The organism is Microbulbifer taiwanensis, from assembly GCF_014904815.1.
Lineage (GTDB): Bacteria > Pseudomonadota > Gammaproteobacteria > Pseudomonadales > Cellvibrionaceae > Microbulbifer > Microbulbifer taiwanensis.
Window position 1 is genome coordinate 1 of sequence record NZ_JACZFR010000031.1, and the last position, 45,493, is coordinate 45,493.

The 45,493-nt window shown below is 57.0% G+C and carries 32 protein-coding genes and 1 pseudogene; 7 read left to right on the forward strand and 26 right to left on the reverse strand.

Going from position 1 to position 45,493, the window contains the following annotated elements; translation table 11 throughout:
• Positions 1-96: 96 nt before the first annotated feature.
• The 7 genes from murB to IG627_RS12145 form a co-directional block, all read right to left on the reverse strand.
• The gene (gene murB / locus IG627_RS12115; RefSeq protein ID WP_193192633.1) at positions 97-1,113 is read right to left on the reverse strand and encodes a UDP-N-acetylmuramate dehydrogenase; all 1,017 of its coding nucleotides are present in this window, start codon (positions 1,111-1,113) and stop codon (positions 97-99) included.
• A gap of 12 nt (positions 1,114-1,125) precedes the next feature.
• Positions 1,126-1,893 carry a 3-deoxy-manno-octulosonate cytidylyltransferase gene (kdsB, locus tag IG627_RS12120; RefSeq protein WP_193192634.1) on the reverse strand — a complete coding sequence of 256 codons (768 nt, stop codon included), beginning with the start codon at positions 1,891-1,893 and terminating at the stop codon, positions 1,126-1,128.
• Positions 1,883-2,920 carry a tetraacyldisaccharide 4'-kinase gene (lpxK, locus tag IG627_RS12125; protein WP_193192635.1) on the reverse strand — a complete coding sequence of 346 codons (1,038 nt, stop codon included), beginning with the start codon at positions 2,918-2,920 and terminating at the stop codon, positions 1,883-1,885. The genes kdsB and lpxK overlap by 11 nt, the downstream gene beginning before the upstream one ends.
• Before the next feature lie 12 nt (positions 2,921-2,932).
• Complete coding sequence (msbA, locus tag IG627_RS12130) at positions 2,933-4,762, reverse strand: lipid A export permease/ATP-binding protein MsbA (RefSeq protein ID WP_193192636.1); 1,830 nt, start codon at positions 4,760-4,762, stop codon at positions 2,933-2,935.
• A 149-nt stretch (positions 4,763-4,911) separates the two neighbouring features.
• Positions 4,912-5,331 carry an ExbD/TolR family protein gene (locus tag IG627_RS12135; RefSeq protein ID WP_193192637.1) on the reverse strand — a complete coding sequence of 140 codons (420 nt, stop codon included), beginning with the start codon at positions 5,329-5,331 and terminating at the stop codon, positions 4,912-4,914.
• A gap of 16 nt (positions 5,332-5,347) precedes the next feature.
• Complete coding sequence (locus IG627_RS12140) at positions 5,348-5,968, reverse strand: MotA/TolQ/ExbB proton channel family protein (protein ID WP_193192638.1); 621 nt, start codon at positions 5,966-5,968, stop codon at positions 5,348-5,350.
• A 65-nt stretch (positions 5,969-6,033) separates the two neighbouring features.
• Complete coding sequence (locus IG627_RS12145; RefSeq protein ID WP_193192639.1) at positions 6,034-8,529, reverse strand: DNA internalization-related competence protein ComEC/Rec2; 2,496 nt, start codon at positions 8,527-8,529, stop codon at positions 6,034-6,036.
• 267 nt (positions 8,530-8,796) lie between these two features.
• Here IG627_RS12145 and IG627_RS12150 point away from each other — a divergent pair, with 267 nt between their 5' ends.
• Entirely contained in the window at positions 8,797-9,756 is a 960-nt protein-coding gene (locus IG627_RS12150) for a porin (protein WP_193192640.1), read from the forward strand.
• Between the two features lie 595 nt (positions 9,757-10,351).
• Here IG627_RS12150 and prpD read toward each other — a convergent pair.
• The 4 genes from prpD to IG627_RS12170 all read right to left on the reverse strand — a co-directional run bounded on the left by prpD (position 10,352) and on the right by IG627_RS12170 (position 16,372).
• A complete protein-coding gene (prpD, locus tag IG627_RS12155; RefSeq protein WP_193192641.1) occupies positions 10,352-11,836 on the reverse strand; it encodes a 2-methylcitrate dehydratase in 1,485 nt (494 codons plus the stop codon).
• 207 nt (positions 11,837-12,043) lie between these two features.
• Positions 12,044-12,982 (reverse strand): lipocalin-like domain-containing protein, encoded by a 939-nt coding sequence (locus tag IG627_RS12160; protein ID WP_226865020.1) that lies wholly within the window; start codon positions 12,980-12,982, stop codon positions 12,044-12,046.
• Positions 12,983-13,238: 256 nt separating this feature from the next.
• Positions 13,239-15,710 carry an FtsX-like permease family protein gene (locus IG627_RS12165; RefSeq protein WP_193192643.1) on the reverse strand — a complete coding sequence of 824 codons (2,472 nt, stop codon included), beginning with the start codon at positions 15,708-15,710 and terminating at the stop codon, positions 13,239-13,241.
• Positions 15,686-16,372 (reverse strand): ABC transporter ATP-binding protein, encoded by a 687-nt coding sequence (locus IG627_RS12170; protein ID WP_193192644.1) that lies wholly within the window; start codon positions 16,370-16,372, stop codon positions 15,686-15,688. Before IG627_RS12170 ends, IG627_RS12165 begins: the two co-directional genes overlap by 25 nt.
• A 437-nt stretch (positions 16,373-16,809) precedes the next feature.
• Between IG627_RS12170 and IG627_RS12175 the strand changes: the two genes are divergently transcribed.
• Entirely contained in the window at positions 16,810-17,964 is a 1,155-nt protein-coding gene (locus IG627_RS12175; RefSeq protein WP_193192645.1) for a hypothetical protein, read from the forward strand.
• Between the two features lie 8 nt (positions 17,965-17,972).
• Complete coding sequence (locus IG627_RS12180) at positions 17,973-18,881, forward strand: hypothetical protein (RefSeq protein WP_193192646.1); 909 nt, start codon at positions 17,973-17,975, stop codon at positions 18,879-18,881.
• Between the two features lie 45 nt (positions 18,882-18,926).
• On the opposite strand, the gene purT is transcribed toward IG627_RS12180, so the two are convergent.
• The 5 genes from purT to IG627_RS12205 all read right to left on the reverse strand — a co-directional run bounded on the left by purT (position 18,927) and on the right by IG627_RS12205 (position 25,990).
• Positions 18,927-20,135 carry a formate-dependent phosphoribosylglycinamide formyltransferase gene (purT, locus tag IG627_RS12185; protein WP_193192647.1) on the reverse strand — a complete coding sequence of 403 codons (1,209 nt, stop codon included), beginning with the start codon at positions 20,133-20,135 and terminating at the stop codon, positions 18,927-18,929.
• Between the two features lie 51 nt (positions 20,136-20,186).
• A complete protein-coding gene (locus tag IG627_RS12190) occupies positions 20,187-21,032 on the reverse strand; it encodes a PA4780 family RIO1-like protein kinase (RefSeq protein ID WP_193192648.1) in 846 nt (281 codons plus the stop codon).
• A gap of 56 nt (positions 21,033-21,088) precedes the next feature.
• Positions 21,089-22,012 (reverse strand): M14 family metallopeptidase, encoded by a 924-nt coding sequence (locus IG627_RS12195; RefSeq protein WP_193192649.1) that lies wholly within the window; start codon positions 22,010-22,012, stop codon positions 21,089-21,091.
• Between the two features lie 301 nt (positions 22,013-22,313).
• Positions 22,314-24,026, reverse strand: a complete 1,713-nt coding sequence (locus IG627_RS12200) for a S8 family serine peptidase (protein WP_193192650.1) — start codon at positions 24,024-24,026, stop codon at positions 22,314-22,316.
• 1,136 nt (positions 24,027-25,162) lie between these two features.
• On the reverse strand, positions 25,163-25,990 hold the full coding sequence (locus IG627_RS12205; RefSeq protein ID WP_193192651.1) for a DUF2306 domain-containing protein: 828 nt from the start codon (positions 25,988-25,990) through the stop codon (positions 25,163-25,165).
• 257 nt (positions 25,991-26,247) lie between these two features.
• Here IG627_RS12205 and IG627_RS12210 point away from each other — a divergent pair, with 257 nt between their 5' ends.
• The 3 genes from IG627_RS12210 to IG627_RS12220 are packed head-to-tail and all read left to right on the forward strand — an operon-like array spanning position 26,248 to position 28,632.
• Positions 26,248-27,504: a sensor histidine kinase gene (locus IG627_RS12210; RefSeq protein ID WP_193192652.1), complete on the forward strand. Its 1,257-nt coding sequence runs from the start codon at positions 26,248-26,250 to the stop codon at positions 27,502-27,504.
• Positions 27,504-28,178, forward strand: coding sequence for a response regulator (locus tag IG627_RS12215; RefSeq protein WP_193192653.1), 675 nt, complete (start codon positions 27,504-27,506; stop codon positions 28,176-28,178). The genes IG627_RS12210 and IG627_RS12215 overlap by 1 nt, the downstream gene beginning before the upstream one ends.
• Entirely contained in the window at positions 28,165-28,632 is a 468-nt protein-coding gene (locus tag IG627_RS12220; protein ID WP_193192654.1) for a hypothetical protein, read from the forward strand. The genes IG627_RS12215 and IG627_RS12220 overlap by 14 nt, the downstream gene beginning before the upstream one ends.
• 127 nt (positions 28,633-28,759) lie before the next feature.
• Here IG627_RS12220 and IG627_RS12225 read toward each other — a convergent pair whose 3' ends face one another.
• Genes IG627_RS12225 through IG627_RS12235 form a run of 3 tightly spaced genes read right to left on the reverse strand, consistent with a single transcriptional unit; the run spans position 28,760 to position 33,140 of the window.
• Positions 28,760-30,013 carry a sensor histidine kinase gene (locus tag IG627_RS12225; RefSeq protein WP_193192655.1) on the reverse strand — a complete coding sequence of 418 codons (1,254 nt, stop codon included), beginning with the start codon at positions 30,011-30,013 and terminating at the stop codon, positions 28,760-28,762.
• Positions 30,013-30,717, reverse strand: a complete 705-nt coding sequence (locus IG627_RS12230) for a response regulator transcription factor (protein ID WP_193192656.1) — start codon at positions 30,715-30,717, stop codon at positions 30,013-30,015. Before IG627_RS12230 ends, IG627_RS12225 begins: the two co-directional genes overlap by 1 nt.
• A gap of 41 nt (positions 30,718-30,758) precedes the next feature.
• Positions 30,759-33,140 carry a TonB-dependent receptor gene (locus IG627_RS12235; RefSeq protein WP_193192657.1) on the reverse strand — a complete coding sequence of 794 codons (2,382 nt, stop codon included), beginning with the start codon at positions 33,138-33,140 and terminating at the stop codon, positions 30,759-30,761.
• An 858-nt stretch (positions 33,141-33,998) separates the two neighbouring features.
• On the opposite strand from IG627_RS12235, the gene IG627_RS12240 reads away from it, so the two are divergent.
• Positions 33,999-34,895, forward strand: coding sequence for a hypothetical protein (locus IG627_RS12240; RefSeq protein WP_193192658.1), 897 nt, complete (start codon positions 33,999-34,001; stop codon positions 34,893-34,895).
• 206 nt (positions 34,896-35,101) lie between these two features.
• On the opposite strand, the pseudogene IG627_RS12245 reads toward IG627_RS12240, so the two are convergent.
• From IG627_RS12245 to acnD, 7 genes and pseudogenes are all read right to left on the reverse strand, one after another.
• Positions 35,102-35,509, reverse strand: a pseudogene (locus IG627_RS12245) (transposase); the annotation flags it as partial.
• 94 nt (positions 35,510-35,603) lie between these two features.
• On the reverse strand, positions 35,604-37,457 hold the full coding sequence (locus IG627_RS12250) for a DUF3732 domain-containing protein (protein ID WP_193192659.1): 1,854 nt from the start codon (positions 37,455-37,457) through the stop codon (positions 35,604-35,606).
• Entirely contained in the window at positions 37,454-37,897 is a 444-nt protein-coding gene (locus tag IG627_RS12255; RefSeq protein ID WP_193192660.1) for a three component ABC system middle component, read from the reverse strand. Before IG627_RS12255 ends, IG627_RS12250 begins: the two co-directional genes overlap by 4 nt.
• Positions 37,894-39,108 carry an ABC-three component system protein gene (locus IG627_RS12260; protein WP_193192661.1) on the reverse strand — a complete coding sequence of 405 codons (1,215 nt, stop codon included), beginning with the start codon at positions 39,106-39,108 and terminating at the stop codon, positions 37,894-37,896. Before IG627_RS12260 ends, IG627_RS12255 begins: the two co-directional genes overlap by 4 nt.
• A 211-nt stretch (positions 39,109-39,319) precedes the next feature.
• Positions 39,320-40,840 (reverse strand): YaaC family protein, encoded by a 1,521-nt coding sequence (locus IG627_RS12265; RefSeq protein WP_193192662.1) that lies wholly within the window; start codon positions 40,838-40,840, stop codon positions 39,320-39,322.
• Between the two features lie 425 nt (positions 40,841-41,265).
• The gene (gene prpF, locus IG627_RS12270; protein WP_193192663.1) at positions 41,266-42,444 is read right to left on the reverse strand and encodes a 2-methylaconitate cis-trans isomerase PrpF; all 1,179 of its coding nucleotides are present in this window, start codon (positions 42,442-42,444) and stop codon (positions 41,266-41,268) included.
• A 331-nt stretch (positions 42,445-42,775) separates the two neighbouring features.
• On the reverse strand, positions 42,776-45,376 hold the full coding sequence (gene acnD / locus IG627_RS12275; RefSeq protein ID WP_264300007.1) for a Fe/S-dependent 2-methylisocitrate dehydratase AcnD: 2,601 nt from the start codon (positions 45,374-45,376) through the stop codon (positions 42,776-42,778).
• Positions 45,377-45,493: the final 117 nt, after the last annotated feature.

The window sequence follows — 45,493 nt, forward strand, 5'->3', positions numbered from 1 at the left end:
CCTCCCGGGCGCGGGCCGAAACCCAGGCCCCCGGACCGGGTTCCGGCCCGCCCCCGGAATGACGAATCTATGAATAGTTGATCCGAAACTGGGCGGCTACGGGTAATAGCGGGGTTCCGGCTCCAGTTCCACACCGTATTTAGCGCGGATATCAGCCGCAATTTCCTCGGCGAGGCCGGTTACCTCGGCGCCGCTGCCTCGGCCCGGGTTGACCAGCACCAGGGCCTGGCGGTCGTGGACGCCCACTGAGTTGCGCCGTGCGCCACGCCAGCCGGCGCGGTCTATCAACCAGCCGGCGGCCAGCTTCCACTGTTCACCAGCGGCGAAGGCCACCAGGTCCGGATGGGCCTTCTTCAGGCCTTCATAGCAGTCGGCATCCACCAGCGGGTTCTTGAAAAAGCTGCCGGCGTTGGGAATATCGTCCGGCGACGGCAGCTTGCTGTTGCGAATATCGATGACCGCCCCGGCCACTTCCGCCGGTGTGAGGTCAGCGGCACTGTGGCCGTGCTCGGCCAGGTGCTGGTGCAGCGCCGGGTAGTCCAGCCGCGGGCTCCATTTCCGGGGCAGCTGCAGGCGCACACGGGTGATGATGTACTGGTCCCGCGCCGCACCCTTGAAGACGCTGTCGCGGTAACCAAACTGGCAGTCTGTCGCAGAAAACTCGCGCAGTTCACCGGTGGGAATATGCACCGCCTGCAGGTCGGTAAAGGTATCGCGCAACTCCACGCCGTAGGCGCCGATATTCTGTATGGGCGCCGCACCTATCTTGCCCGGGATCAGCGCCAGGTTTTCCAGGCCACCGAGCCCCTGCTCCACCGTGTACATCACCAGCCGATGCCAGTTCTCACCGGCCGCCGCACACAGGGATGTGCCGTCAGCATTGTCATCAAGGGACAGGCCGTGAAACTCTACGAGGATTACCAGGCCGGGAAAGTCGCCGGTCAGCACTATATTGCTGCCACCGCCGAGGGGAAGGATCGGCAGATTTTTTGCGCGCGCATATTCCAGCGCCTCACGCAGCTGCTCCAGGTTTCCCACCCGCGCAAAATGTGCCGCGCGAGCGGCAATGGCCAGGGTGTTCAGGGGCTGCAGATCAATATCGGTTTCTATCATTCGCTGCCGGTTCTAACCCAATAACTCTCGCATGCGCTGCAGGTCCTGTTCGGTATCCACACCGCCGGGGACTTCCTCGCAGGCATCCGCCACATGGATATTCTCGTCGTGGTACAGGAAGCGCAGCTGCTCCAGCGATTCGAACTGCTCCAGTGGCGCTACCGGCCAGGAGACAAAATGATTCAGCAGCGCCACACGATAAGCATAGATACCGATATGCCGGCGCGGTTCCAGGCCCTCTGGCAACTGGTCAAAACCCGCTGCAAAGGCATCCCGCGGCCAGGGAACCGGCGCACGGGAGAAGTAGCGCGCGAGACCTGACTCTGCCGCAACCACCTTGACGATATTCGGATTGCGGAAATCCTCCAGGCTGCGAATCGGCTCAGCCAGGGTGGCGACGCCAGCACTGGTATTGGCCGCCAGGTTGGCCGCCACCTGATCGATCACCTTCGGCGGTATCAGCGGCTCGTCGCCCTGTACATTCACCAGTATGCGATCGGCAGCCAGGCCCAGGTTGATCGCTACCTCCTGCAGGCGATCGGTTCCCGAGGCGTGATCCGCGGAGGTCATGCAGACTTCGCCGCCGAAAGCGCGCACTGCCTCCGCCACACGCATATCGTCGGTGGCGACGATCACGCGCTCGGCGCGGCTCTCCTGCGCGCGCTGGTAAACATGCTGCACCATCAGCTTGCCGCCGATATCCGCCAGCGGTTTGCCCGGCAGTCGGCTGGATGCGAAACGCGCCGGGATAATGACGTCGAAGGAAAGTCTATTGGTCATTTTCTGAAAACTGTTGCAAATGCTGGTGAATTTTCTGGTAGAAGACATCCGGCAGATTGGCTTTTACTTCCAGCGCCCACCAGTGACTCTGCCAGAAGTCGCGGCACTTGACCGCGTCCTTCATGGTCATGATCACCGGCGTCTCGCCGTCGAAGTGGAGCTCCTGCGGCGTGAACTGGTGGTGATCGGCGAAGGCCTGCTCGGTAACGCGGAAACCCAGTTGGTGCAGCTCGCGGAAAAAGCGCTGCGGATTGCCGATGGCCGCCACGCCGTGACAGGGGCCCGGCTCAGGGCCCGAGGCCAGCTTCACCGTCGAGGTCTGGTCCAGGTTGAACTGGTGCCAACTGGCCGGTTCCAGTTTCATCTGGAATTCCAGCAGCTCGCCGCACTGCAGCTTCACCTGCTCCTCCGGCTCGCCATTGGCCACCACCAGATCCACCTGGCGCAGCCGCTCCGCCGGTTCCCGCAGCGGTCCGCGCGGCAGCAACTTGCCGTTGCCGAGGCCGCGGTGGCCATCCACCACACAGATTTCCAGGCTGCGCCAGAGTTGGTAGTGTTGCAGGCCATCGTCGGACAGAATCACATCGCACTGGTGGTAGTCGACCAGCGCCTGCGCCGCCTCGGCGCGGTTCGGCGACACCATCACCGGCAGACCGGTAACCAGGTGCAGCATCAGCGGCTCGTCGCCGCATTCGAGCGGATGCGACTGCGCCGTGACCTGATAGGGATACTGCCTGGCCTTGCCGCCGTAACCGCGGCTGATGATACCGGGATTTCTGCCCCGCTCCCGCAACCAGCGCGCCAGTTCCGCCACCAGCGGTGTCTTGCCGGCACCACCGGCGGTGATATTGCCCACAACGATGACCGGAACCGGCAGTGGCTCGGGCGGATTCTCCAGGCTCTGCCGCCGGCGCCGGCCACTCACCATGCCATAGAGGGACTCCAATGGCGCCAGCAGTGGCAGTGAGGAGCCCCGCTTCCCCTCTTCCGGGTACCAGCGTTTGTTGAACCAGTCTTCCACTGACATAGCGTTGTGGCCTTATCCGGCAGTTTGCTGTTGTAACAGGGTTGCGTAGCGGCCGCCCTGCCCCAGCAGTTCGGCGTGGTTGCCACTCTCGACGATCCGCCCCTGCTCCATCACCAGGATACGATCCGCATTTTCAATGGTGCTCAGGCGGTGGGCGATAACGAAAGTCGTGCGGTTCTTCATGACCTCGGTCAGGGCCAATTGAATGGCGCGCTCGGATTCGTTGTCCAGGGCGGAAGTGGCTTCATCGAGAATCAGGATAGGCGCATCCTTGAGCAGAGCGCGGGCGATGGCGAGACGCTGGCGTTGGCCGCCAGACAACATCTGCGCATTGTCGCCCAATACCGTCTGCAACCCCTGTGGCAACTCATCGATGAATTCGCTGGCGTGAGCCAACTCCACCGCGCGCTGCACCTGCTCAGGCGTCGCATTTTCCAGCTCGCCGTAAGCGATATTGCGATAGACGCTGTCGTTAAACAGTACGATATTCTGCGACACCATGCTGATATGGTGGCGCAGGTCGGCGAGTGAAACATCCGCAATATTTACACCGTCCAGCAGGATACGCCCGCAGGTGGGCTCGTAGAAGCGCGCCAGCAGGCTGACCAGGGTACTCTTGCCGGAACCGGAGGCGCCTACCAAAGCAACGGTCTGCCCAGGCTCCACCGCGAAGCTGATATCCGTTAGTACCGTCGGTGCCGACGCATCGTAACTGAAGCCGAGGTTGTCAAAGGTCACAGCGCCGCGCACCGGCTGCGGTAGTTGCGCCTCACCACCCTGCGGCTCTTTCGGTGAATCGATCACCTCAAAAATACTCTCCGCCGCAGCGATGCCTTTCTGGATATCCGCAAACACCTCCGACAGGCTGCGCACCGGCTTGGCCAGGGACGCAGCGGCGCCGATATAGGCGGCGAAGACACCGGCGGTCATCGATTCCACCATACCCGGCGCCAGCGCCAGCCACACAATGGTGGCCGTGGACAGGCCGACGAGAATCTGGATCACCGACACGCTGGCATTGTCCGCCACCACCAGCTTCATAAACTGCTGGCGGTTATTGTCGCTGGCGGACTCGAAACGCGCATTTTCATAGGCCTGGCCACCGTACATACGCACGACCTGGTAGCCGTTAATCGCCTCCTGGGTCACATGGGTCACGTCGCCCATGGTGTTCTGGATACGGTGGCTCAGTTTGCGGAAACGCTTGCCAACGCTGCGCACGATAAAGGCAATAAAGGGGGCAAACAGGAAAAAAGTCAGGGTGAGCTTCCAGTTCACCAGTAGCAGGTAAATAAGCAGGCCTATGGTGGTGAAGGATTCGCGGATCAGCACCTTCACCGCCTTGGTGATGGAATTGGTCACCTGCTCCACGTTGTAAGAGACTTTGGAGATCAGGTAGGCGCCGGTGTAGCGATCGAAATAGGCACTGGGCAGCTGGCCGATTTTCTCGAACAGCTGGGTGCGCAGCCGGTGAATGACCGAGCGCGCCACATAGGCGAGACCGTAACTGCCGATAAAGTTGCCACAGGCGCGCAGCACAATAATGAGCAGCATCGCCAGCGGTATCAGCCAGCGCGCCGTCTCCTGCGGCATGATGCCGCCCGGGAACCAGGCCGCAACATATTTGGCGAGGAATCCGCGGCTCTCCTGAATACCGGCACCCACGGCATCGAGCAGCAGTTCGGTCACCGCGATCAGGCTGACACCCATGGTCGAAAACAGCAGGAAGCCGAAAACCGCAATGGCGAAAATCGGCCAGTGCGGCAGCGCGTAGGAAAGCAGGCGGCGGTAGGTTTCCGCCCCGCGTCGCGGTTTGCTCGGGGGCGTGTTGACTCTATCCATACGAATTCTTAACTGGAGCCCGCTTCGAAACACGCCCTCCAGGATGGGCAAAGCGAAGAGTGCCCATCAACTGTGGCGCGATGGGCACGTCCGCTACGCGGGCTTTGCCCATCCTGCGATCGGTAGGGGCACTGCGCGGGGATTGCGAGCTAGTTTTCTTCCGGTTGCCGCGTGGTAATGCTGAGATTGACAAAACCCAGCTGCCCGGCGGCATCCATGGCCCGCACCACGGCCTGGTGCTGGGCGGTGGCGTCGGCGGTTATCACGAGGGGGCGATTGTACTCGCCCGCGGAAACTTCCGACAGCGCCGATTTCAGCGTAGTCAGTTTTTTGTTGATCAGGGCGCGGCCGTCCACCGAATAGGAGCCGTCCGCGTTGATCAGCACCTCCACGGCGCGCGGCTGCTCCTCGGCCTGGGGACCCGCCGCTTCCGGCAGGTTCAGCTTCAGATGGCTCTCCTTGGTAAAGGTGGTGGACACCATAAAGAAGATCAGCAGCAGGAAGACCACATCGATCAGCGGCGTCAGGTTGACTCCGTCCTGCTCTTTGGCTTGGCGGCGAAATTGCATCGAATCCCTACCCCGCTCAGGCCGCTTCGATACGGCGGTCACTGTGCAGGGCGTCGACCAGTTTCACCGCCTCCTGCTCCATGGTGACGACGATGCTGTCCACCCGGCGCTGGAAGTAGCGGTGCGCCATCAGTGCCGGAATGGCGACAGTCAGGCCCGCAGCGGTGGTGATCAGCGCCTGGCTGATTCCGCCGGCCAGTACGCCGGCATTGCCGGTGCCCTCGAGCATAATGGCGGTAAACACCTGAATCATGCCCAGTACCGTGCCCAGCAGGCCGATCAGCGGCGCCACTGCGGAGATGGTACCCAGGGCGCCGAGGAAGCGCTCGAGATCGTGCACCACCTGCCCGGCGGCCTCCTCAATACTGTCTTTCATCACATCGCGGCCGTGGCGGGAATTGGAAAGGCCGGCGGCAAAGATGCGCCCCAGGGGACTGGAATCGCGCAGCTCCTTCAGCTTGTCGCCACTAATCTGATTATTTTTCAGCCAACCCCAGACTTCACCCAGCAGTGTGCGCGGCGCTATGCGACGCGGGTTCAAGGTCCACAGGCGCTCGATACAGATGGCGATAACGGCGACGGAACAGAGCAGGATTGGCAGCATCAGCCAGCCGCCGGACTTTATTATTTCAAGCACTTTTTATTTCCCAGACTGCGGAAGGAACAAACCTGTGCATCCCGCGATGCACGGCCAGCACTTTATCACAGCTGACCGCGGCGGCTAAGCCTCCCCGCGTCGCCAGTTTCATCCGTGTGATCGACATACCAAAACCGCCCGGCCGAGCGGGCGGCGTCTATCGTCGGCAACCTATCGCCATTGCGCCAGGTAAACTCAAGTGCCCCACTGTCCGCGGTATTGAACAGTTGCGCGCCGCTGGCACTATACCGGCGCACGACATCCGGGTGCGGGTGGCCGAAGTGGTGGCGGAATCCCGCGCTGAAAATCACCTGGCGCGGTTTCGCCCAATCGACCAGTGCCGGCGAGGAGGAGCTGCGTGAGCCGTGGTGCGGCGCTATCAACAGGTCTACCGGCGCCAGGTCCGGATAGCGGCTGCTCAGCTGCCGCTCCACCTGGCTGGAAATATCCCCGGTCAGCAGGATACGCACGCCGCGCCAGTCGATCAGCACCACGCAGCTGTGGTCGTTTTCCTCCCCGGAGAGCCCGCGGATGTCCGGCCACAGCCATTGCAGGCGCAAATCGCCCAGTGTCACGTCGTTACCCGCCAGGCACTGACTCACTCTTCCACCCGATATGCCGCGCAGCCTGCCCGCCAGCTGCCCGGGGGCGACTGTTCGACCGAGCGGCAGCGTCTCCGAAAGTCCCGCAAATCCCCCGGCGTGATCCATGTCGCCGTGACTGACAATCACCGTATCCAGCGCCGGAACGCCCTCCCCCAGCAGATAGGGGGCAATGATCTGGCTGCCGGCACTCCAGCCGGAGCCGGACAAGGGCCCCGTGTCGTACAACAGCCGTTGCTGCGGCGTCCGCAGCACCACCGCCAGCCCCTGGCCCACATCGAGCACCGTCAGCCTCAGGGAGTCAGCCGTGCCGTTAGCATGGGGAAGAAACGGGAGCAGCGGCGGCAATAGAAACAGCCATCCGAGCCGGCGCCCGGGCAGGCCCGCGGGCAGCAACAACAGCAATACGCCCAGGGCCGCCAGGCACAGCACGACCAGATCCGCGGGCGGCCCCAGTACCTGCCAGGCCGGCAGGGCGCCGCGACCGGCCTCGAGAAAATCCATCAGCAGATCCAGCTGCCAGCCGGCAAAGCGGCTGCACCAATCCCCCACCCAGGTACCGGTTAGCAGGGTGCCGAGCATCAGTGGCGGCAGAATCGCGAACCCCAGCCAGGGAATCGCGACTAGATTGAGCAGCAGACCGCCGGGACTGAAGCCGGAGAAAAACACCAGTGACGGCAATACCAGGCCGATGGCCACCAACCACTGGCTGCGCAGCAGGCCCGCGCCTCCAGCGAGCAGCTGCCTCCCCCGCTGACCTTCCCCCCCTGCCCAACCCCCAATTCGCAGGCGGCCACTGAAACCGAGCAACAGGGCCCCGACCGCAACAAAGGACAGCCAGAAGCCGGCGCCGAAAAATGCCAGCGGCTGCAGTGTCAGCACCAGTGCCAGCGCAAGGCTGTAGGCCAGGCCGGCTCCGATGCGCCGCCGCCACTGCCAGGCGAGCAGCAGGACCCAGGTCATGGCCAGGGCCCGCCGCGCGGACAGTGGGGCACCGGCCAGCAGCGTGTATGCCAGGGAGCCGGCCAAAGCGAGAAACACCGCCAACCCCCTAGGCGTAGCGCCTGTGGCCAGTCCGACCAAGCGGCCCAGGAGTTTGCCAAGCAGCAGGAAGAATCCCGTCACCATACCCACGTGCAGGCCGGAGATGGCCAGCAGGTGGGCGGTGCCCGTCTCCCGCAACAGCTGCCGGTCACCACTGCTCAGGCCGCTCCTGTCGCCCAGCAACAGTGCGCAGAGCAGCTCGCTGCGGCGCACCGGCAGCGCCGTCAGTCGGTCGCGCAGCCACTGGCGCAGCGCCGGCAGGCCAGGGGTGTCGCCCAGGTAGCGGGGCCTGTGGTCCTGGGGCCGCACATAGCCGGTGGCGTAGACGCCGCGCTGCAACAGCCAGCCTTCATAGTCGAAACCGTGGGGATTGATACTGCCGCGCGGGCGCTTCAGGCGCAGTGGCAATAGCCAGCGACTGCCGGCGCGCAGCTGCTGGCGTACCTGGGGGTCGACGCGGTACCAGGTGAGATCCAGCAGCTGCCCTTCCATGCCGGGGGACGGACTTGCACCCACCGGCGCCAGCACCCGGGCGCTGAAACGCAGGCTGGTCGCGCGACTTCTGTCGCCAAGGCCGAAGCTGGCAATGCGGATTTCCGGCAGGGAAACTACCTGTAACTCGAGCAGGAAATCGCCGCCGTAGGCGTCGAGTGGCAACCGCTCTGCCAGGGCCTGATGGTTGTGATGGAGCGCCCAGCCGGCACCGACCAAGGCGGCGATCAGCGGCGGCAGCAGTCGTGTCCGTCTGCGCAGTAGCCAGGCGACACCGAGAAGTAGCGGGGACAGCCACAGCAGATAGTGCAATGGGGGAAGGCGCGACAGGCAGCCGCTGGCGACGATGGCGAGGGAATAGATCCACAGCAGGGGCGTCAGCCCCGCTGCACCGGCGCGCCCTGTGTCGGCCGCTACGCCCATATCCCCGCTCCACTCTCCCTGTGAATACCACGTTTTTGCCAGATTTCCGCGCCCTGCGCAAAGCGCGTGCAATGGCAATTGATGGTTTCAGGCTGTCATTCCTGTATAAAGTGGCACCACTCGGTCACAAAAATTTAAGAAAAATGCCATCTTTAACACGTTTGTAATATTCAGCTCGCAGAATCCGCACCAACTCGAGGCAGGGTCGGCATTCGGACAATAAACGGCCCCGCCTCAGCCAAAACCATAAACTGTGCGAGACTACCGATGAAAAAGACCGTTATTTCCCTGGCTGTTGCCGCCATGGTTCCCGCATTTGCCAGTGCCCAGGAATCCGAAATCATCGATTTCTACGGCAAGGCCAATGTGGATTTCCAGTCCGCCGATGAGGGCGACGGCGCCACCACCGATATCAAGAGCAACGCCTCCCGCCTGGGTGTCAAGGGCGAGCTGCCGCTCGACGGTATTGGTGGCACAGGAGGCCTCAAGGGTATCTACAAGATGGAATACCAGGTAGATATCGATGGCGAAGCCGAGGACACCTTCGAGCAACGCAACATCTACGCCGGTCTGGAAGGCGGATTCGGCCAGGTGATCGGCGGCAAGTTCGATACCCCGCTGAAAGTCGCCCAGAAAAAAGTCGACCTGTTCAACGACCTCGAAGGCGATATCAAGAGCATCATCACCAAGAGCGACAACCGCGAGTCCAACAACCTGCAGTACACCACCCCGTCCTTCGGCGGCTTCAAGGTGTCCGCGGCCTATATCAGCCACCGCGACGAAGTGATCGGTATCGACGAATTCGACCGGGAGATCACCCGCGAAAACGGCACCTCCGTGTCCCTGGCCTACGACAACAACGGCGTCTACCTGGCCTACGCCTACGACCAGGACGTGGAAGCCAATGACTGGGACGTGCAGCGCATGGTGGCCCAGTACAGCATCGGCCCGGTACAGGTCGGCGCCCTGTTCGAAGAGCAGGAAAAAGCTGACGGCAGCACCCAGGACGGCTGGATGACCTCCATTGCCTACAAGATCAACCAGTGGACCGCCAAGGCCCAGTACGGCCAGTCCGACATCGTCGTAACCGACGGCGAAACCTACAGCCTGGGCCTGGACTACAAACTGTCCAGCGCGGCCAAGGTCTTTGCCTTCTACACTGACGAAACCGCTGCGGACGACTACGAGCGCAACTACGTCGGAATCGGCACCGAATTCAAGTTCTGATCGGATTTGATCTCGTGCAAATAAAAAGCCCCGGTGTCACAGCCGGGGCTTTTTCGTTGCGAGAGATCAATCGCGGCCATGGGCGTATGGCCGCCCCGCCGCTCCTACAATGGCTCGTCATACCGGCGAATGCCGGTATCCAGTTCGGGGGCACCTGGATTCCGGCCTGCGCCGGAATGACGACTGAACGCTCCTGTAGGGGCGGATGGCCACCCCGCCATTCCTACATTGGCTCGCCATACCGGCGAATGCCGGTATCCAGTTCGGGGCACCTGGATTCCGGCCTGCGCCGGAATGACGACTGAATGCTCCTATAGGGGCGGATGGCCGCCCCGCCGTTCCTACATTAGCTTGTCATACCGGCGAATGCCGGTATCCAGTTTGGGGGCACCTGGATTCCGGCCTGCGCCGGAATGACGACTGAATGCTCCTATAGGGGCGGATGGCCGCCCCGCCGTTCCTACATTGGCTCGTCATACCGGCGAATGCCGGTATCCAGTTCGGGAGCACCTGGATTCCGGCCTGCGCCGGAATGACGACTGAATGCTCCTATAGGGGCGGCGTGGCGGCCATCCACCCACGGCCGCGATAAATGTCAGATCACAAACAAATCCATAAACTCGTGCACCGGCGTCTGCTCCAGCTTCTGCCGATCCCTGCACAATGCAAAGATCTCCTCACAGCGCACAGGCGGAAAACGCGTAGCCAGATTTCCCCGAAACTTCTCCTTCAACAACGGAATCCCCTCCTTCCTGCGCCGCCGGTGCCCTATCGGATACTCCACCTCGACTTTTTCCGTCGAAGAACCATCGGTAAAGAACACCTGCACCGCGTTGGCGATTGAACGCTTGTCTGGATCCAGATACTCCCGTGAATAACGCTTGTCCTCAACCACTTCCATTTTGCTGCGCAGTTCATCTATCTCCGGATGCGCCGTGTGAAAACCATCCTCATAGTGCTCCGCCACCAGGTCGCCAAACAACAGTGGCACCGCCGTCATATATTGCAGACAGTGATCCCGATCCGCCGCATTGGCCAGCGGCCCCTCCTTGGAAATAATGCGGATCGCCGACTCATGGGTGGTAATCACCACTCGGTCTATCTCTTCGATGCGACTCTTTACCTGCGGGTGCAGCAACACTGCCGCCTCGCAAGCAGTTTGGCTGTGGAATTCGGCCGGGAAGGAGATTTTGAACAGAATATTTTCCATCACATAGCTGCCGAAAGGCCGCTGGAATTTAAACTGCCGCTCCGCCCCCACCTTGATTTTCTGGTCGGCGACGGTCTTGCTGAAGCACACATCGTAAAAACCCCACTGCTTCGCCGTCAGCGCAGCGGGAATCCCCATCTCCCCGCGCATCGCAATATCCGCCAGGCGCACACCGCGGGAAGTGGCATCCCCCGCGGCCCAGGATTTGCGCGAGCCGGCGTTGGGGGCGTGGCGATAGGTGCGCAGCGCACTGCCATCCACCCAGGCGTGGGACAAGGCCGCCATCACCTGCTTGCGGTTGGCGCCCCTCAGCTTTGCCGCCACCGCCGTGGAGGCGACGCGCACCAGCAATACATGATCCAGGCCGACGCGATTGAAACTGTTCTCCAGCGCCAGCACCCCCTGGATCTCGTGGGCGCGGATCATTGCGTCCAGCACCTCGCGCATGAGCAGTGGCTTTTTACCCCTGGATACATTCTTTTGCGACAGGTAATCCGCTACCGCCAGGATAGCGCCAAGGTTGTCGGACGGATGTCCCCACTCCGCCGCCAGCCAGGTATCGTTGTAATCCAGCCAGCGCAGGATACAGCCGATATCCCAGGCCGCCTTGACCGGATCGAGGCGGAACTGGGTGCCCGGCACCCGCGCACCATTGGGCACAAGCGTGCCCTCGACAATCGGCCCCAGATGCTTGGTGCACTCCGGAAAACGCAACGCCAGCAGGCCGCAACCCAGAGTGTCCATCAGGCAGTTGCGCGCCGTATCCCAGGCCTCGTCGAAGTCTATGTGGTAATTGAGGACGTAATCGGCGATATCCTGGATCACCTGGTCGTAGTCCGGGCGGATATTCAGGTCTACATTGGCGCTCATTTCTAAGCTCCGGCACGGATTTGTAGGAGCGGCCCATGGCCGCGATAGATTTTTCCGGTTGGCACAGCCCGATCGCGGCCAACGGCGGGTGGCCGCCCCGCCGCTCCTACAGTTCCAGTAGAAAGTTCTGATGCCCGCGGATACCAGAGAGAATAGATAACGCGAACGGACTTCACGAACAGCTGTTCCCGCCCGCTCCCACCGAACTCAGCCGCCGTACCCCGTCATTTCCAGATATCCCTCGCCGGTATGGCTCCCGCTGACAGCGACAGGCCCTTCCCAATAGCGCAGCGCACCCGGATTCCAGTAATCCCCCGGCCAGGAACGAATCTCGAGATCCAATTCGGCTGACGGCACTTTCAATCGCCAGACCACCGGCACCTCGCCGAGGCGGCTGTCGCGGTACTCGACTGGCTGCAGGCTGAACTCGTCGGCTCCCAGTGACCGCGCGCTCCCATCGGTGGCAACCAGGGTGCCCGAATAGAAATCTTCCGCACCGCGCACCCGGAACAGCATCAGGTGACGGCCGTCTTCCAGATGCAGTGCCATCCAGTCCCAACCCTGCTGGTCCGCCATGAGATACTGGCTGCTCCACTCCCGATCAAACCAGCCCTGCCCACGCACGGTGAAACGCTCACCGTCAATGACTACCTCTCCGTCAATCGCCTGCAGCGGAAAACTGAAATACATGGAGCCGCCGCCAGAAGCGGACTTGGCGCTGAAGCCGTGCTCACCATGCAGCACTGGTATCGGACTTGGCTGTATCTGCAGGCGGTAGCTGAAATCCTCGGCCGCCACAGAAAGCTTCCAGACGCCGCGGGGGCGGCTGTCGAGCTGCCAGTTATCGATCCAGGCCTCGAACGACTGCGCGGTTACGCCGGCCTGGCCGGTGCCGCCGCGGGCGCTGCGGGATGCAAAGCGGTGATCTTCCGGGCGGCTCAGTGCCGCGTGGGCCAGCCAGAGTTCATTGCGCCGCCAGCCCGGCTCTTTTTCTTCGTAGGGGCCGGGTCGCAGGCCGTTGCGGAACAGTGTCCACTGCACGCCGAACTTCTTGTCATCGGCACTGCGCAGGTTGGCGGTCAGGTACCACCACTCGAGGCGGTACTGCGGGTGCGGGCCCAAATCCTCTGGCAAACTAATGGTCATCCCCGGCACTGCCTGGCGAAATCCCTGCGGCGGGTCTCTCAGAGCACGGAAAGAGGATTCGCGCTCGGCGTCTCTTCCGCAACCGGTTAGCACCAAGACGATGAGCAGAGCAGCTATATAAATCGCGCTCGCAGGGTGCGCCGTGCGCACCAAAAGGTTTAAAACCCGCACCAGCCCTGAGCGGTGCGCACGGCGCACCCTACCGCACAAACCAGATCCGCTATTACTAGCGGTGCCCAGCAATATCCGGCCCGGCCTATTCATTCTTCAGTGTCTCCAGCCGCACCGGATTGCCCACCAGCGCACCCACAAAAGCGCCAATCACCAGGCACGCCAGCCACACCTGCAACCAGAATCCCGGATACAGATGCAGCGGCAGGGCCCAACCAAAAGCGACGGGATTGACCCGAGCCACCAGCACCCAGCCGAGGAAAATCCCCAGCGGCGTCGCCAGCAGCGCCAGCAGCCCCGTAACCAACATGCTGTGCGCAATCAATCTCCCGCGCAGGCTTTTTCGCCGCACACCGTACACATACAGCAGGGTATAGCTCCCCTGCCGCAGACGGAAAATCACCAGCCCCATCAACGCCAGGGCCGTGCCCGCCAGTGCCAGCGTCAGGATGTTCAGCATGTGCGTCATCTGGAAGGTACGGGCAAAGGCGGTGTTGGCCCCCCGCTTCAGCCCCGCCTGATCACGAAGGCGACTGCCGGCCAGCCACGGGTATTCCGACCGCCAGTCTCGCCAGGAGATCTTGTCGATGTCCTCCACGCCCAACACAAAAGTGGCATAGCGATCGGGCAGCGCGTCCGGAACAATCGCGAGTGGCAGCATCAACTCGCCCTCGGGCCGGCCGTAGTCGGCGTAGATGCCGATCACCTCGCGCGTATGTAACTCTTGGGCGCCGTTGGAAATTCGTGTCTCGTCACCCCCGCGCAGACGGGGGTCCAGTGGCTGCGGGGATTCTGGATTCCCGCCTGCGCGGGAATGACGATTTGGAGTTACGCTCGCCCCTCCAAAGTGGAAACGGATCCTATCGCCCACGGCCAGGGACTGCCGGCGGGCCAGCTGCTCGTTGATCAGCACGCCCCGCGTCGGCAGTGCCACCCAGTGGTTAGGTACTGCGTCAAGAAATGGCCAGTCCCTCAGCAGCGGCGAGGCCGGATCGATCGCCAGAACATCTACCTGCAATCCGTCCAGCAGTGCTCGACCACGCACCATTGGCAACACCGTCGTCACCCCGGGCAGGCCCCGCAGCCGTTCGCTCCACTCAGCAGAATCCAGCGGCCGGCCGGGATCCAGATAGAGATCGCCCTGCAATCGCTGGTCGAGCCAGCGGGCAAAGGTGGATTCGAAGCCGGTGACCATCGCCTGCACCCCGATGGCGGTGGCGATGGCAAATGCCAGCGCCGTCAGCGGCAGGCTCAACAGCCGGCACAGGGCCCGCATCTCGGAGCAGGACCACTCCAATAGCGGCTGCCGGCAGTGGCGCTCGGCCCGCGCCAGCAGCCGGTTCAGCAATTCGGGCAGCAGCAGGCCGGCGCCGATCAGGCATCCCAGGGTGGCCAGGAATATCAGCCACAGCCGGCCCGTCAACAACAACACCAGCAATGACACAGTGACGAGCAGCAGCGCCCCCAACCAGCGCCAGCGGACCATCGGCTCCCTACCCTCCCGCTCCCGCCGCAGCATCAGCAGATCGGCGCAGGCCCAGCCGACCACCAGCGCCAGTATCAGTACCATACCGAGCCAGGTTTCCGCGGAGGGAGCGCCCCTGGCCAGGATATCGACACTGAAAAGCCCTTGCAGAGTGCCCTGGAATCCGTCCGCCATCGCCGATGCCAGCCGCTCGCCCAGCCACAGTCCCAGAGTGCCGCCGACCAGCGCAACCAGCAGCACTTCCACGACCAGCGCCAGGCGCAATTGCACCGGTCGTACACCGAGCCGCACCAGTATCTCCAGGCTGCGACGCCGCTGCTCCAGCGCAAAGCGGTAGACACTGCGCACCAGTAGCGCCGCCACCAGCAGCGCCAGAGCCCCCAGTGCATCGAGGCTGAGCAGGAAGGCTTCCACCAGCGGCTCCGGTTCCACACCGTAGTCTTCAACTTGGCCGCGGTAGCCCTCAGGGAGCGGCAACCTTTCCGCCTCCGCCGCCGGCAGCAGAATCTCGAGTCTGCTGCGCCCGGCGCTCGCCAGTTCGGCGGCTACTGAAATGTCGGTGAGCAGCTGTCCGCGCGGCAGGCCGTCAAATTCTTCGAACTGATAGTCCCCGCCGCCCGGCAGCGACAACTGCCGCCAGCGCGCCAGGTCTGTGGCGCTGCCGAGCAGGGTTGGGCGATCGAACCCGGCGAGCAATTGGCTGGCGACCGGCGCGCGCTCCTCTGGCTGCCGACTATACTGCCGCAGGCAATCGGCACTGAATGGATCTATACCGATAACGGCGGGTATCTCACTCCCGGCGAAACGCACCTCCAGCCGCGGCGACACACAGAGCCCCGCCCGGCGCAGCCGCACGAAATCCTCCACCTCCAACGCACGGCCATCGACGTGCACCACACTCAGCAGCGGCTCCAGCGCCGCCCTGGATTCGGCAACCGCATTCTCCGCCGCGGCCGTCAGCGAGCGCACCCCGCTCCACAGCATGGCCGCACACACCAGGATCAGCAGCAATCCGGCCAGCTGTCCCGGATGGCGGCGGTAATGGCTCAGGAAGACAGTGCCGAGTCCCATGGGCGCAGGGCTCCTTCCCGCAGTTCAAGAACCTGGTCGCAGCGCTGGGCCAGCTCCGGGTTGTGGGTGACGATCAGTGCGCCCAGCGCCCGCTCGCGGATGGCGTCAAAGAACAGCGGTGCCACACGCTTGGCAGTGGCATAGTCGAGGCTGCCGGTGGGCTCGTCGGCGAGAATCAATTCCGGCCGCATCACAAAGGCACAGGCCAGCGCCGCCCGCTGCCGCTGGCCGCCGGAGAGTTGATCGGGATAGCGGTGTGCCGTGTCGGCAATACCCAGGCGCTCCAGCAGTATCTCGCCGTCGTGCTCCTGCAGGCCGGCCAGCCCGGCGCGAAAGACGATATTGCGGGCCACCGTAAGCGTGGGGATCAGGTTGCCGTCCTGGAAGAGTGTGGCGATACGGGTGCGGCGCAATTCGGCCCAGTCGTCGTCATTCAGCTGGGACCGATCGCGGCCGAATAGCCGCAGCTGACCGCTGTCGGGGGCCAGCAGGCCATTGAGCAGGTTCAGCAGTGTGCTCTTGCCCGAGCCCGAGGGGCCGATCACTGCCACTGCCTCGCCGCGACGCAGATCGAGGGATAATCCGCGTAGCACGCTGATCTGTTCGCGGCCGGTGCGGTAGGATCTGCTGAGATCCTGGGCCTGTATCAAGGCATCATTCATGGTTTGGTGGAGCTGCCTGATGGACTTCAGCTAGTTTATCGCACAGGGAGTCACTGCAGAATCAAGGTAGCAGAATCAATTACGCCCATCGAACAAATAAAATCCTCCGCCACACCTGTTGCACTCTTAGCAATTCAGCCCCAATCACTGGCCACCCATACAGCTGTACGAAAATTCAGCCTTCACTCCGCCTCGAAAACCAAATCCAATGTCACGGAGAAACTACAAAGGCCATATCAAAACTAAGGCCCGACTCCGTCCGTGCGTTTTATCCCTATATTCTGTGACTTTCCGACTCCCCCTTCTCTTTTTCGATTTTTCTCGACAAAAGTGTAGAGGAGCGGAGCTTGCCGGAGCAGTTAACAAGTTTTACCATGCGCGGCATATGTAACGCGCCCCCGCAAGGAGCGCCCCACAAGGAATAGTTGGGACCCGCCATGCAATTCAATCAAGACCTCCCCGTTGTCGCCGGACATGCCGCCGGAAAACGCATTCGCTGCACTACCGACCTGATGCCCACCTATCAGCGCCTGAAGGATGCCGCCGATCGAGGCAATCACTGGCCGCGTATCGCGCTCAGGGAACTCAATGCCCTGACCAGTGGTATGCTGGACAAGAAGAATGTGTACGTCCGTCCCGGAAAGCCGGATTATTACGTTGTCTTCCTTCCGGGTATCAAGGCTACGGTCAAGCGCTGGACCAATGATCAATATTGCATCACGGATATGGATCTGGATGAACGCTATTTTGAGGCGACAAGTCAGGAGAATACCCGGATGGGGCTCTACCGGGTCGCCCCACCTAAGGGCGACGAAGGGTGGACTGCCAAGTATGTTCAAGGAGGCCGGGTAGCGCCCAAGGCGGGGCGCATGGTTACCGTATCCGACGCAGGCTATTCAAGCGCTGACCATGCAGCCCGGGCGGTGATTCCACGAGCGATTAAGGCTCCTGACGTGGCGGGCGCCAGTGTTCGCAACGGTGGCTGCGATCTGCATTTCACTCCTGGCAAAAAGTTAGGCAGCCTAATTCGCTATAACGCCCTCAACAACGACCAGTGCCGAGGCTCGGCACTGCACCTGGCCTACTCCATGGCCCAGGCCAGGGATATCAAAGATGTCATCTGGTTGGCGGACAGTGGTGGTTCGCTGGTGCTGACCCAGGCTATGAAGATTCTGGTGGACCAGGGTGTTACCCTTAAAGGCCATACCGCTTATCTGGCCAAGGCCACTAGCTCGCCCGGCCAGGCGGTGCGCCTGGCCCACCGGCTGGAAATGACGCTCAACGAAGACTTTGCGGATACAGGCCTGAGCCCGCGGGGCGCATTCAGTCAGTGGCGGGCGGCCGGCGCACGCTTCGCAGATGAACACGACGCCTACGATAGAGAGCGCCATGCGGACGCCTGGGTTTCCGGTGCCGGCAAAGTGGCTGCCCCGGTGGGCGCGGTCGCATTTGCTGGCGGCCTAATGGGCGCATCCGTACCCGTCATTGCCTCCATGAGCGCTATTGCTGGGGCGGTGGGATTCGTCGGAGTCTGGCACAATATTGGGAAAAGTCTGGTGTCAAAAGTCCGCGACAAAGAACTCAAGCGCTGAGGTCCCCTATGTGGAATCCAATCAAGTACTCGCATCTGGAATGGTTCCAGCGCGATAACCACTGCATCCCCAAGGGGCCCAGCTTCAAGTGGGCGCCCTGGAAAACCATGCCCCTTGCGGGCAGCAGGTTGCGTCTCAAAGTTCCGCGCCACTGTCCTACGCATTCCACAGTCAAACAGTTCGACCTCCCGTTTGGCAAAGATCCCGCGGACCGGCCCATGGGCTCCTATTCTGAAATGGCCATGGCCAACGACCATTGGGGTTATTGGAGAGTCTTGTACCGTTATTACGCCTTCTGGGGCCCCTGGATGAGCGGCTGCAAGGCGGAACTAGGCTTTGGAATGAGCGTAGTGGGACGGCGGAAGGGATCCGAGTATCCCAATACGTCCTTCTTTCACCCCCGCGCTTTTGAATCGGTGCTCACCGAGTATCTGAACGACCGTTATGGGCACCAACGCTGGGGCTCCACGAAAAACGATCCCCGTCCCCGACACGCGGGGCCCTTCGACTGGAGGCTCCACTATCACCTGCCGGTGTTCGGCGCCAGCTGCAAGATCTACGACACGGGAATGGATGGCAAGACCCTGGAGGGCAACCCTGAACGCCTATTTTTCTTCCCCATCAGTGACCGGCATTTTGTCAGGGTCCGGTTCAAGCGAGACCTCTACGCCCGGGATAACAAGGGCAAGCCCACCTATGACGCCAGCCCGGTGCGGGATCTGCAGGAAGCTATTTTCAACAGCATAAGCCTGGAACTCGGACCCGAGGCGCAGGCCAGTTACGACAGAATTAAAGCCCAGTGTCCCGATATGCGGTTGACGGAGACTTTCGCTCCCCTCAATTGGCCCACCGAGGCCACAACGCCGGGCGAGGTCTATGAGCCCGAGCAGGCATCCCACAAGGCCCTGGGTTTTTAATGCTCGAGGGCTGAGGCCTATCCATACCGCGAAATTAGGCCACCGCTACAACTCCACCTCAATATCCGCAATCACCGCATTGGCAATATCGCGCGCTGTTTCGACATCATCGGCCCGTGCCAGGGCAACACCCAAGCGGCGCTTGCCGGCGACTTCCGGTTTGCCGAACAGGCGCAGCTGGGTATCGGGGCGGGAGAGTGCGGCGCTCAGGTTGCCGAATTGCATCTGGGTGGAATTGCCCTCCACCAACAGCACCGACGAGGCCGAGGCGCGGTGTAACTGGATATTGGGAATGGGCAGGCCGAGAATGGCGCGGGCGTGCAGCGCGAACTCGGACAGGTCCTGGGAGATCAGTGTCACCAGGCCGGTATCGTGCGGGCGCGGTGAGACTTCGCTGAAGATCACGTCGTCGCCTTTGACAAACAGCTCCACACCGAATAATCCGCGGCCGCCGAGGTTGTCGGTCACCGCTTTGGCAATCTCCTGGGCGCGGCTCAGCGCCGCTGCCGACATGGCCTGCGGCTGCCACGACTCCTGGTAATCGCCATCGGCCTGGCGGTGACCGATGGGCGCACAGAAACTGGTGACGATATTGCCACTGCCGTCGTTGTGGCACTCGTTGTGACGGACGGTGAGCAGGGTGATTTCGTAATCGAAGTCGACAAAGCCCTCGACAATCACCTTGCCCTTGCCGGCGCGGCCGCCCTCCTGGGCGTAGGCCCAGGCCTTGTCAATCTGTGAGGCATCGCGCACCAGGCTCTGGCCCTTGCCCGAGGAACTCATGATTGGTTTCACCAGGCAGGGTATACCGATCTCTTCGATAGCGGCTTTGAATTCCGCCTCGCCGGCGGCAAAACGGTAGCTCGAGGTGGGGAGGCCCAGGGTTTCCGCGACCAGGCGACGGATGCCCTCGCGGTTCATGGTCAGCTGGGTCGCCCTCGCGGTGGGGACAATATTCACCCCCTCCCCTTCCAGCTCGGCCAGGGTGTCGGTGGCGATGGCCTCGATCTCCGGCACCACCAGGTGCGGCTGTTCCTGTTCGATCACTCCACGCAGGGCATCGCCGTCGAGCATATTGATCACATGGCTGCGGTCGGCCACCTGCATCGCCGGGGCATTGGCATAGCGGTCCACCGCAATGACTTCGCAGCCGAGGCGCTGCAGCTCGATCACCACTTCCTTGCCCAACTCGCCGGCGCCACAGAGCAGGACGCGGGTGGCGGTTGAAGAAAACGGGGTGCCCAGGGTAGTCATGGAATTCCTGCCTTGTTGTAAATGTTGCGCGGGGGATATCTCTGCGGCCGTTTATCCATCCCAGGCCGGCGCCAGGCGCTCGGCCTGCTCTTCGCGAACGTCATCGATGACGGCCATCAGGTCCCCGACGTCGACACTGGACGTGTCGTGCTCGAAATGCCCGGTAAGGGCACTGTCCGGGTGCAGCTCCCCCGCCTCATACAGCGCCCAGATCTCCTTGCCGTAATCGGTCGTCAATAGTTCCGGGGCGAAGCGGCCGAAATAGGCACGCATATTGTTGACATCGCGCTCCAGCATCACGGCGGCGTTGTTGTTGCCGGCTGCATCCACCGCCTGGGGCAGATCGATGATCACCGGGCCCTGGCGGTCCAGCAGCACGTTAAACTCGGAAAGGTCGCCATGTACCAGACCGGCGCACAGCATGCGCACCACGTCGGCCATCACCTGGCCGTGGTAATCACGGGCCTGCTCGGTGCTCAGGGTGACGTCATCCAGGCGCGGTGCGGCGTAGCCCTCGTCGTCGGCCACCAGCTCCATCAGCAGCACACCATCGACGAAGCCGTGTGGCTGGGGCACGCGCACACCGGCCGACGCCAGCCGATACAGGGCATCGACCTCGGCACTCAGCCAGGCCTGTTCCTGCTCTTTCTGGCCGTAGCGGGTCTTCTTCGACATGGCCCGGGCGCGGCGGCTGTTGCGCATCTTGCGGCCTTCCTGATACTGCACCGCCTGCTTGAAGCTGCGCTGCCTGGCCTCCTTGAAGACCTTGGCACAGCGCAAGTCGTCGCCGCAGCGCACCACATACACCTGCGCTTCCTTACCGCTCATCAGCTGCGCGACGACCTCGTCGATCATGCCGTCGTCGACCAGCGGTTGTAATCTCTTGGGTACTTTCATAGTTCCTGGTAATCAGCCCTCTCGCGCCTGCGGAGTTTTCAAGATAGCTGCCGCTCTTACCGGTGCGCCAGCGCATAGTCGATAGCCGCACACACCGCCGCGGCCTGCGCGGTATTGCACTGCTCGGACGTCGCGCGGGGACTGTCGGGGTAGACCTCGGTGGTGGTCTTGTAGGTGGCATTGGTGATGCCCGCACAAAGCGCGAGCTGATTGAGCGGATACTCAATCACGCCCCGCGCGACCACCGGCGAACCGATGATCTCGCCCTTGTCATCAGCGGGGGCGATATGGGTGACCTGTTCCACCGCCGCGATCACTGCCTGCTGGAACTCCGGCTGCGGGCTCTCGCTGTCGTCGACCAGGTAGAAGCCGTCGGGAATCCCACCCGGCGCGAACGGCTTGCCATCGCGGGCGGCCAGCGCGGGGCGGAACTCGGTCTCGTCGGTATCGGTGGTCTCGTGCAGGTCGATATGCATCAGCACACGATCGCGGATGGGTGCCACCAGTCGCATCAGCGCCGCCGACTCCTCAGCCGGGCTGTCATCGCGGAAGGAGCGGTTCGGGTCGATCGCGTGCGGGTTCCAGCGGTGGATGCGCTCGTAGCCCCAGGGGCTGACGCAGGGCGCCACCAGCAGGTTGGCGCGGCCGGCGTAATCCGCTGCATGCTGATCGACGAACTGCAGCGCACCGTGTACACCGCTGGTTTCATAGCCGTGCACACCGCCCGTCACCAACACCACCGGCAGCTCGTCGCGCCAGTCGCGGCTGCGGATCGCCAACAGCGGAAAGCGTTCAGGGCCGTATTCCAGGCGACCGTATTCTTCCACGTCGAACCGCGGGCGCAGGTGCTCGATTGCGCCCAGCACCTCTGCCTCGTAGCTGCGCTGACGGGTCTGTCGTGACAACCACTCGGCGCGCTCCGCCTCGCCCCAGGGAATGCCGGGCGTGCCGATTGGATAGGGTGCGAGGGCCGTGTTCATTTCGCTTGTTCTCCGGTTATGAGCGAGGTTGGCGGGTATTCTAGCACCCGGCTCGAAACATTGCGGGGCTCCTCGTAAGACCAGATATCAGGTCACTGCGATTTCCGGGAGAACGCGCCTGCCACGCAGCCAATCGAGCCTCCGCAGCAGACCCAGACCAAGCGCCAAATCTGGCGATTCGAAACACACCGGGGAGAGAGTATCGCCGCAATCAAAAGGGCCCCACATTTGCGGGGCCCATTCACATTAGGTTGACTCCAGCAAGCTTCATATATTGGCGCCAACCATGCGATCGCCAGTGTTAGTTGCAGGCGCCGAGCGAGGTCCAAGGTTGACCAGTTCCCGGCCCGCCGTTATTGGTAGCCGGGTCATCGCCCTGGGTCCACCAATTGGCCTCGTAACGTATACCGTTATGCTGAACCTCGTCTCCGCCCGTATATACGCTGCCGGCATCCCAAATTGGAAGACTCGGACAGGAGCCACCGCCAGAACTACTACTGGAAGAACCGCCTGACGAGCTACTGGAACCCCCGGAGCTGCTGGAACCGCCGGAGCTGCTTCCAGAGGAACTGCCCCCGTCACAGCTGCGAACGTGCGTCCATGCGGTTTCCCAGTATTGGCCGTTGCCGGGCTCATAGGCCCAAGCTGCCGTCGATGAGCACCAACCGGCAACATCACATCGGTATTCGTTACCCACATTCTGCACTTCCTGCCCGGCGCTATAGCTGGTACCAGCTACATACTGCGGCGCACTGCAGGAGCCACCGCCAGAGGAGCCACCGGAACTGCTGCTGGAAGAACCACCACTGCTGGAGGAGCTGCCTCCACCGTTGCCAGGATCGGTAAACAACAGACGATTTGGCGATCCATTGGCGCCGCTGATCTTACCAGTCGTAGACATTCCGATCATGCTGCTGGCAATGGTAGCCGGTGACGCTCCCGGGCTTTCCTCAAGCAGCAATGCCGCAACGCCCGCACCATGAGGCGAGGCCATTGAAGTACCGCTAATGGTGTTGGTGGCGTTACTGCCAGTCCACCAGGCAGAGGTAATACTGGAACCTGGGCCAAATATATCTACGCAGGATCCCCAGTTGGAGAAACTCGAGCGCGTGTCACCCGAAGCCGAGGAAGCAACTGTAATCGCGCTACTTTCACGGGCAGGAGAGTAATTACAGGCGTTGGCATTATCGTTACCCGCCGCAACTACCACTGTGACACCCTGGTTAACAGCGCCACGCACAGCAGAATCCAGAGCCGTGGAAATACCGCCCCCCAGGCTCATATTGGCCACGGCGGGCTTAGTATGATTTCCGGCCACCCAATTTACCGCGTCAATAATGATCGAGCTGCTGGTTTCACCAGAGCAGCCAAACACCCGAACCGGATGTAGAATGACATCCTTGGCTACGCCCCAGGTGGTGCCACCTACCGTACCGGCCACATGAGTTCCGTGACCGTTGCAGTCTTCCGTTCCCCGACCGTCATTGATTCCCGAGAAACCATTACCCATGCGCCCGGAAAACTCCGTGTGCGAACTGAGAATACCCGTATCTATGATGTAGGCGTGAACACTATTCCCAGTAACGTCGTAGCTATAGGCATTGTCGAGCGATCCCTCGCGCTGATCAATGCGATCCAAACCCCAGGTCGCTGGAGACTGCGTAGTCGAGGTATACATCACCTGATCCTGCTCGATATACGCCACCGAGTTTTCTTTTGCCAGCTGCTGGATCTGGGTGGCTGTAGCTTTTACGGAAAAACCGAGTATGGCTTGGTCGTAACGATGCAATACCGGTGCACCCACATTCGACGCAAGCCGGCCCGTCTCGAACGAGACAAACTGTGCAGTGCTCATGGTGCTCAATCGAGCTTCATCTTTTAGCACCACAATATACTGTTCCGGTATCGCATTGCCCGGCTCGGCAGAAAATATTTCCGCCGCGAATACGCTGGCAGAGAGGGGGATAGCCCCCACCAACAAAATCGACCTTGTTATATTTTTAAAACACTTCATGTTTCACTCTCCATCTATTTTTATTTATCTGAAACGGCCTACTACAGGACTTCTACCGCTAACTAGACTTACAACTACCACATCACCACCCCACAAACTTTTGCAGGAAGGGGATCTCGTCACAGCATTTTCCGGGCACAAAGCTCCCCCGCTCGCCCGCACAGTCACGGCCGACAATCACTATATGGCTTGGAAAATACCTGAATAACCGTAACAGCCTGCACCTACACTTCGCCAAAGCGACAAGGAACAGACCTTCTGTTAATCAAAAATTTTTCTAATTTATTTCATTGAAAAGTTCTCGCACAACCTGCGCATTAAAGTGTTCCGAAAAGACCTGAGTTCCGAAAAGAATGCAATCATCAAGATGATGTAAAGCGCTTAGAATAAGCTCATCGATAAGCAATTCAGCCAAACTCGATAATCTGAAGCCAGGGAGTTTCAATCCGCCTAAATATCCAGATGGCGGTTAAAACAGAATGCTAAATATCGCCTTTGGAGCAATTTTTAAGCCGTACACAGATACTGGAAACTCACCCAGTCTCAAGGAATGGAATAAAATTCAGATATGGTTTGCCGGGCAGCGGGGCCAGAAAGAAAGCCTCCAATTTGGGGAGGCGCAATAGATTTTTATGATTATCACCGGTCACGAGTATTCTCCGAATTTCCTTTTCATATCAGCCATGCCCAACTGAATCCTGGTCGATTCAAGCATTGTCGCGGGCATTCAACTGAAGTTCCTTTTGAGAACGTAAGCATCAGATTGTGACTAACCGGTCCAAACATAGGCTTCCAATGATAGCGCTGTCAATATCATATGAAGGTTGCGGCGCCATTCCTCCACAAGAAATTCGAAAGACCGGAATAACCTCTAGAAACTAAAATGAAATACACGAAAAGGGCCGCAAGCGGTCCAGTAATTCACAAGCAGTGACTCAAGGCAGTGTTCAGGCTTCTAGCGCTCTTACGCCGGGCACATCCAGTTCACCCACCGGTTGCCGGTGGGGATTGCCGCCTGCCGCATGAAGAGCGGCTGCTGGGGATGACAAGAACAGAAGTCGAGATCCCCGGATCTGGACTTCCAATACTCCGGGCGGGAACTCGCGAACGGTTTCGCGACAGTGTGAGTGGATGACTCACATCCGCGGCAACCACATGCCCATGGTCGCGGCAAAGATACCAACGGCCATAAAGACGGTCAGCGGCACCAGGGTGCCGACAAAGGCGAGCCGTGCGCCCTGCCCGGCTTCGTGCTTCTGACAATGGAAATACCATTGCAGCATGGCCAGCGGGACCAGGTACTGACCAAAACCCAGGGCGTACAGGAAGGGCCCGGTGAAGGATTCCCAATCGATACCCCACCCACCGGTGAGCATCACCCAGCCCATCAGGACCACACGAAAGAACCACACCGCACTGGCGGCCAAGAACAGGCGCAGGGCCCAGCGCCGGTGCTCGGCAAAGCGGCCGGCCATGGCATTGCGCAGCGCCAGGAACGCAAACACCAGAATCAATATCCCATCGATCGAGATACTGATCTGCGACACCAGATCGCCAATGCTGTGACGAGTCCAGGTCATGTACAACCCACCGACGCTGCTGATGACGGCGGCCACAAGGTAGCTGCGGCCCAGCCAGCGGTGGAACTTGGGCGCATGCCGGCGTACGGCAGGAATCAGCTGCAAGGGACCACCACCGATCACGATCGCGGCCAGCAGAACGTGCGCCGCCGCGGCCAGGTTGCCCAGCGTATCGCCCTCGCGAAAGCCCGCCGGCAGGTGCAGGCCCTGCAGGCCGTGAAGTCCCGACTGTGCGATGGGCGGGTAGAAGACGGCGAGAATGTAGGCAAGGAAGATCCAGTGGCCCGCCGCAGCGAGGCAAAACCAGGTTTTTACCGACAGGTTGACGGCCCGCCGCGCATCGAACGGGCGGAGCAGTGTTGGACTCAGTACAGCGTCGTTCATAGTGTTTCTCCTGGTGTCTGTGTAGCGGGACTCACGCGGCTCATGTAACTCACAGGGTGTTGGCTCACCCTGGTTTCCACGGCATGGTCCTCTCGGGCTCGGCTGAATATGCCCGGCGAGCATGGTCAGCTTTTGTAGGTCTCTGCACATCCGCCACAGGCAGGAATCCGATCTCCCCCAAAAGGTGGAGATAGCCCTGTTGCCAGCTCCCCCGCAAGGCTCATGACAGCTGGCCGCGCCTGGTTTAGCATGCGGGAATGAAGTCGCCGCCCCCCAAGACGCAGGCATCAAACCCGCCCGATGCCGACACAGAATTACCCAAGCTTCCGGTCTGGCAGCCACTGCGCGGACCATTCGAGCGCTGGCCGCAGCTGACCGACCTGCTCATCGCCCTGCTCGCCTTTTTGCTGACGCTGCTGATGTGGTCCCGCCAACAGGCTCACGATGTCCTGGCCTTACAGAGCCTGTGGGATATCGCCGCCTTTCAGTGCGCCTTCGTCGGCTGCTTCGCCCTGTTATGGCGCCGCACCCACCCCTGGCAGGTGCATACCGTGATTCTGGGAGCCAGCCTGATTCTGGAACTTGGGTTGCCGGCCAATGGCATCGTTGCCCTGGCCTTTTCGCTCTACAGCCTTGGCCGCTACGAGCCCAATGCCCGCATCAGTTTGATCGCGGTTTTTGCGACGCTGGTTTACGTGGCGCTTGATATGAGGGTCCTGATTCAGCCCACGGCCTCAGGCACCGTGGCGGTCGTACTGGCGTGGGTCCTGTGGCACATCGGCCGCCGACTGCGCTTTCGCGGCGAATACCTGCGGTTGCTGGAAGAGAGAGCCGAGTATCTGGAGCGCGAACGCAATGCCGAGTCCGAGCGCGCTGTGGCGGCCGAGCGCACCCGAATCGCGCGCGAGATGCACGATGTGGTGGCGCACCAGGTCAGCCTGATGACGGTTCAGGCCGGCGCCGCCAGAACCATCTGCCGCAACAACCCAGTGGCGGCCGGTGAGGCCATGGCTGCGGTGGAGGCGGCGGGTCGCCACGCCCTGTCGGAGATGCGGCATCTGCTCGGCGTTCTGCGCCCGGCCAGCGACGAGGCGAAACTCACCCCACAGCCAGATTTGAACGATCTCCCGGCCCTGATCGAGAAGGTCCGACAGGTGCTGGCCAGGGTGGACTATGAAACCCACGGCGACTTCGCGGCTGTGCCCGCCAGAGTCGCCCTCGCCGCCTATCGCATCATCCAGGAGTCATTGACCAACGTCATCAAACATGTCGGTGCCGAGGCCAGCGTGATCGTGAACGTGCACCTGGAGCCGGGTCAACTGGCTATCTGTGTTCACGATGACGGGCACGGCGCCGCTGCGCAGCCTATGGGTGAACAACACAGCGGCGGACACGGCATCGCCGGTATGCGCGAACGCGTGGAACTGCTCGGCGGCCGCCTGCGCGCCGGTGTGGTCGATGGCGGTGGCTTTGAGGTGACTGCACAATTGCCCACTGCGGATGAGGGAAGCTGATGATACGAGTCATGGTGGTGGATGATCAGGCGCTGGTGCGGCGCGGTTTTGCCCTGGTGCTGGACAACGAGCCCGATATTGAGGTGGTGGCTGAGGCCGGCACCGGCGTCGAGGCCATTGAGGCAGCACGCGAGCAGCAACCGGACATCATCCTGATGGACATCCGCATGCCGGAGATGGACGGGCTGGAAGCCACAGTGCACATCTTGGAAGCCGGCGACGCAGCCTGCCGGGTCATCATCCTGACCACCTTCGATCCCGACGAATACGTGTTTCGTGCGTTGCAGGCGGGGGCCAGTGCTTTCGTGCTCAAGGATATTCCGCCCGAGGCACTGGTGCAGGCGGTGCGCACGGTTGCGGATGGCGGTGCCATGCTCGCACCCGGTATCACCCGGCGCCTGATCAGCCAGTTTGCGCAAAAGTTGGGAGCGGGACGCAACCTGGCCGAGCGCTTGCAGCGCTTGACCACACGGGAGCGCGAGGTGCTGGCAGCGATTGCCGCTGGCAAGAGCAATGCCGAGATCGCCGCAGCCCTGTTTATTGGCGCGGCCACCGTCAAAACCCACGTGTCCAGTGTGCTATCCAAGCTGGGATTGCGCGATCGGGCCCAGGCCGTCGTCTTCGCCTACGAATGCGGCCTGGCCACCGTCGGGGAGCGCGATGTTGGTTTCTAACGCAAGACTTTCCAGCCCAACATCAGGTTTGCCGCGCAATGCGCTGTACAACCTTGCCGCTGTCGCTGCTGTATTCCTGAGCGTTTTCCTGACCCTGGGCGCCTACGGCCATTTTGCCGCTGTTTGGGTGCAGATGATGGGCGAGGATACTGCCATGCTGCGTCGCCTGCTGCTGATGCTGCCCGGGGCCATGCTCGCCGGCACCGCCGTGTTGAACATCCTGCTCAGTAAGCCTCTATGGCAAGCGCGTGGCTTCGCGCTCACCGTCGCCCTGGCGGGCAATCTGCTTACCATGGCCTACCTGGTCTACCTGCTGATACGAGGTGTGCCAGGCCACCCTATTGGTACCTTCCTAGCCCTGGAAATGTCGTATTTCATCCTGCTGGTGGGTATACGGGCGGGTCTGGTTTGGCCGGCGGTAACTGAAACGCCAGCTGATGCCGAGACGAAATAACGCCTCTGGTGGCGCCTGTCACTGTGTCAGCGAGCAAGTATTGAACAATTAGGGGCAGATCAACATTCTAGCACTACATACTCTCAAGCAGATTAACGCCATAAAGTCGATCTGCCCCATTTATTAGTCACCACGAAAGACGAGCGGCTACACGCGCCTCATCAGCGTGCAATGAAAACAACCAGCCATTGCGCTCACACAGCCGCTGAACGATACCCAGACCCAGACCATAGCCGTTAGACGACGATACCTCGGTCAGTGAGTGCCCCTCATCAGCGTCACTACTCACTTGATTGGTGACGAATAGCGCGTGCTCCTTGATGTGAATCGTGATCGGCCCCTGCCCGTCAAGCGTGTGTTCGAATGCATTTCGCACCAGATTATTGACCGCGATGGAAAAAGCCTGTGAATGCCCGTTGGCCATAGGTCTTGATCGGTCATCAATCTCAACATCGATCAAGTCGATTTCAACATCGACGGACTTGCCGCTCAACAGGTGGCGCTGCTGATCTATCGCCTGGCTTACCAGCGGCATCACTGAAAACTGCTCGTCATACAACCCATCGTCGGTTTCGCGAGCAAGGCACAGGAACATATCAATCGTGGCTTTCATTTCGAACGTTGCACGCCTCACTCGATCCACCACCTTCGCATCGGTCTTTGACAGATCGCTTTGTTCCAGCAGCTCAAGCGCGCCCATTATCACCGTGATCGGCGTCCGCAGCTCATGACTGGCTGAACCGGTAAAGTATCTCTCCCTCTCAACAAATGCGCTGATACGCTCAAGCGTCTTCTCAATGGTCCTGGCGAGTACGCCAACCTCATCATCGCCGAACCGGCTGGACGCTATGCGTTTATGATCTTCGGCCGATAGTTTTTCCGGGTCTATGTCCGCGACCACTTTGGCGAGTTGCACGACAGGGGCGACAGCCCTACGCATCACGAGAACGCCCAACCCGAAACCAAGAACACCGAGCGTACCCACGACTCCGGTGATCACGAGCAGCCACCACCAATCCTCTGACGACGCAGCCTCAATCCCGGCAACGTCGAAAACCACAAATGCGTGTCGCTGTTCACTGTCGATAGGCACTACCGCGACATGTAATTCTTCCGCCTCGAATTCATACACCCCCTCATCGGGGCTTGTCTGCGCCCACTCCCTGAGTGATTCCGGCAAGCTTCCAACCTCATCGTATCCGCGAATATTCATCGTCAAAGAGGGATAGCTTTCGGCGGCACGCTGCAGCTGACGCGCCAGCGCCCGGTCTTCGCTCAACTTGAGCGCTGCGAAGAAAGCGAATCCCCAGGCCAGGCTGAGCACAGCAACACACACCGCAAATGCGATGGCGACACGCTTGCGTAAACTGTACCGGTACATTACTGAGGTTCCTCTGCAATTCGGTACCCGATGCGATGCACCGTATGAATCAGTGGTCTATCAAACGGCCGATCGATCGCCTGCCGCAGCTTGTACATGTGCGAGCGAAGCGCATCACCATCGGGGCGTTCGTCAGCCCACAACAAAGTTTCGAGATCATCGCGAACCACCACAGACGGCGCCGCCTCCAGCAATCGTTGAAGTAGCCTCATGCCCGCAGGGGTGAGATCGATGCGCCGCCCCGCGCGATGCACTTGCAGTGTGGACCGGTTCATCGTCAGATCACCTACCGTTAGCAGGTTTTCGGCTTTTCCATGCCGACGTTTGTACAGCGCCTGCAGCCGCGCATGCAGCTCTTGCAATGCGAATGGCTTGACCAGATAGTCATCAGCGCCCGCCTCGAACCCCTTGAGTTTATCGTCCAGCGTGTCTCTCGCGGTCAGCATAAGCACCGGCGTTTCTACTCCGGCATCAGCTCGCAGCTTCTGGCAGAAGCTCAGGCCATCCATCCTTGGAAGCATGAGGTCGAGAACAATCACATCGAACCGGTTCGTCAACGCCAGGTGCATAGCGCTTACACCGTCATAGGCAAAATCCATTACATAGCTATGCTTTTCAAGATACGCGGCAATATTCTCGCAAATGTCGCGGTTGTCCTCGACAATCAACACTCTGATCGGCGCCGCACCTAGCGCATGTACCATCTGCTGCTCCCCCTTACCAGGCACGATTTACCGGGCACGATCTACCAGGCATAGTCCAGCCGCAGCCCAATAAGCGGCTCGGCTTCGCTCTCATCTTCCACTTCAACACCTCGACGGTAGTCAAACTCGGTGTCGTCGCTCGACGACGCTGCCGTTACATTGATGACATCGAGAAAGGCTGTTACATCGATGGGGCCAAATGCGCGTCGATAGTCCACGCGAACATTCAACGAGCCGAAACCGCTATTGCGACCGACATTACGCTCAGTGATCTCTTTCGAGTAGCGTAAGGGTTGTCCGGCTTCCAATACGTCTGAGTGAATAATAAACACATCGTCTGGCCTGCCGGAAAGGTATTTATAGCGCCCGGCGACCTTCCAGCGGTTGCTGACTTCCCAGGTCAGACCGAGGGTCGCGACATGCTCGCGGCTGAATTCGGCGGCAACGGCACCGCGACCGTCTTTCCGGTCGACCGTGGCATCGTTATACGAGTAGGTTGCGGTAGCGTAAATGCCCTTGCGAATCGTACCGTTGGCCACGACATCGACGCCGTACGATGAGCCGTCACCAACGTTTGCAAAGGTGCGGCTTGCCCGGTCAAGGTCTACCACCAGGCTGTCCAGATTTTGATAATAGGCTTCAGTCAACACCGACCAGCTGTTGTTCGGGAAATACTCGAAACCGAAACTAACGTGCGTGATCTCTTCGGTCCCAAGGTCATTCAACTCGTTAGCGGCAAGTTCTAAAAACCGTGGCGACTGATGAAAGAGACCTGCAGTCGCAAAATACCTGATTGTCTTACCCGGCCGCCAATTGACGCTGAACCTGGGCGACGCGAAGCTTTCGTCTGCAAAGCCGTCCCGTTCGAAGCGCACGCCTGTGCGAAAATCCCAATCGCCGAGCTCAAAGAGCTGCTCTACATAACCTGCGTAGCTCGTTTCCTTCTGAATCAGTGAAGAGTTGATGCTCTCGGGCGTCAGCACAATATAATGCTGATCGGGGTCCGGTCTAAAATCATCGTCGTCGTAGACAAACCGGACCCAATCACCATCCAAGTCGGTGTTGTAGTCCAGTTCAATTTGCGTTACTCGAACACCGGCACTGAACACGCCCCATTGATTCACAGTCTCGAAGTCGCTTCTCCAGCCGATCTCTGTCTCATCTTCACCGATGGTAATAATGTCTTCCCGCACCGGAAAGCTGGACGCGGGCGATCCCGCAGGTACCAGATCAGGAAATGATTCACCCTCTGAACTGATCTTGTCGCTTGTGCGGTAGTATACCTTGTTGGTCAATACAGCTTCTTCACCGATCAATGATCGCAATGTCAGACCGTACAAATCACTATCCTGTTCAGAATATTGAAGTGCAGCATCTTCGAAATTGGGTGACGCAAAAACATGCGTCACACCGCGGGTATAGTCTTCGTGGGTATCCATCAGCAGGATTTCGAAGGTGTGGTTCTGGTTCACCGGTATGACCGACTTTACGATGACGTCTCGCAAGACAGGCGCTCCAATGTCGAGCTCTTCGATCGTTTCAAAAAATGAGCCGAAGTCCAGTCGACGAGCAGAAACGAGCAAAGTCGAGTCTTCAGTGATACCGATAGGGCCATCGTAACCCACTTCATAGCCCGCAAGGTCGAGGCGCAGACTCGCTGACGGGCTTGGATTGCCATCGGCGACTTCCAGCTTGAGTAGCGATGCCGCCCGGCCGCCATAAGCCGCGCTCCACCCACCCGGTGAAAATTCTGCACCGCTGATCACGTTCGGTGCAAAAATCGAGAAACGGCCGCCACCACCGACATCTTCTTCTTCACCCAGCGTCGCATCAAAGTGTATCGCTTTATCAAAGGGAAAATCATCAACGAACAACAAATTATCCCTCGGGCCACGACCGCGTACGCTAAAGCTCGCGAATTCACTGGCGGATGCCAGGCCAGGTAGACCATCCAGCGAGAGAAGCGGATCTGCGCCGCCGCCAACAGCACTTCGCAACGCTTCTCTATCGAGATAGGCACTGTTAACTGATAATGGTTCAGCTTGCTGTCCGAGAACCGCCACTTCTTCTATTGCCTGTGCTCCAAGCTCGAATTCAAGCTTGATATTTTTGCGCGTAACCACGCGTACACTTGGCTCATACAACGCATTGAACCCGTCTTTGGCCACCCTCACCGAGTAGAGGCCGGGGTCGAGCTGTTCAACGACAATGCGACCCTGTGCGTCGGTTTCTACAGATCGCGTGGAATTGGTTTCCCGCTCCTCGAGCGTGACCTGCACGGCTGAGAGTGGCCGGTCAGTATTCTGATCTCTGACTACGAAAGTCAGCGCACCGGGCGCCTCTGCTGCGTGGGTAAAAAGTGGAAACCCAATCAGGAGCGCCGATAGTGTCAACCGCGATCCCTGTTTCAATTGCCCGCTCATCTTGCTATCCCTCCAACGATCTGCCGTATTTATTTGGTGAAACGCTGGGAGGTTAGCAACGCCAATGTGACTAAAAAGTCGCTGGAATGTGAAAGCTACATCAGAGCCCGGATGCCTACAGCCGGTTCAACTCAAGGGCAATACCGGCACCATGCTATGTAACGCAGCGCGCGGGACGTTTTGAAACGCCACTTGCGTCTCACCCATCCTGACTTTCATGAATATATAGTATTTTGAGCAAGCCAGCCCGCCTGGGACCTCTTTTTAACCGCTGGAGACCCAAAGCAACTCCGCTCACTTGTTTAAAAAAACCTCGGTTTTCCTTCCTCTATCCGCTATCGAATAAAAAACCACCAGATAGTGACTCGAATTTCCTGCATGCCGCATTCCACCAGTCGCCAACACTAACCTGCCGTAATGAATAAATGGGATTACCCATTAATGGGACCATGTCAAATGTAAGGCCTGACTCCGTGACCTGTGACCTGTGACCTGTGACCTGTGATCTGTGATCTGCGTGATCTGTACACGCTCTAAAATGTGCGGCCTTGCCAGGCCGCTGCTGACCCCAATTATTGTTGTGACCTCATTAATTGTTGTGAGCCCATTAATTGTTGTGTAGTAACGGAAGTTTATTGCTATTGTTCCTAATAGATCCCATGCGGGTCAGGATAGCTCTTTAATTCTCCTTCGTGAAAAACTAGATAATTTCCTGCCTGATTGATCACCAGCAGAGGAAAACCACGCCAATAATGGAAGTTATTTTCATTGTTAAGGTGATAATAAGCGTCGTTCTTTGCTGCAGGTTCGAAGAAGAATATTTGTATGCCCGCTGTTTTATTTATGTGAGTCACGTAAATGAAAAAAATCAAATTCCCTAGCAATAAAGAATTGGCTAATCTGCAGCCCTGGGTTATATGGGTAGGTTCTATTGTTGCTGCCTCAATAGCTCTGGGGTTGACGTATATTTTAGTTACACTTATTTTAGTTGAGAAGAATATCAAAATTTCTGACTACGTTCAGACTTTAATTTTAGCAGTACTATCGGGAACACTTATTTATACATGGATTCAGCACAATAATTATGAACAAACTCAACAGTCAAAGGTGTTTCTTGATAAATCAATAGAATTACTTGATAAAGCCTATACTGTATTGGTTGAATCTGATTCATCTATCACTAATGACCCTTTATGTTGGATTACTTCAGCAAGGTTAATTAGACGATCGGATGACTTGGCAAAGGACATTACTTTTGACGCACATCAGATTTTATATCTAGCGGAACATGACTATCAACGACACAGATTTTCAAATATTTTTCAATCCGGAGAGGAATGCTTGCCATCTATTTTTTATCTCGGGAGTTCTCAGAATGCAAAATTGACTCTCGGAGAAGCAGCATTGATTTCGGCTGCATATGGTGTTGAAAGTTGGATTCCAATTGATGCTATTTCTGTTATTTATAGATTTTCCGTGTTTCCGCCAAATTTTAAAGACCCATTAAAGGATTCTGACCCATTGACGCTCCATGCGTATTTACGGATGCGCTGGGAGCTGAAAAACAAGGAGCTATCCAGATATTTGACTTTTAGAAATAGATTCGAAGTTAAGGAAGGAAAGATATATTACCGGAAAGATCCTGGTGGTCGCCTTAAAGAATTGGATGCTTATGCGATTGATAAGGAAATTGATGAGCTAGATTCTTTGTTCCCATATTCACTTCATGATAAACCATTTGCAAGGAATTCTTGATATAACCCAATGGTTCAATAGGGATATATAAAGTGTATGTAGTGGTCAACTCTTTTAAGTATGTGTATCAAGCCAAATGGATGTACAACTAGCACTCTGACTCTGGAATTGAATTGGACACCCACCAAAGAATTGAATTGGAGAAGAATTGAATTGGACACCCACGAGAGTGTAAATAATTCTGTATAACTACCCCTGCCGGTTGCTTACTGGTAGTCGGCGAGTCGATCACCGAACTCGATCATAAATCGGTTTAGAGCCGGCTTCCAGTTGCGGATCGGCATCGTCCATTTTTTCGACGCGACCTGCATAGCTAGGTACACGACTTTCATCGCGGAGTCGTCAGTGGGGAACACTTTACGCTGCTTGGTGGCCTTGCGGATGACGCTGTTCAGCGACTCAATGGCGTTGGTGGTATAGATCACCTTCCGTATCTCCGGCGGGTACTCGAATAGTGTGATCAGGTTTGGCCAGTGCGTGGCCCAAGACTTGCTAATCTGCGGATAGATTTCATCCCACTTCTCTGCAAAACGGTCTCGCTCCGTCTGAGCAGCCGCTTCTGTGGCCGCGGTATAGATTTCCTTTACATATTGGGGGGGGGCAGAGTAAAATTTTGGCACCTAAATTCACCGTTCAATTTAACGACAAAACTTTACTCTGACCCGATCTATTTTATTCAAAACGGGTGACCCAGTTATCCCTATCCCCCTATTTTAAGCTATTCAAATATTTCTGAGGAACGAGTGCATTTCCGTCTCGAAACTCTTCAACCAAATGAATGTTATCAAAGTCATCAAAGTAATCCTTTGGGACATGCTCAAATACAATCATTTGAAAGGATTGCTTCATATCGCTCAAAACGTTGCCTATAAAACCATCCAATAGCTTAAACGCATCTATAACTTTTGCCCTATCCGAGTGTTGCAGCCTTGTCTCAGAGACATTTTCTTCTTCGCCATAATATGGCCTGCTTGGTTGATCAATTAATAAAAAAGAAGGAACGTGATTAGTGTTTTTGGTCAGCATTAGTTCATGAAGCCCTAAAAACATAAACAAATGTTTAAACATATCGTTTGAACTGCTTCCGGCAGCTTCAACATAAGTCGTTTTTGGCTTCCTAAAATCAAGCTTTTTATCTTTATAATTGAAGACGGGTAAGTAGCCGCCATAATTCTCTAGAGATGGCTCGACTAATTTCATGTAGTCTTGAATTATTTCCTCTAAAACTTTGACACACAACTCCCTGCTCTCTGTAGTATCAATAACCTGAATGGAGCTTATCTGACCTTCAATTTCTGCTGTTGATATTATTTTATCAAAATCATTTTTTGGATGATAAAGATCTAGCTTTGTTTTTGTTTGGCCAAGGAAAATGTACTTATCTCTATCGTCCCCAAAGCTTTTGACCTGCCTGGGCAAACCTTTCGCCTCCTGCTCAAGTTCATTTATTAAACGCCTGCACGCGGCTATTTCATCAGTGGTTTTCCCGTCAATTGGTGTTCTCTTTTTATTGAGATGCTTAATTTTCTGCAAGTCTTCTTCTAGTGAAGTTATCAGAGTGTCAAAAATGGACGTTTTTACTATTTCATCTTTGTTTCTCCAGTATTCTACTGGCTTCAAGCTGTCCTCAATGACATTTAGGCTAGACTTGTACTCGTTGTATGCAGATTGAAACCTCATAAGATTTCTCACTTTTCTCTCTAGCAAGTTCTTCTCTGATATTATTTTATCAAACCTGTTGCCTTTTGCGCTATAAGCTTGGTTAATTCCATCATCAATGACAGACTTTAGGGATTCTATTGAGCTTGGGATATCATCGACTTCATCAATAAGCCCATATTCTTTTGCTTCCATGGCGATACTTTGAAGATCCTCATGAAATTCGGATTTTCTCTCTGAAATTTGTTTGTTCTTTTTTTCTATTTTCACCAGCCTGGCTTGCAGAGATAGCTTTTTCTCGCGCTTTAGAATGTTTTCAACTGTCTCAATCCCTACAGCCAAGTCAAAAACCCGAGGAAGCGCCTCCCTGTATCTGTTGTCATTTTGTTTATCAAAAAAAACTTCGCTATGCTGAATTATGTCTCCTGAGATGGTGCAAAATAACATGAAATATCTTAATGAAATTTTACTGTCGGCCTTTAAGGATTTACCACCAAATGGAATTTTTACATCCTTATCAATATTAAATTCAGTTTCCAGTATCTCTTTGAGGCTTCCCTCTGTCATGTTCGGAGATGGGAGCTCAGGAATCTTACCTGTCGATGAAAAGTAATAATCACTTGATACGCTGTTTTTGTTGGGTGATTTTCTTGCTATAGTGAAATCTTTGTCATTAACTTTAAAGTTAAGCCCATACCAGGCTACATTTTCATTTATTTGGCTTTCGGCTATTTTGTGCTTTGATGCGAAAAGGCAGTAATCAACAATATGCAGAATTGCTGTTTTCCCAGTGTTTGACTCTCCAGTTATCACATTTACTTTGTCTTCTTCAAATTTAAGCTCTCTCCTATAGCCACCTTCATCATTCATCCAAAGGATTATTTTTTTTATTGAAAACTTCATAGCTCAACCCTTAAGTTCAAATACAGGCTTGATGCATCTTCATTTAAAATCTTTGCAATATTATCAGAGGCTTTTAAGGCTCTCTTTAGTCGACCGCCCATTGAATTCACGCATTCAACTTTCTCTCTCGAAACGATATTTGAGTTCTCTATTGACACCACATCGACCTCAGAGAGAAATTGCAGTGCATTTAAGGATGTACTCAAATTATCGTAGTATCGTTTATTAAAATTTGAAAAGCAGTGAAGCTTATCCACTATTAACTTATCGAGGCCCCTTACCTTGGTTTTCCCATTAGCCAAATATGACAGAAGTTCTTTGTGCGCCAAGAAAGGCATTATTAGCAATGCTTTTGTTAGCTCAAGCTTTTCTGATTTTTCTATGACCATGGCAATTGCCAGTGAGGCAAAGGCCAAGTTATTTATAGTATCTGTTCTCACTTGTACTTTTCTTTCCAATCTTTATGCCAACCAATTACAGGCTTGTTTGATAGGCTGTATAGGCTCCCATGCCCCATATCTGACAGTAATTTTTGCCCTGATATTGAAAGCTCCTTGCCTCTCATTGCTTTCAGGATCTTGTGGGCAATATCAACATACTCACCAGGATTGTCCCTCCTCCTATATGACGATCTAAATTCCGTCTCCCACTGACGAAAAATTTCATCTTCAAATATTTCAATTTCTTCAGATGTCAGCTGACCTTCATCAACCCAATTAGACAAATTACTTTCTAGCATGAGCCTATAACGAGTATAATTTTGGATGACTTCCTGCTCGCTCAGTTCAATATCTTCTATTTCTAAGAGCTGCTTAATAAAAATTTGCTCTTCTATTCTATCAGGGAGTCCGCCTTCAAATTTCCGTATCTTGAGTTCAGGGTTGTTTGCGATATCAAAGTATCTGCGAAACTTACGACTTCTTTCTTCAAAAGAATAAATAAGCTTTTTGCTATCAGAGAAGTTCTTAAACATATCTTGTCGTACAACTGAATCTAACTGATTAAATAGATTTTCAATTTCTCTTGGATTAACATCTTTTTCCTCGAGAGCTGTTTTGCACTGGTCAATTATGCTGTCAACATTCAACTCGGATTTTATGTTGCATAAGAACTTACTCAAGACTGCTTCACCCAGGCTAATAACTGAACCTAGATAACTCTTCGTTTCTTCTGATTTAGTAGATTCGCACAGTTCTTTGAGGTAGTTATTTATTTTCCCAAAATTAATTTTTCCGACCTGAAAATCAGAAAGGTTTGATAAAAAGGTGTTGTTCGATGAGAATGACTTATTACTTGCCAAGACAAAGGTGGTTTTCCCTACAAATTTTAACTGATCATTCAGACTTACTCGGCCGTCATTTTCATCTGCTATCACAGCACTCCAATTATGCATCGTCTTCCATAAGTCGGGATCAAGCTCGGTTAAATTGGCGGCAGTTCCATCAGTTTTTTTTTGGATAGTGTGCTTGATTTGAATAAGAATTTGGTGATTATTGTTTAGCTGAGTATGTACATCATCCAAAGCTTCAAATCCAATCGTTTCGCCTTTCTTGAGTGTCAGCAGCTTATACAAGAAATAGTAATACTGGAAATCAAATCCAGCAATTGTCCCTGCGGCAGATGTTTTTTCAGTATGAGGCTTACTGGTCACATTAAACTCTTTCCAATTTTCGTCAGTTCATCTCTGTTGCAATTCAGACCATACGAAATGCAATGACAACTTGCGCCTTTCAAGCCTGCTCTGGCTCGACATCGGATACTCGTAACATTACTGTATGACGCTGCCATAACCAGCAGCTGGAGCACAGCGTGGGCTGACCGGCCCCATTAGGTACGTAGTTAATGCCTCGTTAGGTGACTTGTCACATCTGAGCAAACAGAGACCCTGATTGAGTAACATGAACCTGTTTTGATAGTAGGTTCTCAAAAAATTCTTGAGGTGCAAGACGTTCATAGACATCCAAAAACTCCTCTATTAGCACGAAATAATTTTCATGCTTGCCTGAAACTACTTCTCTCCAAATACTAGGCCTATAACGAACTAATATTGATAGGGAGTAAAGCAAGGCAACGCATATCGCCCTGTATTCACCCACTGATCCGAATACAGGAATTATTACGCTAGAACTGGTGTATGGACTGCGATGCTGTTTGATCGCTCCGTGCCAATATTCTTCTTCAGGGTGTTTAACTAATGCTTTAAAATGAAGGCCGGGATATTCGGACACCTGATATTCAATTTGGTCTATTGGTAGTGATAAAGCCGCTATATCTTCTTTCGATTTAGAACATGAAATATCATTGATCGTAACATAAGTTTCTCTAAGTCTCGGCTGGTTAAATCCAAAACTACCATTTGCCTCTGAATCATGATTAAAGGTCAGCCAATTGGGTGGGGAGTTTGTGACTAGCAAGAATAGATCTTCTAGCTCGGGTATTCTTGAGAATAACTCAATAAGAGTAGTGACTTCACTTTTTGATAGATCTATATCGGCAGGCTTTTTTGGCTTTTTAGCTGGAAAAGATGAAACATCAGCGCCTAAGAATTCTACCCATTTCTTGAAAAATCCGTTCGACAGCACTCCTACTAAAAAACCTTCAAAGGAATTATCGTCAACCGAATCAAATGTATAAAGGCCATGACCATATTTAGTCATATTCTCCACTTCATCAAGCGATGCAGGGCCTTCTGGGGATGCAAGCATTTCCGCAGATGCAAATGCTATTCCTCCGTAATATAGACTTACAATTCTCTGGTTTAACTTTTGCTCACTTGCCGCTTCAAAGTAATCACAGCCATTTTGAATACAGAATGCTAACCCCTCAGCTTTAGCTTCAGCTATCTCATTGGAATAACTAAGCCCCATTGAAACATATCTCTCAACAACCAATTTTTTTGATAGGCCTTTGGTCTTAAACTGCTTAATTCTGCTCCAAATTTGTTTAATGGGATTCTCTGATTGAATATAGCTTGCAAATTCTCTTGGCTTGATCTTAGGTTTTTCTGGTCCGCCAGTAGAAACCTTCCCATTAGAAACTAATGAATTCCATTTGATAATATATGATTGGATACTAGATTTTTCGATTACTTCTGTTTCAATTCCGTAGGCATATGATTCAAGATGATAAAAACTGCCATTGATAACTATTAAGTCGACAATATTATCTAATACTTTGTAAATTCCATTTGCAGTAGCGCAAGAATACAGCAACCCAATTTTAAACTCAGCGTTAGACTTTTTCAGTTTTATTACAATATATTCCCCGTTGGGAAATTGCCCATCGATTGAGCATTCCCAATTGTGTTTTTCAAAAGGCTCAATAATATCGCGTTTTGCATTGACCTCTAGAATCCCTAACCTTGTTTCTTTTCCTGAATCCATTACTCTCTATTTCTCGACTTTCATCTAACAGCTTATTAAACAGACACTGCTATATAATTCAGTTCCCGTTAACCCTGCGATAAACCAACCATCTATTGTCCCAAACACCCAATTAATCAATTGCTTGTAATGGAAGGGGCTGTCTTTCGAAAAGTGTTATATGGCACAGCATCTCTATAAACCTTTATATCGTCGCACTCGATGTTATTTAAATCCCCTTTTAAGTCAACGAATTGGCTTTCATTTGATGAATTTGACGCCAGATACTGCTCTATTAGATAGTTACAAATTGAATATCGATTAAAATTTAAGCGGGCAGTTGCACACATAAAAAAAGCGAGCCTCAATCGAGGCTCGCTTTTTCGACTCCCGAAATCAGCTTAAACAGTACCTGCCGCTATCCGCGGCTCCCACTGCAAGCCAGACTAGAAGCAGGCGCCAGGCACCCTTACCCGTCCTTCCATCAGAATTCGCGCACTGCGGCTCATAATCGCCTTGGTAGCAATCCACTGCCCATTGACGACTTCCGCTTCCGCGCCAACGCGCAGGGTGCCGGACGGGTGGCCGAAGGTAACGGCATTGCGCTCCCCTCCCCCGGCGGCCAGATTGACCAGGGTACCGGGAATGGCGGCGGCGGTGCCGATGGCGACGGCGGCGGTGCCCATCATGGCGTGGTGCAGTTTGCCCATGGACAGAGCGCGCACTAGCAGGTCGATATCGGCGGCCACAACTTCTTTACCGCTGGATGCGGCATAGTCCTTCGACGGCGCGACGAAGGCGACCTTGGGGGTATGCTGGCGGCCGGCTGCGTCTTCCACCTTGTCGATCAGCCCCATCTTCACCGCACCGTGGGCGCGGATGGTTTCGAACATGGCCAGGGCCTTGTCGTCGCCGTTGATGGCTTCCTGTAACTCGGTACCTTCGTACCCGATCTCTTCGGCGTTGACGAAGATGGTGGGGATACCGGCGTTGATCATGGTGGCCTTCAACGTGCCGACACCGGGTACTTCCAGTTCGTCCACCAGGTTGCCGGTGGGGAACATGGCGCCCTCGCCGTCGGCCGGGTCCATAAACTCGATCTGAACCTCGGCCGCGGGGAAGGTGACGCCGTCCAGTTCGAAATCGCCGGTTTCCTGTACTTCACCGTTGGTGACGGGTACGTGGGCGACGATGGTCTTTTTAATATTGGCCTGCCAGATGCGCACGGTGCAGATGCCGTTTTCGGGAATGCGCTCGGCAGCGACGAAGCCGCTGTTGATAGCGAAGGCACCGACGGCGGCGGTGAGGTTGCCGCAGTTGCCGGACCAGTCCACGAAGGGTTTGTCGATGGAGACCTGGCCGAAGAGGTAGTCGACGTCGTGGTCGGGCTGTTCGCTCTTGGACAGGATGACTGTTTTGCTGGTGCTGGAGGTGGCGCCGCCCATGCCGTCGGTTTGTTTGTCGTAGGGGTCGGGGCTGCCGATTACTCTTAGCAGGAGGTTGTCTCGCGGTTGGCCGGGGACCTGGGCGGGTTCGGGCAGGTCTTGCAGACGGAAGAAGACGCCTTTGCTGGTGCCGCCGCGCATGTAGGTGGCGGGGACTTTGATTTGGGGGGGATGAGTCATAGGTTTACTCATTCAATCGTTTTTTTTGGGGTGTGGCCGCCCCGTTCAGTGTTCATTTGTCACCTCGGGGAAGGGAATCCAGCTCAGTGGTTCCTGGATTCCGGCCTTCGCCGGAATGACGACAACGCGTGAAATTGGGTTTTGCCTTACGTAGGGTGTGCCGTTCGTACCGGTTCGGGGTTTATGCCAGAACCGGTGTCTGGTGGTGCGCGCGGCGCACCCTACGTTTGTTCGTTATTCCGGCTTAGGCCGGAATCCAGTGCCGCGACGCTGGATACCGGCCTTCGCCGGTATGACGAGCGAAGGTGGCAGGTATAACGAGTCGCCTATTTTAGGCTGTCGCTTCGGCTTCGAGGAAGTCCTTGGCGAAGCGTTGCAGTACGCCGCCGGCGCCGTAGATGGAGACTTCTTCGGCGGTGTCCAGGCGGCAGATTACCGGGACTTCTACGGTTTCGCCGTTCTTGCGATGGATCAGCAGCGTCAGGGTAGCGCGGGGCTTCTGTTCGCCGATCACATCGTAGGTCTCGGTGCCGTCGAGTTCCAGGGTCTGGCGGGTGGTGCCGGGCTGGAATTCCAGCGGCAGTACGCCCATGCCGATCAGGTTGGTGCGGTGGATGCGCTCGAAGCCTTCGGCGACGATGGCTTGCACACCGGCCAGCGCCACGCCCTTGGCGGCCCAGTCGCGGGAGGAGCCCTGACCGTAGTCGGCGCCGGCCACGATGATGAGCGGCTGCTTGCGGTCCATATAGGTCTCGATGGCTTCCCACATGCGCGTCACCTGGCCTTCCGGCTCCACGCGGGCGAGTGAGCCCTGGCGGATGTTGCCGTTGTCGTCGCGCACCATTTCGTTCAGCAGTTTCGGGTTGGCGAAAGTGGCGCGTTGGGCGGTCAGGTGGTCGCCGCGGTGGGTCGCGTAGGAGTTGAAGTCCTCCTCCGGCAGGCCCATTTTCGCCAGGTATTCGCCGGCGGCGCTGCTGGCCAGGATGGCGTTGGACGGCGACAGGTGGTCTGTGGTGATGTTGTCACCGAGCACCGCCAGCGGGCGCATGCCTTTCAGCGCGCGCTCGCCGGCGAGTGCACCTTCCCAGTAGGGCGGGCGGCGGATATAGGTGCTCATCGGGCGCCAGTCGTACAGGGGCTTGCCCTTCTCTTCTTCCGCCTTGTTCAGGTCGAACATCGGGATATAGACATCGCGGAACTGCTGCGGCTTTACGCTCTGTTTCACGATCGCGTCGATCTCTTCGTCGCTCGGCCAGATATCTTTCAGGGTGACCGGGTTGCCGTCTTTGTCATGGCCCAGTGCGTCCTTCTCGATATCGAAACGCATGGTGCCGGCAATCGCGTAGGCCACTACCAGCGGCGGCGAGGCCAGGAAGGCCTGCTTGGCGTAGGGGTGGATGCGACCGTCGAAGTTGCGGTTGCCGGACAGCACGGCCGTCGCGTACAGGTCGCGGTCGATCACTTCCTTTTGAATAGCCGGATCCAGCGCGCCACTCATGCCGTTACAGGTGGTGCAGGCAAAGGCGACCACGTCGAAGCCCAGCTGCTGCAGATACTGCAGCAGGTCGGCCTCTTCCAGGTACATTTTTACCGTCTTGGAGCCCGGTGCCAGGGAGGTTTTCACCCACGGCTTGCGGGTCAGGCCCAGCTTGTTGGCGTTGCGAGCGATCAGGCCGGCGGCAATCATGTTGCGCGGGTTGCTGGTGTTGGTACAGCTGGTGATGGCGGCGATGATCACGGCACCGTCGGGCATCAGGCCCTCTTCTTCCTTCCATTCCTTGGCGATACCGCGGTTGGCCAGTTCGGATACCGGCAGCAGCGCGTGTGGGTTGGACGGGCCGGCCAGGTTGCGGCCGACGGAAGAGAGATCGAATTTCAGTACGCGCTCGTATTCGGCGTCTTTGAGGGTTTCCGCCCAGAGGCCGGTTTCCTTCGCGTACTTTTCTACCAAGGCCACCTGCTCGTCGTCGCGGCCGGTCAGCTTCAGGTAGTCGATGGTCTGCTCGTCGATGGCGAACATACCGGCGGTGGCGCCGTACTCCGGCGTCATGTTGGCGATGGTGGCGCGGTCGCCCAGGCTCAGGTTGGACGCGCCCTCGCCAAAGAATTCCAGGTAGGCGCCGACCACGCGCTCGCGGCGCAGGAACTCGGTCAGGGCCAGTACCAGGTCGGTGCCGGTGATGCCGGGGTTCAGCTTGCCGGTCAGTTCGACGCCGATGATATCGGGCAGGCGCATATAGGAGGCGCGGCCGAGCATCACGCTCTCGGCTTCCAGGCCGCCGACGCCGACGGAGATGACGCCCAGTGCATCCACCATCGGGGTGTGGCTGTCGGTACCGACACAGGTATCCGGGAAGGCGACACCTTCACGCACCTGTACCACCGGGGACATCTTCTCCAGGTTGATCTGGTGCATGATGCCGTTGCCCGGCGGAATCACGTCGACGTTTTCAAATGCGGACTTGGTCCAGTTGATAAAGTGGAAGCGGTCTTCGTTGCGGCGCTCTTCCACTGCGCGGTTCTTTTCGAATGCGTTTTCTTCGAAACCGGGGTGCTCGACGGCCAGGGAGTGGTCGACGATCAGCTGGGTCGGTACCACCGGGTTGATCTTGGACGGGTCACCGCCCTGCTCCGCAATGGCGTCGCGCAGGCCGGCGAGGTCCACCAGTGCGGTCTGGCCGAGAATATCGTGGCACACCACACGCGCGGGGAACCAGGGGAAATCCAGTTCGCGTTTGCGTTCGATGATCTGCTTCAGCGCTGCAGCCAGATTTTCCGGCTCGCAGCGGCGCACCAGGTTTTCCGCCAGGATGCGCGAGGTGTACGGCAGCTTGGCGTAGGCGCCGGGCTGGATGGCGTCGACGGCGGCGCGGGTGTCGAAGTAATCGAGGTCCGTGCCGGGGAGGTTTTTGCGGTATTCGGTGTTCATCATTTGGTAAATCTGTCTACTCGTATCTGTGGTCAAATTCCGGCACGAAACTGTAGGAGCGGCCCATGGCCGCGATTGATATCTACGGTTGCGATAGAGTCCGATCGCGGCCATGGGCCG

Bases quoted from the DNA above. Each gene is read 5' to 3' on its own strand.
- prpD (WP_193192641.1), bottom strand. From the start codon at position 11,836: ATGAGCGCCAATGTAGACCTGAATATCCGCCCGGACTACGACCAGGTG.
- IG627_RS12265 (WP_193192662.1), bottom strand. From the start codon at position 40,840: ATGGATTCAGGAAAAGAAACAAGGTTAGGGATTCTAGAGGTCAATGCA.
- prpF (WP_193192663.1), bottom strand. From the start codon at position 42,444: ATGACTCATCCCCCCCAAATCAAAGTCCCCGCCACCTACATGCGCGGC.
- IG627_RS12230 (WP_193192656.1), bottom strand. From the start codon at position 30,717: ATGGTACATGCGCTAGGTGCGGCGCCGATCAGAGTGTTGATTGTCGAG.
- murB (WP_193192633.1), bottom strand. From the start codon at position 1,113: ATGATAGAAACCGATATTGATCTGCAGCCCCTGAACACCCTGGCCATT.
- IG627_RS12180 (WP_193192646.1), top strand. From the start codon at position 17,973: ATGTGGAATCCAATCAAGTACTCGCATCTGGAATGGTTCCAGCGCGAT.
- IG627_RS12220 (WP_193192654.1), top strand. From the start codon at position 28,165: ATGTTGGTTTCTAACGCAAGACTTTCCAGCCCAACATCAGGTTTGCCG.
- IG627_RS12135 (WP_193192637.1), bottom strand. From the start codon at position 5,331: ATGCAATTTCGCCGCCAAGCCAAAGAGCAGGACGGAGTCAACCTGACG.
- IG627_RS12205 (WP_193192651.1), bottom strand. From the start codon at position 25,990: ATGAACGACGCTGTACTGAGTCCAACACTGCTCCGCCCGTTCGATGCG.
- IG627_RS12160 (WP_226865020.1), bottom strand. From the start codon at position 12,982: ATGACCATTAGTTTGCCAGAGGATTTGGGCCCGCACCCGCAGTACCGC.
- IG627_RS12175 (WP_193192645.1), top strand. From the start codon at position 16,810: ATGCAATTCAATCAAGACCTCCCCGTTGTCGCCGGACATGCCGCCGGA.
- IG627_RS12235 (WP_193192657.1), bottom strand. From the start codon at position 33,140: ATGAGCGGGCAATTGAAACAGGGATCGCGGTTGACACTATCGGCGCTC.
- kdsB (WP_193192634.1), bottom strand. From the start codon at position 1,893: ATGACCAATAGACTTTCCTTCGACGTCATTATCCCGGCGCGTTTCGCA.
- IG627_RS12215 (WP_193192653.1), top strand. From the start codon at position 27,504: ATGATACGAGTCATGGTGGTGGATGATCAGGCGCTGGTGCGGCGCGGT.
- msbA (WP_193192636.1), bottom strand. From the start codon at position 4,762: ATGGATAGAGTCAACACGCCCCCGAGCAAACCGCGACGCGGGGCGGAA.
- IG627_RS12225 (WP_193192655.1), bottom strand. From the start codon at position 30,013: ATGTACCGGTACAGTTTACGCAAGCGTGTCGCCATCGCATTTGCGGTG.
- IG627_RS12240 (WP_193192658.1), top strand. From the start codon at position 33,999: ATGAAAAAAATCAAATTCCCTAGCAATAAAGAATTGGCTAATCTGCAG.
- IG627_RS12165 (WP_193192643.1), bottom strand. From the start codon at position 15,710: ATGGGACTCGGCACTGTCTTCCTGAGCCATTACCGCCGCCATCCGGGA.
- IG627_RS12210 (WP_193192652.1), top strand. From the start codon at position 26,248: ATGAAGTCGCCGCCCCCCAAGACGCAGGCATCAAACCCGCCCGATGCC.
- lpxK (WP_193192635.1), bottom strand. From the start codon at position 2,920: ATGTCAGTGGAAGACTGGTTCAACAAACGCTGGTACCCGGAAGAGGGG.
- IG627_RS12250 (WP_193192659.1), bottom strand. From the start codon at position 37,457: ATGAAGTTTTCAATAAAAAAAATAATCCTTTGGATGAATGATGAAGGT.
- IG627_RS12150 (WP_193192640.1), top strand. From the start codon at position 8,797: ATGAAAAAGACCGTTATTTCCCTGGCTGTTGCCGCCATGGTTCCCGCA.
- IG627_RS12200 (WP_193192650.1), bottom strand. From the start codon at position 24,026: ATGAAGTGTTTTAAAAATATAACAAGGTCGATTTTGTTGGTGGGGGCT.
- acnD (WP_264300007.1), bottom strand. From the start codon at position 45,376: ATGATGAACACCGAATACCGCAAAAACCTCCCCGGCACGGACCTCGAT.
- IG627_RS12190 (WP_193192648.1), bottom strand. From the start codon at position 21,032: ATGAAAGTACCCAAGAGATTACAACCGCTGGTCGACGACGGCATGATC.
- IG627_RS12170 (WP_193192644.1), bottom strand. From the start codon at position 16,372: ATGAATGATGCCTTGATACAGGCCCAGGATCTCAGCAGATCCTACCGC.
- IG627_RS12195 (WP_193192649.1), bottom strand. From the start codon at position 22,012: ATGAACACGGCCCTCGCACCCTATCCAATCGGCACGCCCGGCATTCCC.
- IG627_RS12145 (WP_193192639.1), bottom strand. From the start codon at position 8,529: ATGGGCGTAGCGGCCGACACAGGGCGCGCCGGTGCAGCGGGGCTGACG.
- purT (WP_193192647.1), bottom strand. From the start codon at position 20,135: ATGACTACCCTGGGCACCCCGTTTTCTTCAACCGCCACCCGCGTCCTG.